Source organism: Pseudomonadota bacterium, from assembly GCA_018817425.1.
Classification (GTDB): Bacteria; Desulfobacterota; Desulfobacteria; order Desulfobacterales; family RPRI01; genus RPRI01.
This window is the reverse complement of sequence record JAHITX010000040.1, coordinates 1-57,671: the sequence shown is the minus strand read 5'-3', so window position 1 is coordinate 57,671 and position 57,671 is coordinate 1. Positions and strand designations below refer to the sequence as shown.

Below are 57,671 nucleotides of genomic sequence, written 5' to 3'. Positions count from 1 at the left end.
CCTTTAACACCATTTACTCTTTCTGCTTTTGATATCAACTCGGGAGAAATATTGGATCTCTGATATTCGTGAACTCTGGCTACTACGCTCACTATGCCATCATTGGCACTTGTTTCCACATATGGGCATAAATCAAATAATTCAGCCCTGACCTCTGCCGCCAAAGCAAGATCTTCAATGCTTTTTTGTGATTCGGGAGTCGTTTTAAAATGCTCAAGCGATGCCGTATGACAAATTATATCTGCTGCATCATCTGTTGTTATGTTTTTAATATGAAGTATCAAATCATATAAGCTGTTATCCCATGTATCTATCCCATATAAAAAATGACTCCATTTTCTTCTCTGCTCATCATCTTTTTTTATGGTTTTAAGCGCCTTTTCCTCATTTACTTTTTCTCTTTTCATTTCTATTCTGATTCTGTCTTCCATGTCTGCTATAATACGGACCTTGAGCACATGCTTTATGTTTCTTACAAAAAAATGACCTGCAAGCCCATGATAAACAATGTCATCTTCACGCAGATATTTTAAAAGCGCCGTCTGAATATAGGTAACATACATCTCTTTACCATTGTTGAAACGATCAAGAATGGAAGGTGCATCACTAATGGCCCTTGCAAGCTTTATCTCGGGTATATGAAACATTTCAGATGCATCTAAAAGGATCTCTCTTGAAATACGATCATACCCCAGTTTTTTTGCAACCTTTTCAGCAACCTCCTCTCCACCGCTGTATGAAGCTCTGGAAATAGTTATGATTGACATAATACTCCTCCTTTCCCGGATTAAATGGTATGCTGTCCATAAGCTTAAAGCCGCTGGGCAGAAGGGGCCAACCCCCATATGGGACCACAACTATAAATACTATCTTTTTTAATAATATACCCGCCTTTGCTAAAAATCAAAGAAATAAGGGGTATGAAAATATTATTTTCATACCCCTTATTTTGACTTAACCCATATTAATTAATGTATCATAATATATTATGCCTTCCCATAACTTTCTTCTGTTGCAAACCTGGGTGATCTTGCTTTCCACATGCTTCCTAGTATAATTAATGCGCCGGTTACAAGAGCAAAACACATTATTCCAAAGCTTATCTTCGTCATCAGATTTATATCTCCTGCGTTCATAGATACCAGGCCTAGCTGATCTAAATACTTTGGTATTGCAAGCCCTCTGCTGACCGCAACAAGAAGCATGATTGTACCCATTACAATTTTGATCATATGATCTTTTACATATGTTGTTCCTATTGCCCCCAACTGAACACCAAAAAGAGATCCTGCAAGAATAAGAAGAGTGAGACGTATATCAATCATTCCATGCATTGCCCAGTTTATAGAACCCCCTAAACCCATAATAAACGCTATTACCAGCTCCGTTGCTGAAGCTATGATACTTGATGCTCCAACTACATATATCATTCCTGGTACACCTACAAAACCACCAACAGCAATCGTTGCTGCCAGCATTCCTGCAGCAAAACCGACAGGGATAGTAAACCATAATGATATTGTTAGATTTGCCTTTTTGAAATGAATCATAGGCGGAAGATTTATAGACTGGAGTTTCCGAGCCAGCATGGTTACCTTCTCAACGCCTCCGGTTTTGGCTATCTTCCATGCATCAAAAAAAACGTACCCACCAACTAGCACAAGAATAACAACAAAAGCCAAACTTACATACAGATTGGATCCGGCTTCACCCCATTTCTCGAGGATGTAATGCTGAATCTGAATTCCAACCTGAACTCCCACTACTGCTGAAGCCGCCGTAACAATTCCAAGCTTTAGATCCACCTGACCGTATTTAAAGCGTTTAAATGCCCCCACCATAGCTTTTGGGAACTTATGACACATATTGCTTGCCACAGCTACTGTGCCCGGCACTCCAAGACTCATCATGCCCGGAGTAAGAACAAATGCTCCGCCTGATCCGATAAAACCGCTTACAAGCCCTCCGATAAAACCAATTACAAACAAAAACAATATCGACATAAGATTTAAATCAATAAATTTTAAACTCTCCACTGCTAAATCCTGCATATCTCCTCCTCAAAATATTTATTAGCGATATAAATTAATATATATTCTACACTTTAAAAACTGTTTGCTTTTTTAATTTATAGTCTGTGAAAAGGATTGATGTATGCACGAGCCCGCGGTCTTTTCCTTGCAACTTTATTTGACCGCACATCATCTTTAACACTCTTTTCAATAGTAACAACCTTGGTATCAGTATGAGCCGCTTCAATTCCCATAAGAGACCAAAAATTACTGGCAAATGCTCCGTGAGCAAATGAAAAAGCAAAAACAGTCAAAATCGGCAACGCCGAATACCACCCACCCCTTGTGAAATAATCTGTTATTGTATCGGTATTCGTAAAAACCGCTGCATAGAGAGCTAAACTTATTGCACCATAGCCCAATGTTTTACCTACCGGTTTCTTTTGCTTGATTTCTTCAGCCATTTTCTTTCCTCCTTTTATATTTTTATTTGTAAAAACGCTAAAAACCGGAATCGTAACTTCAGCCGCAATCTTCTCCTTGCTTTCATCAGATCCGGTTATTATAAATCCTATCCTTCTTATTTCATGAATAATTTTCTCAGCTATTATCCCTGAATCTCCGTATCGAAGCAAATTGTCATACCCTATCCCGCCAGATTCAGCTTTCATTCTAAATAAATTGTTAAGAAATTCTCCGGGCTTCCCGGATACTTCTTCCAAACCTTTTTGCATAACACTTACCGAAAGAATATTATAATTAAGGCGCTTTGCTACTTGAACTGCATAATCGATTAAGCTTTCTGAAAATAAGCCTTCTTCTCCAACAACCAGGATTTTTCTGCATTCTTCCATTCTGCTGTTTTTTGAATCACTTTTTATATTCACGAATAGCTTAACCTTTTTATATAAATTTACAGATATTCAGATAAAAGCATTCTGTCTTGTTAACTTTATGTGTTTCAATTATTATGCCATATATTATAACTAACTATAACTATCTATCATAATTATATATATCATGTTATAGGCTTTGTCTCGTTTTTCGTATTTATTGCAATATGCAACATTATATTTTAGCTAAATATATTTTATAATTATTTCAGATTGTTATATCTATGTTACATTATGTGATTGGCCGTTGCTAAATGCAACGCCATCTTAACGACCGGAAACAGTTGCTATTGTCTTTATTTTTCGATAAATAAAAATGAGCTTTAATATCTAAAAAGGATGGGATTATGATTTTTACAAAAAAGCCTGAAAAACAAGCTGAAGAGAATAAAAGACCTAATCAGGAACTCTCAGACTTACGTACTTTAGTCGAAAAGGCAGGATTATCCGATTCTCTCGCCTCTGTCGCAATCAGAGAACTGGAACGCATGGAAAACATGGATATTTCAACACCGGAATACAGTATAGGCTTTAATTATATCGAATACCTCCTATCTCTGCCTTGGCATACTTTCACAGATGACAATCTTGATTTAAAAAACGCTGAAAAAATAATGGAATCCAAACATTACGGTTTGAATGCCATCAAAGAACGCGTGCTTGAATATCTTTCCGTAAGAACCCTTTTCAGTATACAGAAATTTCATATATTAGTTGTTGATGATGAGGAAATAGCAAGAAATAACCTTGAATATATATTGCGCAAAGAAGGTTATGCAATAAGTACGGCAGCAAACGGGCTTGAAGCGGTAAATATCTTAAAAGAACACCACATAGATTTGATATTAACCGATCTCAAAATGGAAAAGATGGACGGCATTCAATTGCTGGAATCTGCAAAAAAAATATCTCCCCATACCGAACTTGTTATGATAACCGGATTTGCAACCGTCAGTTCAGCTGTAAACGCATTAAAAAAAGGCGCATTCCACTATCTTCCCAAACCTATAAACTTAGATGAGCTTCGCCAAACAGTTCGACAGATTATTGATAAGAAAAAGCATATACAAATGACCCGCAGCCCGGTACTTTGTTTTGCAGGCCCTCCCGGAACCGGCAAGACTTCGGTCGGAAGATCTATTGCAGAGGCTTTAGGAAGAAAATTTGTTCGTATATCACTTGCAGGGCTAAGAGATGAAGCTGATTTACGCGGGCACCGAAGAACATATGTTGGAGCAATGCCCGGAAGAATTATTAATGAGATAAAACGCGCAGGAACATGTAATCCGGTTTTTATGCTTGATGAAATTGATAAAATCGGACAGGATTTTCATGGTGATCCGGCTTCGGTTCTCTTAGAGATTCTTGATCCTGAGCAAAACAGCAATTTCACCGACCATTATCTTGATGCACCTTTTGATCTTTCGGGTGTAATGTTTATATCAACAGCTAATATGGTTGAAAAGCTTCCTGCTCCTCTTTTAGACAGGCTGGAAGTAATTCGTTTTTCCGGTTACACGGAAAAAGAAAAAAGAAATATCGCAAAGCTTCATCTTATACCAAAGCAGATCAAAGAGCATGGTTTGGTCGGTTTTAATATTGAATTATTAGATAATGCCATATCTAAAATAGTAAATGACTACACGCAGGAAGCAGGGCTTCGTAATTTTGAGCGTGAAATTGCAACAATATTTCGTAAAATGGCAAGACTTTTTCTTCAAAACGGCAACGGACCTAATAATGCAGATTCGATAACAGTTGATGATATACTTATTGAAAAACTTCTTGGCCCCAGAAAATTCACACATGAAATTGCTGAAAGAGAAAATAAAGCCGGCATAACAACTGGTCTTGTGTGGACTGAATTCGGGGGAGAAATTATTTTCATTGAAGCAAGCCTGATGAAAGGAAACCGTCAGCTTATACTGACAGGATCAATGGGAAATGTTTTGCAGGAATCGGCGCAGACAGCATTAAGTTTTGTTAGAAGCAATGCTGAGCAGTTCGGAATAGATCCGGATTTTTTTAATGAACGCGACATTCATATTCATATTCCTTCAGGAGCAATACCAAAAGATGGACCTTCAGCAGGTATCACAATTGCCGTTGCCCTAATTTCTCTTTTAACAGGAAAACCGGCAAGAAACGATATTGCTATGACAGGTGAGATTACATTAAGCGGAAGGATATTAGGTATAAGCGGAATTCGTGAAAAAATTCTTGCCGCTCAGCGAAGCGGAATCAAAACTGTTGTTTTTCCCAAACGCAATGAAACGGATGTTACAAATCTTGAACCGGAAGCCAAAGAAGGTATAGAAATTGTGCTTGCGGAAGAAATCCCTTTTATTGTGAAATTGGTTATACAATAGCTATGTATCAAGGTTATAGCGTCTTAACTTTCTCCATAATGAAACCCTGTCTATACCCAGGATTTCAGCTGCTTTTATTTTTTTATTCTCCACCTGATCGAGTACCCATGCAATATACTCCATTTCATTTTCTTCCAGCGTAAGAAATTCTCTTTGCCGCCTGCTTTGTATCCTGAATTTAAGCTGCTGGAAATCCGGCGGAAGATGACGCATTGTAATTGTATTTCCATCCGCCATTGCCACAGCATGTTCCATGATATTCTCCAGTTCTCTGATATTACCGGGATACTCATAGCTTTCAAGAATAGCCATTACTTCATCAGAAATATTTATAATATTTTTCCCCTGGTTCTCTGAATATTTTTTTATAAAATGCATGCTCAAAACCGGAATGCTTTCTTTTCTTTCCGAAAGAGGCGGAACATGAAGTGTTATGACATTGATACGGTAAAATAAATCCTGACGGAAATTTCCTTCCTCGATCTCCAATGCAAGATTCTTATTTGTAGCAGCAATTATTCGAATATCAACAGAAATTTCATCAGTCCCCCCTACCCTGATTAATGTCCTGTCCTGCAAAACTCTTAAAAGCTTTACCTGCATCGAAAGCGGCATATCGCCTATTTCATCCAAAAAAACAGTTCCTCCTTCAGCTGCTTCCAGCAAACCTTTTTTTATTCCGCGTGCCCCTGTAAAAGCTTCTTTTTCATGCCCGAAAAGTTCATTTGCAAGAAGTTCCTCATTAAATGCCCCGCAGTTTACTGCAAGAAATCTTTTCTCACAACGGTTGCTCAGCTTGTGAATCATTTTAGCTACTAGTTCCTTACCGGTTCCGGTTTCACCGAGTATAAGAGCTGTACAATCAGTTGGAGCAATCTGTTCAACAGTTTTTTTCAGATTGTCCATTTTAGCATTATTGCCGGTAATAAAAGTAATTTCTTTTTTGCTTCCGATACGAAGTTTAAGTTCCGCAACTTCTTTTTTTAAAGATTTCTTTTCAAGCGCCTGCCTCACAAGAATACGGACTTCCTCTATTTTGACAGGCTTTGGTATATAATAAAATGCACCTCTTTGCATTGCTTCAACTGCCGTAGCAACAGTAGCGTATCCCGTTATAATAATAACTTCTGTTGCAGGATAAAGCTCTTTTGTCTTTTCAAGAACCTTAAGGCCGTCAACTACCTGCATTTTAAGATCTGTCAGCACAAGATCAAATTCCGCTTTTTCAAGCTCTTTTAAGGCTGCAATTCCGTTTTCAACCGGCACGGTTTCATATCCTTCTTTATTAAGGACATGATCCAGATTCTCTCTTGCAATCTGTTCATCATCTACAATTAATATCCGGGCGGTTTTAGCCGTCATTATAGTCTCCTTCATGCCCGTTGTTTATGAAGTGGAAGATGAATTATAAATCTTGTGCCCTCGCCTACCTTGCTCTCAACCGAAATGGAACCTTTATGCTGTTGCACAATTCCGTATACTATCGAAAGTCCAAGGCCGGTTCCCATACCAACTTCTTTTGTAGTAAAAAAAGGATCGAAAATCATATCGAAATTATCTTCAGGTATGCCGACGCCCGTATCCTCAAAATTTATCACAGCCATTCCGACAGCATGATCCGGCTTTGCCGATATTTTTATAAGACCTGATGTGCTTTCAATAGCCTGAACAGCATTTATGATTAAATTCAGAAATACTTCCTGAATTCGCTGCATATCTATATCAAGCACCAAATCTTTAGGTATATCCTTTTGTATTTCGATTCCGGAAGGCACCTGGCTTGAAACAAGCCTGATTGAACGCTCTGCCACTTCATCAAGAGAAACCGGAGCCAGAGCAAAATCTCTGTCACGGGAAAATTCCAAAAGCCCTTTCACGGTATCTCTTGCCCTGTTTACTTCCTGTTCAATATTTAAAAGCATTCTGTGCATAAACTCGGGTTCAGCATCACGGCCTTCTTCCAAAAGTATCTGGCAGGAAGTTGAAATATTGTTTAGTGGATTGTTAAGCTGATGGGCAACACCTGAAGTAAGAATCCCTATTGATGACAATTTTTTTGTTTGAACCAGTTGTTCCTGGCGTTTTTCAAGTTCTGCAACCATGCGGTTGAATGCTTCAACTACACGCTGTGTTTCATCCCTTGTATTTTGAACCGGAATAAAAGAAAAATTCCCGTTTGCTATCTGGACCGTTGTTTTTTCAATTATCCTCAAAGGCTTTATTATCTTTCTTGCCATCATCGGTATTAAAAACATACCCATTGATAAAAATAATGTAACATTAATGATGATATGTTTTTTAAGTTGCCCGATTATAGCAAGAATCCTTTCCCTTTCAAAACTGACAAGGGCTATTGACCTGTCTACAAGATTTTTCCCTTCCGCCCGCAGCCTGTCTTCCAGATCATTTTCACAGTCTTTCCTTCCCCCTACTACACAAACAGCCATCTGATCCATCAGCTTTTCATACTCTATTAATCCCTTTTCAATCAATCCGATCTGAGGCGCACCTTTCTTTTTTTTCATATCAGCGGAAATGTTTGAAAGAACTTCAAGGCCCTTTTTAATATAACTCCTATTCTCTGACAGGTCGTCCTGTGAACCATATAAAAGAAAGTTTTTTTCATACCGCCTTATCTCAAGTACTATATTGCTGAGATCATCGGCAACTTCAACAAGGTGCTGTTTCTGTTCTATCTGATGCAAAAACCGGTATGAATTTCCCCCGACAAAACCTATTACAAGAAGACATATTGTAAGACCAACGATTATTTTTTTGCGTATGTTTAAGGAGAAGCTTTTGACTCTAAACAATTTATCACCTCATATAGGTCTCCAAGTGTTGAAACCTACAGCATCATATCCTCCGTTTTAGACGTGCAATAAAAAAGCCATCCATATTATTAATATGAGGGTATGTTTTGATAAATCCTTCACTGTTTACAAAAGGCTCAAAAATCTTTGAGAAACAACGTATGTCATCAATTATAAAATCTGGATGTTTTAATAAGAATTTACTTATTACTTCTTCGTTCTCTTCCGGTTCGGTGCTGCACACTGCATACACTATAATTCCCCCCGGTTTCAGAACCATTGAAAGATTGTCTAAATAAAGAAATTGCCTTTTTTGATAAAATAACAGTTTTTCTTCGGTCAGTTTCCATTTAATATCAGGATTCCTGCGTATAACGCCCATACTTGAACAGGGAGCATCAATTAGAATCCGGTCAAACTTTCCGGAATAGTTTTTAAGAAAAACAGGATCACCAAGATCTCCCATGGATGTTTTAACATTTGTTATGCCAAGTCTTTCCATATCAAGGTTTAGCTTAAGCAATTTTTCTTTCTCGTAATCTATTGCTGTAATACTGCCTTTGTTTTTCATTAACTGACCGATATGTCCTGTTTTCCCTCCAAGTCCGGCGCAGGCATCCATTATGGTTTCCCCTGGTTCCGGATCCAAAAGCAAAGCTACAAGCTGGGCGGCTTCATCCTGTACCTGAAACCATCCTTTTTGAAAGGCTTCCATTTCGGAAATAGGCTTCTTTGGGCGCAAAAAAGAGACTCCGTTGGGCGAACAAACTGTCCGGCTGACATCCTGGACTTCTGATTCAATACAATCAATAAGCTCATTGCGGTTTGTTTTAAGTATGTTTACCCGTATTGTGATAGGAGGAATGTTGTTAATGGCATCGCACAGATCAATAGCCGATTTTTTCCCTAGGAGTCCGATCCATCTTTTTATCATCCATTCAGGAAAAGATTTATTTACAGAAATGGCATATTCGGGCTTATTATTTATATCAGGAAAACAAAGAGATTTATATTCTCGTCCGGTTCTTCTTAATACAGCATTCACATATCCTGAACTTTTAATTCCTGCTACATGTTTTGCAATTTCAACGGAAGTATTAACTGCCGCAGAAATGGGAATCCTGTTTAGATGTATAATTTGAAATAGTCCAAGGCGAAGAATATTTAAAATTTCAGCATTGGTTTTTTCCAAAGGCTGTTTGGAAAATTGTTGTATTATCCAGTCTAACCGGCTACGCCATCTTAGTACTCCATAAACAAGGGCATTAAATAAAGCCTTTTCCCTTTTAGGGAGATCATATTTTCTTTGGAATTCTTCGAGGAGGTTATCAAGAGTATACTTTTTCTTATCTATCTTGTTCAATAAATGAAGAGCCAAAGTTCGGGTATCGTTTGCAAAAAGCGAATCATTATTGCCATTTATCTGGGATTTATTCATTTTTCATAGTTCATATTTTCTATTTATACCAAAACAGTTCCTTGTGTAATATTATTGCAGCCGCATAAATAATTTTTTATATCTTGACGCTTTCCGGATTCTTCCTGAATATCCTTTATTGACAAAATGCCATCACCTGTTGCAACAAAAAGATGATCCCTTGTCTCGCCGACTATCGTTCCGGGAACCTGTTTTACACTGCCTGGAATAACATCTGCATCAAAGATCTTGAGCCGTTTATCCCCATGCATGGTAAAAGCGCCAGGCCACGGGTTTATACCCCGAATGAAAGCTTCAATTTCTTTTGCTGTTTTTGACCAGTTTATACGGCCGTCTATTTTCTTAAGCAAAGGTGCATAAGTGGCAAGAGAATGATCCTGAGGCACCGGATTTATGGTGTTTGCTTTAATTCCGGATAGAGTCTTTATTAAAAGATCGGAAGCTACAATTGCCATGCGGTCATGAAGTGAAGAAGAAGTATCTTTAGAAGAAATTATAACTTCGGTAGACAATAAAATATCACCGGTATCAAGCCCCTCATCCATAAGCATAGCCGTTATGCCGGTTTTTTTTTCTCTGTTTATCACCGCCCACTGAATGGGAGCAGGCCCGCGGTATTTTGGAAGCAAAGAAGCATGGAGGTTAATTGCGCCTTTTTTTGATATATCAAGGATGTTTTTCGGTAGTATATGGCCAAAAGCTATTACTACAAACAAATCCGGACAAAGCGAAGAGATCATGTCGGAAAATTCAGATGTTTTAATGGATAAGGGTTGAGCGATACTGTAACCTAACTCAAGTGCAGTTTCTTTAACCGGAGTAAATACCAGTTTTCTGCCTCTTCCTTTGGGACGATCCGGTTGTGTTACAACAAGCACAACTTCATAACCGGTATTATGCAAAGCTTTTAAAGACGGCACAGCAAAGTCCGGAGTACCCATAAATATTATTCGTTGCTTATTCATTTTGTTTCAAAAGCTTCTTAACGCGCCTTTTATAAAGTTCCCGCTTTAATGCGCTGATCCTGTCTATAAACAAAACTCCATTCAAATGATCTATCTCATGCTGTAAAACAATGGCAAGATGATCATTTGCTTCTATTCTTAATGGATTTCCTTCCCTGTCTAGAGCTTCAACAATTACTGAATCTGCTCTTTTCACATCCGATCTTAAATCGGGAACACTTAAGCAACCTTCGCTTTGCGAAAGAGTTTCTCCCTCGGTTTCAATGATTACAGGATTTAAAAGCACTTGTATCGATTTTGGTTTTTCTTCCTGATCTATATCATAAACTATTATACTTTTATCGCATCCGATCTGGATTGATGCAAGCCCGATGCCTGGGGCCCTGTACATAGTCTCTATCATATCATCTATAATTTTTTGAAGAGCACCGTTAATATCCGTTACCGGCTTTGCGGCATTTTTCAAAAACCTGTCAGGATATGTAAGTATATCAAGTAATGCCATTTGTTAACCTTCTTGTTTTATAGATGCAGCCTTTCTTATTGTTATACCTGTTATCATTGCAGACACAAGACCCATTATTACTACCGGAATAATTTGTATAAAATGATTTATTAAAGTATAACCTGCGGCATCCTTTGCAGATACCCCGAAAAGGGCCATAGAAAATATACCACCTGCTTCCCAAAGCCCCCAGTATCCAGGAACTGAAGGAAGGGCTATGAAAAAACAAACAATAATCATTACTGCTGTAAATTCCATAAAAGATATATCAATTCGTGGACAACCAAACGACAGCAGGTAATATGAAACAGCGCAAAGAAACCAGATAATCATTGTATAAAAAATACAAATCAAAATGATCTTTGGACTCTTTATAAGTAAAAAACCGTCTGAAAAATTTTTAAGGATTTTTTGTGCCGGAATACAAAACCTGTCTTCAATTTTTTTTTTAAAAGCTGCCCCGGCCAGGAAAAAAACAACAGGCAGTTTAGATATCAAATAGTCTATGATCCTTCTTGTTTTATCAAATAATAATAAAAATATACCCAAAATAATCATTACGCCCATTACAATAATATTTCTTCCTGCTGATGTAAGAACATCTTTATTTAAATGGTAGCCTCCAAAATCAATAACCAAATCAGGTTTTATTGTAATATTTGCCATTATAAGCAAAAAAATTAGAAACATAAAAATAACATCAAACAAACGATCGACAGCTACTGTAGCCAACCCTGTTGAAAAAGGCAGCTTTTCATTCTTTAATAGTATGGCAGGTCTTGCAGCTTCCCCTACCCTGCCTGGTAATATACAGTTTATCATAAAACTTATCATAACAGGATGAAAAGACTGAACAAAGCTTATTTTTCGGACTGGTTTCAGTATTGCCTGCCATCTTAAAGCTCTGAAAATAAAAGTTGATAATCCTACCAAACCCGCCGGGATTGCCCATAAATAGTTTATGGATGTAATATATTGCAATAAATCATCAACAGGAATATTTCGGAATGAAATATAAATTGCTGCAACAGATATTGCTGTCCCGATAACAAACGAAATTGTTTTGTTTTTGTTCATTTGATTGAAGCTACAATGAAAGTATGCTGCGTGCTTTATCTATATCTTTTTTTATTTGTTCCGAAAGTTCCGAAATGCCGGAAAACTTCAACTCATCTCTGATTCTTTCAACAAAATTTATTCTGATGTTCTTGCCATATATATTTTCATTAAATTCAAGCATATGAACTTCGATAGTGAAAATATGATCATCAAATGTGGGACTGTAACCAATGTTTGCTACGCCTTTATACTTTAATCCATTATATTCAACAGTTACGGCATAAACTCCTTTTTGGGGACATAACTCATCTACTATCTGTAAATTTGCAGTAGGAAAACCAAGAAGTTTGCCTCCCCTGTCACGGCCTGTGGCAACTATCCCCCTTACCTGGTAATATCTGCCAAGAAGCTGTTGTGCTTCTGCCACATTGCCATCTTCTACAAGGTTGCGAATTTTTGTGCTGCTGATTCGTCCGGGCATTGTATTTGTAACCGATACCCAGTCAGCCACAATAACTTCAAAGCCATATTCCTTAGAGCAAGCTTTTAAAAATTCGGTATTTCCTTCCCGATTTTTACCGAAAGCATAATCGTTTCCAACAACAATAGCTTTCATTCCTACCTTATTAATAAGCAAATCCCTTACAAATTCCAATGCCGGTAATTGAGCAAATTTTGGAGTAAAAGGAATACATATCAAGACATCCAGCCCTGTTTTTTCAATAAGTTCAATTTTCTGCTCATGAATTGTAATAAGCGGAAGTCGCCCGTTTTGTCTTAAAATCTTAATCGGGTGCGGATTAAAGGTGATAGCTACTGATGTTCCGTTTATAGCATCTGCTTTTTCAATAACTGCATGGAAAAGTGCCTGGTGACCTATATGTACTCCATCAAAATTTCCTATAGTTACTACGGCATTTTTAAATGGATTTTTAATTGAATCAATGTTATTTATAACTTTCATTATATGTTAAGACCCCAATAATAAACTTGACAAAATACTTAAAAGAAATTAATTACCTTAACCTTGAATTTAAAGCAATGTTTTATTTGTGCCGAAGTGGCGGAACTGGTAGACGCGCTAGGTTCAGGGTCTAGTGGAGGATTCTCCATCGGGGTTCAAGTCCCCGCTTCGGCACCACACAACTATAATCATATTACTGAAATATGACCCGTACCATTGAACCTTTTTCAAGCCCTTCAGTGTTTACACCGATTTTTATGAACCCATCTGCTTTGACCATAGTATTTATCAGACCGGATTTTCCCAAAACAGGTTCTGCCAATACGATACCTTCTTCTTCAGTCAGTCGAACCCTGATATAATCGGTTCTTCCCTGGGCTGAAGCAATATTTCTTGTAAGTTGTGCAGAAATAGAGGGAATGTTAGGTTGCAAATTATTCCCGCTAATCTTTTCAATAAAGGGCTTAACTACTGCGGTAAAAACAACCATAGCGGAAACCACATGTCCGGGAATACCCCATATTGCCTTTTTGCCTGACCTTGCAAGAATTGTCGGTTTACCGGGACTGATAGAAATACCATGAACAATTATCTCGGAATCCGGAAGATTAGATAACACCTCAATTGTAAAATCGCGGGCACCTACAGAACTTCCTCCGGAAATCAGAACCATATCAGACTCCAAAAGAGCTTTTTTGCATATATCCAAAAGATTATTATAATTATCTTTAACTATTCCAAAAGTTAAAGGAATCCCTCCAGCTTCCGCAACCTGGTCTGAAAGAGTATATGAATTTATATCTCTTATTTGCCCAAAACGAGGAATCTTTGAAACTGGCACTACCTCGTCCCCGGTTGAAATTATACTGATTACAGGCTTTTTATAAACTTTTACTTTTTCTATTCCGAAAGCGGCAAGCAATCCGGTTTCCTGCGGTCTAATTCTTCTGCCCTTTGCAAGCATCACATTTCCTTTAAGAAAATCCTCTCCTTTTTCGATTATATTATGCCCGGGTGCGATGCTTTTATATATTTCTATTGTTTTTTCATCCAATATTTCCGTATGTTCAATCATAACAACGCTGTCAGCACCATTTGGAAGCATTCCGCCTGTTGATATTCTGGCAGCTTCCCCCTGCATAACCGAAAATGAAGGGGTTTCGCCCATTGCTATTTGCCCTGCAACATTCAGATATGCCGGATTTTCCTCTGATGCGCCAAATGTCGAAGAAGCACAGACAGCATAGCCATCCATAGTTGAACGAAGAAAAGGAGGAAGATCGGCATCTGCAATAATATTTTCTGCAAGAATCCGCCAATGTGTGTTTTTTAGAGAAATTTCCTCTGTTTCAACAGTTTCAAACAAAGAAATATATTCAAAAACTTTATCCAGATCTATAACTTTAAAAAAATCTTTCATTAACAATCCTGTGTTTAACAATTTGTTTTTATTTTTTATTTGAATCTTTCATCAAATATTTTGTTTTACTAACAATATCGATAGCTTTATTAAATGTCAAAAGAATAGATTGCAGAGATCAAAAACTTGTAATAATAAGATAACAGTGTATAATTTACTATATTAAAACAAACTTTATTATATTCTTGATAATATGCCGAGGGAAATAATGCCGGATGAGGATGAGCTTTTGGAAACTTCGGTTCCAAAGCGTGCTGAAAAACCAAACTTTCTTACAAATACCAACTTCGATGAGTTCAAAATCCCATCAAATGTATTAATGGGATTAAAGAGTGCAGGCTTTACTCTTTGCACTCCCATACAAGCCAGAGTACTTCCGCTATCACTTGAAGGACATGATGTAGCAGGGCAAGCCCAGACGGGTACAGGAAAAACAGCAGCCTTTCTTACGACCATTGCTTCACGTCTTCTTTTACTTGAAAACAAAATGCCCGGTTTGCCGTCTGCTCTTATCGTAACGCCAACAAGAGAACTGGCTCAGCAAATATATGATGAGGCAGTTATTCTTTTTAAGCATACTGAATTAACGCTTATGCAGGTAATAGGGGGAATTGACTATCAGAAGCAGGCTGATACTCTCAAAAAAGGAGTAGATGTTGTAATATGTACTCCTGGCAGAATTATTGATTATTTTAAACAGGGCATATTTAAGACAGAAGGGATAAAGATCGTTGTAATAGATGAAGCCGATCGCCTTCTTGATCTTGGTTTTGCAAAGGATATGCGATATATTCTGCAAAAACTTCCCAATTATTCAAAAAGACAATCCATGCTTTTTTCAGCCACCCTTTCTCACAGAGTCCTGGAATTAACTTATGAATACATGAATCTGCCCGAATTTATTTCTGTTACTCCGGAAGATGTGGTCGTTGATGGTATAAATCAGATTCTTTTTCACGTTTCCAAAGAAAGCAAACTATCTCTTCTATTGGGGCTTCTTAAGCGTGAAAAATGGGAAAGAATTCTGGTTTTTGTGAATACAAAATCAGGTGTGGAGTGGCTGGCCAGAAAGCTTAAAGGAAACGGATATCCGGCAGAAGGAATAACAGGAGATCTGCCTCAGACAAAACGCTTTAGTTTGATGGAAAGATATAAAAAAGGCAATATAAAGATTCTTGTTGCAACCGATGTTGCATCCCGAGGTATACATGTGGAAGATATATCGCATGTATTTAATTACGATCTTCCTCATGATGGAGAGATATATGTTCATAGGATTGGCCGAACCGCCAGAGCTGGAAAAGAGGGAATCGCAATTTCTTTATCATGCGATGAATTTGTCTTAAATCTGGAAAATATTGAAAACAAAATCGGTTATAAAATCCCTGTGGTTTGGGCTGATGATGATTGGTATCTTGAAGATAAATGCAAGACTGATTTTATCAAAAAGCGGTATGGAGATAAAAAGAAAAAAAGCCCCGAGAAAGAAGTTGCAAAAACAAAAAGAATTCAACCAATAAAAACGAAAGAAAAAATTAAAAAGGATTATTTCCCAGGAACTTTTTTCGGGTTTACTCCTCCTGTGCCAGAGCAACAAGAAACAACCGTATTGGAAGATAAACAACAGCAAACAGTACAGCCCCCAAAAAAGCACCGATACAGAAAAAAAAGTCATTTAAAAACCTCTGAAATAGCTGAAGACAAAGAAACTTAAATATAGAATACAGGCTATCAGATAGTAAAGCGCAAATCATATCGCAAATAATAACTTACAATTTTACTATTCTATAATAGATGATCATAATGGGCTATGTTTTTAATTTCAAAGATACCATTGAATACAAAAATTGGTTTGAGAAACCTCATAACAGATCTGTTTACTCCCTTGAAAAAAAACTCATGATAGATATGCTAAAACCTGCAAAGGGTGAAACTCTTCTTGATATAGGTTGCGGAACCGGTGAAAGCATTTCTCCCTATATTGAAAAGGGGCTTTGTGTAACAGGTATCGATCCCTCAAAATATATGTTGGATTGTGCTATAAAAAAAATCGGGAACCAGGCAGAGTTTCGCCTATGTTTTGCAGAAGATCTTCCATTTGATGATAATTCCTTTAATTATGCTTCTTTTTTTACTACACTGGAATTTATTGATGACCCCAAAAAAGCACTGGAAGAAGCTTGCAGAGTGGCAAAAGACAAACTATTTGTCGGTATTCTAAATAGTTTGTCTTTTGATGTTTTTGGTATTCGTATCAAAAATTATTTTTCTAAAACAGTGTACAGGCATGCAAAGTTTTTCAATATCCTGGAAATTAAATATATGATAAAGGAGCTATTGGGAGATGTTCCGATATCATGGGGAACAGTATATGGGTTTACTTTTAAGTCCGGTATAATTACCAACAAATTTGAAAAACCCGACTTTATAAAAAAATACCCTTTTGGGCCATTTGTTGGGATTGTTGTTACTCTGATTCCGCGATTCAGAACAAAACCTCTTGCAATTAAATATACGGGTAAACAAACCACTGGTGCAATCAGCGGAAAGCCTGTACTTGGAGAATCGATAGGTGGAAGCTCTTCTTTACGAAAAACTTCAAAATAATAAAATAGAATGCGCCCTTTGCAACCATAGATGTGTTATCGGTAACGGAAAAAGAGGAATCTGCGGGGTCAGGGAAAACAAAGACGGGCTGCTTGAAACACTGGTTTACAGCAAACTTATTGCATCCCATATTGATCCGATAGAAAAAAAACCTCTTTTCCATTTTTTGCCAAAAAGTCTTACATATTCAGTTGCAACTGTGGGTTGCAATTTTAAATGCCTTTTCTGCCAGAACTCTGATATTTCCCAGATGCCTTCAGATTATAATGGTTTAATAGCAGGAGACTCTTTTACACCCCAAGATGTTGTTGCTTCGGCTATAAAAGGAAAATGCAGCAGTATTTCCTATACCTATACGGAACCAACTGTTTTTTTTGAATTTGCCCGTGACACTGCAATACTTGCGCTAAACAATGGCTTAAAAAATATTTTTGTAACAAACGGCTACATGACAAAAGAAGCTCTTTCCATGATACACCCAAATGTCGATGCTGCAAATGTTGATTTAAAATCATTTAATGAAGATTTTTACAAAAAATATTGCGGCGCAAAACTTGAACATGTCAAAAACACTTTAATGGAAATGAAATCCCTTGGCATATGGATAGAAGTTACAACTCTTATCATTCCGGGATTAAATGACAGCATAAAAGAGTTCGAAAAGCTGGCCAATTTTCTTGTTGAATCCATCGGGCCTGAAACTCCATGGCATATAAGCAGGTTTCATCCAACATATAAACTCTTAGACCTCAAGCCCACTCCTCTTGAAACTCTGCTTTTGGCAAGACAAACAGGCATAAAGTGCGGCCTTAAATATGTTTATATCGGAAATGTTCCTGGTGAAAATGGAGAAAGCACTTTCTGTTATAATTGCAAAAAAATTCTTATCGAGCGGCTTGGATTTTTTGTGAAAAAAAATATTATCAAAAACAGCAAGTGCCCTTACTGCGGAGTTCATATAAGTGGTGTGTGGTAATGTTTGCAAAAAAAAGAAGTATTTTAGTAACATCCGTATAAATATATTATTGAGCCTGCAAACAAAACAACCGTGTGTGGAATAAGGCTCACTTATTTATTTTAGAATATCATAAATTATTTGGAGATAATTATAAAAAATGAGTAACATCCGCAATGTATATCTTGCAATGAACACTCTTGCAGATGCAAAAAATATTTTATTCAACAAATTTTCCCACCTTGAAAGACTTTCAGGAGAAAAGATTTTGGTTCCTGATTCGGTAGGTCGGGTTCTTGCAGAACCGGTTTTTGCCAGACTTTCTTCCCCTAATTTCCATGCTGCTGCAATGGACGGTATAGCAGTAAAGGCGGAAACCACCTTTGGCGCAAGTGAAACCAACCCCAAAAAACTTATAGTAAACAAAGATATTTTTTTTCTTAATACAGGGCATGTTCTTCCAGAAAATACAAACTCGGTAATAATGATAGAAAACGTAAATATTATAGATGAAAACTCGGTTGAAATCGAAATGCCTGCCGTACCGTGGCAACATGTAAGGAAAATGGGCGAAGACATAGTGGCAACCGAACTGCTGTTTGCCCAGAATCATGTAATAACACCATACTGTGTCGGCGCACTTCTTTCAGGTGGAATATTCTCTGTTTCTGTAAGGAAAAAACCTAAGGCAATCATAATCCCAACCGGCTCCGAACTTGTTGACTGGGAAAATTCCAACATTGATCAGCTTAAACCGGGGCAGATTTTTGAAACAAATTCTTTTGTCTTAGGCAAAATGGTTGAATCTACCGGAGGCATTTATGAAAGATACGATAAAATCGCAGATGATACCGATAGAATTAAAGAAGCTGTCCTTAAAGCAGTAAATGCCGACTGTGACATAGTACTTGTTCTCGGCGGTTCATCAGCCGGATCTGAAGATTATGCCAAAAAAGTTATTTCAGATATCGGCGAGGTTTTTATTCATGGAGTTACCATGATGCCGGGAAAACCGGTAGTAATAGGCAAAGTTAAAAACAAACCGGTTTTTGGAATTCCCGGCTACCCTGTATCTGCGATAGTTGCGTTCGAACAACTGGTACAACCAATAATATGTAAACTGCTGGGGCAACCGGAAAAAGAAAGACAAAAAATTCAGGTCGTGCCGGCAAAAAAAATCACATCAAAACTTGGTGTAGAAGAATTTTTGCGTGTAAAACTGGGAAAGGTTGGTGAAAGGATAATAGCAACATCTCTTCCAAGAGGAGCCGGATGTATAACTACAATTACAGAAGCAGATGGAATTATTCGCATACCTAACAACGTTGAGGGAATAAACGCACAAGAACCTGTGACTGCAGAGCTTATTCGCCCTCTTTCTTCTATAAACAATACAATCGTAGTTGTTGGAAGCCATGATAATTCACTCGACATTCTTGCAGACAGCATGAAAGCAGGTCAAAACAGCTTAACTCTTTCTTCAAGCCATGTGGGCAGCATGGGTGGCCTTATGGCAATTAAAAACGGTGCATGTCATATTGCCGGTTCACATCTTCTTGATACAACTGATGGTTCTTACAATATATCATACATTAAAAGATATCTTCCCGATATTAAAGTAAAGCTTGTCCACCTGGTTTTCAGGGATCAGGGACTCATTGTTGCAAAAGGAAATCCAAAAAATATAAATGGAATTGAAGACCTTGCCCGTAAAGATATAAAATTTATAAACAGGCAGGGCGGCTCAGGAACAAGGATTCTTCTTGATTACAGGTTAAATCAGCTGGGAATAAATCCTGCACAGATAAACGGATACGATAACGAAGAGTTCACACATATGTCTGTTGCAGTTAACATTTTAAGCGGTGCTATTGATGTGGGTCTTGGTATATTTGCAGCAGCAAAAGCACTTGGTCTTGATTTCATACCGGTAGTAACAGAACAATACGATCTTGTTATCCCGGAGATTTATTTTGAGACCGAAAACATTAAAATACTTCTTGATATAATTAATAGCGCGGAATTTAAAAAACATGTCGAAACATTAGGCGGCTATAGCACAAAGAAAACCGGCGAAATATTGTTGTGAAGTATAAAACAATAGATCATACCGCCGATATAGGAATAGAGGTTTTTGGTTTTAAGCTTGAAGATCTTTTTGAAAACGCAGCCTTTGCAATGTATGATCTTTTAACGGATACAGGCACCCTCCTTTCTTTGTCGGAAACTTCCATCACTGTGACAGGCCAGGACTGGCCCGATCTTATGGTTAACTGGCTCAGGGAACTTTTATATCTCTTTACTGGAAAAGCCATGCTTGTTAAGAGTACAAAGATAATTTCACTTTCGGAATTTACCATAACCGCAAATATTAAATATGAAGACTTTGTTTCAGGCTGCCATATAATAAAGAACGAAATAAAGGCTGTCACTTACCACCAGATCAAGGTTGAACCGGCAGGTTCAAAATGGAAGGCAAGGATTATATTTGATGTGTAAACCAAAAGGGATCAAGGGTTCAAGGATTCGAGGGTTCGAGACATAGATGTACGTAAAATTTTCATTTGAACCCTTGACCCCTGGAATCCTCGAATCCTCAAATTATAGGCTTTAGTCGATAGCAGTTGATTGTATGGAATTAAGAAAAATAGATGATTACAGATGGGAAGTTCCCAAATCAGGACAGATGCGCGTTCCCGGTATTATATATGCCGGCAATTCGTTGATTGAAAGCATAAAGCAGGAAGAAGCAGTAAAACAGGTTGCAAATGTGGCAACTCTTCCCGGAATAATAAAAGCTTCTTTAGCAATGCCCGATATCCACTGGGGATATGGTTTTCCCATTGGAGGAGTCGCTGCGTTTGACTGGGAAACCGGAATCATATCTCCGGGAGGAGTAGGCTATGATATTAATTGTGGAGTCCGCCTTGCAAATACAAAGCTTTGCGAAAAAGATGTAAAAGGAAAACTTGAAGATCTTGTTAACTCGCTGTACCAGAATATCCCATCAGGTGTCGGATCAACAGGCAACATAAAACTGGCTTATTCCGAAGAAAAGAAAGTGTTAAAAGAAGGGAGCAAGTGGGCATTGCGGCATGGCATGGCCAATGAATCCGACATAGAGCATACGGAAGATTTTGGGTGTATGCCAAACGCTGACCCTGATACAGTTAGTGATAAAGCGCTTGGACGCGGTCTGAAACAGCTTGGAACTCTTGGTTCCGGGAATCATTTTCTTGAAATCGGATTGGTTGAAAAAATTTATGATTTAGATGTTGCGCGAGTATTTGGTCTTTTTGAAGGCCAGGTTACTGTTATGCTGCATTCCGGGTCAAGAGGATTGGGATATCAGATCTGTGATGATTTTCTGGCACACATGGCTAAAAACATTAACAAGACCGGTATAGAAATTCCGGACAGACAGCTTGCCTGTGCAATGATCCAGTCTTCTGAGGGAATGCGCTATTTTAATGCCATGGCGTGTGCCGCCAATTATGCATGGGCTAACAGGCAAATACTTATGCACAAAGCACGGGAAGTATTAATGCGCGTTCTTAAAATAGGACCTAAAGATCTTGGAATGAATCTTGTGTATGATGTTTGTCATAATATTGCTAAAAAAGAAACCCACATAGTAGATGGGAAAAGCAAAGTTGTATGTGTTCACAGAAAGGGAGCTACAAGAGCTTTTCCTCCCGGACACGAATCAGTTTGTGAAAAATACAGAGCTGTAGGTCAGCCGGTACTTGTCCCAGGTGATATGGGAAGGGCTTCTTATGTCCTTGTCGGATGCGAAAACGCCATGAAAGAAACTTTTGGATCAACTTGCCACGGCGCAGGACGAGTCTTGAGCCGAACAGCCGCCTTAAAAAAAAGCAAGGGTCGATCCATTGCCCGCGAGCTGGAAGACAGAGGAATATATGTCAGATGGACCGGAAGATCAACACTTGGTGAGGAAATGCCGGAAGCATACAAAAATGTTTCCGAAGTAGTAAATTCTGTACATGGAGCAGGTATTGCAAGAAAGGTTGCAAAACTTAAACCAATGGCCGTTTTAAAAGGATGACAGTTTTAAAGAGGAAGAATAATTTCATATGGATATCTTTCAGGCAATAATCTTGGGAATCATACAGGGACTTACAGAATTTCTTCCGGTAAGCAGTTCCGGGCATTTAGTGCTTTTTCAGCATCTATTCGGATTGAAAGAAGCGGAATTGCTTTTTGACATCAGTGTCCATCTTGGAACACTTGCTGCAGTTGTTGTTTTTTTTCACAAGGATATCAAAGCAATCTTTGTGGCAGTTTTTCGTTATTGTAAAATGGCGTTAAAGACCGGCTCATTTGCTTTTTCAAAAGATGATTCAGAAACCAAGTTTGCATTATTGATTGTTGTAGGATCAGTTCCTACAGCAATCATAGGCCTTATGTTTCACAAGATAGCAGATCGGCTTTTTTCATCGGTTTTGATTGCAGGTACAATGCTTTTATTGACAGGGCTTATTTTATATTGTACCCGCTTTATAAAAAAATCACCGAAAGAAAATGAACTTTTTTCATTTAAAGATGCTCTAATTATTGGCATAATCCAGGGTCTTGCTATAATACCCGGATTATCAAGATCAGGAACCACAATAACTACAGGATTGTTTTTAGGGTTGAATCGTAAAACAGCTGCAAAATATTCTTTTCTTCTTTCCATCCCGGCTATTGTGGGGGCTTCAATTATAAGTTTTGCAGATATGTCTAATAGCAATTTAATACCTTTAGGAACAATTTTAGCCGGGGTCATTTCATCATGTGCGTCCGGTTATTTTGCTCTCAAATTTCTTTTATATGTAGTACAAAAAGGACGACTCCATTATTTTTCACCATACTGTTTGGCAATCGGAATATTTAGTATAATTTTAGCATTATAAATAAGGGGTTAATTAATGAATCCGGAGATTTTCAGAGAATACGATATAAGAGGTATAACAGATAAGGATCTTAATGAAGAAGATGTTGTTCTGCTAGGAAAAGGAATTGGCACCTATCTTCTTAAACACGGCAAATCAAATCTCTCTGTCGGGCGCGATTGCCGATTAACTTCAGACAATTATTCAGATAAAGTAATTGAAGGTTTGCGATCAACCGGTTGCAATGTAACAGATATTGGTATTTGTCCTACGCCTGTTTTATATTTTTCAATTGGGCATTTAAAATTGCAAGGCGGCGTAATGGTAACCGCAAGCCATAATCCACCGGAATACAACGGTTTTAAGATATGCATTGGCCCAGATTCGCTTCATGGCAAACAACTTCTTGACATACTTGATATCATCAAGAATAAATCTTTTGTTTCAGGAAATGGTTTACTTTCTTCTTCCGATGTTCTTACTCCCTATAAAGAATTTGTGCAAAACAATATATCTATTTCCAATAGCCTTAAGGTAGGAATAGATGCCGGAAACGGTACGGCAGGTGTTGTTGCCATCCCGGTATTAAAAAATCTCGGATGTGAAGTATATGATCTCTACTGCGATATGGATGGGACATTTCCCAATCATGAAGCTGATCCTACAGTATTAAAAAACATGACTGACCTTATTGAGCTTGTCAGGGAAAAGCAACTTGATATTGGCATAGGATATGACGGAGATGGCGACCGTTTAGGTGTAGTTGATGAGAAAGGAAATATAATTTACGGCGATCAGCTCATGATTATATTTTCAAGGGAAATCCTGTCAAGAAAACCAGGCGCAACTTTCATCTCTGAAGTCAAGTGTTCAAAAACCATGTATGACGACATAGAAAAGCATGGTGGTCGTGCAATCATGTGGAAAACCGGACATTCATTAATAAAGAAAAAAATGAAAGAAGAAAAAGCAGAGCTTGCAGGAGAAATGAGCGGGCATATGTTTTTTGCAGATCGTTATTTTGGCTTTGATGATGCACTATATGCGTCTTGCAGGCTTCTTGAAATTATCTCAAAAACCGGAAAGAAGATTTCCGAACTATTATCCGATATTCCTAAAACTTATTCAACACCTGAATTAAGAGTTGATTGTCCTGATGACAAGAAATTTGCACTTGTTAAAAAAGTAACGGAGCATTTTAGAAAATCAAATAATATTATAGATATCGATGGGGTAAGAGTTCTCTTTGATGATGGATGGGGTCTTGTACGCGCATCCAACACACAACCTGCTCTTGTGCTTAGATTTGAAGCAATGTCGGAAAAAAGGCTCCTGGAAATAAAAGATCTGGTTGAGTCAACTCTTGCTAAAATACGTGAACAAATCTGAAAGGAGTTTATTATATGAAAGCAATAAGTTATTTCATACTGTTCTTGGGACTGGTTGTGGCAAGCGGATGTGCAACACAACGGGCCATGCCTGTGACATCGAGCGGAGAAAAGATTCACATTGATATCCTGTCCGACCGCGGCAACCCGTCTACCATGGAGTCTCGCCAGTGGCAATATCGGAACGAGGTTGGTTCGTTCATGGAACCTAACATGGTGCGCCGCTTGCGTGATTTTGGGTTCAGCTCTGCCCTGATTCAGAAAAATTCCGACTTCCAACGCCGACCTGGATCTTACCTGTTAAAAATGACCATCACCAGCTACAATCCTGGCAGTACTGCCGCCCGCATCCTTGTGGGGTTCGGGGCGGGAGCATGTTCCTTGGACTGCCATTATGAACTCGTTGATTCCAATGGCAAGACAGTCAAAAGCTGGGACGACGGCGTTGGAACCTCCCAGAACTGGCAGCGGTTGCCGATCACTCTCAACAAGCGGAATGCGGCCAAGGTTCAAGACTACTGCATGGGTTCCAAGCCATAGCGTTCTCTTTTACGAGCAGGCTTATATATTCCAAAGCCACCTGCTTTTGGCTATTTGAAAGTGGCTCAGTAGAAACATAGGATAGCATTTCCAGTAATCCATATATTAGGACGAGTTCCAAGCAAGCCAAAAGGAAGCACGCTGCCGATTAATGGAATAATAATTTTTTTATAATGCTATGTTACGTTGAAATATCACACACTACTATAACCTTCAAGTTAAATAATTAGCAGTCTTATCAGCATCTTTGATACAATAAAAAGATGACTAAAACTATTTACATTTTGACACTGACAGCTCTATTTACAGGTTGGATTACTGCTAAGAAGTTTCGTATATTGAAGTAAAAGAATTTGGGGAAAGTTAATTTTGTACTTTGGGCCAAGATTAGTCAGCGTATATCAAACGGTTATATTCAGGCTTTAAAAAGAGCTTTATATAAATAAATATATCTTGCTTTTAGCAAAAAAACTGCTAATATCTCAAAATTCAACAAGGTTCTGATTGTCTGGCAAAGCGTTTTTTACTGAAGGAACATGTTATTTCCACGTGTTACATCCTCCAGTTTAAAATTTTGAAAATTTTAATTTAACAAAGAAAAAAGGGAGGATGTTATTATGGTAAATGGAACCGTCAAGTGGTTTAACGATAAAAAGGGTTTCGGCTTTATTGAACAGGAAGATGGACCCGATGTTTTTGTTCACCATTCAGCAATCAACGCAACCGGTTTTAAAAGCCTTAGAGAAGGTGACAAGGTTTCTTTTGAAATAGAACAGGGTCAAAAAGGACCATCAGCAGTAAACGTTACTGTGAGATAATTTTTTTTCTATAATAAGGGCATTCCATTGTAAACTATGGGATGCCCTTTATTTTTCAGGGTTTCACATACAGACAAACTAAGAGAGCCACTTTCAAAACGTTTCAGTTTGGTCAAGCTCAAGGCGGGCGAATATTTCAACCACAGGAATACATTGAGTATTTCGAGGATAGCGCTAAAGCTTCACTTCGTGCGAAATTTAAGCCCAACGCTTAAGATCGGCCAAAATGGGGCGTTTTGAAACTGGCTCAAGAGTTTTTTATGGCTCGTATTTGCCATGCCCTTGATGTTAATTCTAGAGTGTTTATGCAAAGGTCTTAAATAAGATCTCACTAATTAACTTACAACAAAAAGTTATACCCAAAGGGATGAGCTGGTCTTGTTTAGACCCTTTTTACTGAATTCATTGAGAAAGGATAATCAAATGAATATTTATATCGGGAATTTAGCTCCTGCAACCACAGAAGAAGCCTTGAAAACATTATTTATCGAATTCGGAGAAGTTGAAACCATCAAGTTGATAAAAGACAAATTTACAGGAAAAGCAAAAGGATTCGCGTTTATTGAAATGCCAAGTAATTCAGAAGCGGATCAAGCTATCAAGGCACTAAACGGAAAACGCATAGATGGCAACAATATCAAAGTGAATCCGGCCGATCCTGGCGGTAAAAAACAACAGAAAAAATCATTTAAAAGAAGAAGTTATTGAAATATGAATAGCTATGGCAATTGTCATAAATTAAGTTCCGTTTGGTTATGAGTGCGTATGCAAATCATAACCAAACAATTTTATTTACAGAACTATTATAGGATATGCATATCGGAGCATGTCGATAAGGTGATGATAATAGTATCATTTAAAAAATCTTATTGATTTTCTTCTGCTCCTTTTTCACTTTGCTTTACCGGTAATCATTTTTCTTTTTGTTTCAAAAGCCTGATAATTTCATCTTCACCTAATGGTTCCAAGTGTTTGATTCTTAAGCTTTCAGACCATTGCTTTGCAAAATCTTTTTGCAGGTACAAGTTTATGCACATTGTTATTAACATTGTGACCAGCGCACCCAAGCTTGCCAATGTCATATCCTTATGAGCATCCCATATGTCACCCTGTGTGCCTATTTCATGCAAGATAAGAAAAAAGAAAATCAATGTATATGAAATACGAGATAGAGGCAGTCGTTTGTAAGACATGCCCAAAAAAACAACAAAAGCAAAAACCAAAGCATTTTCCATTGCCCAGTCTTTGCGGTCATAAGGTTCAATAGAAAGAAATACCAATTCATAAGACTGCGCTCCTTTTTTCTTACTATCATGGTTTTTCTTTGTCTACAATCAATAAGTCAGGTGAAAGCAGGCTGCCATAACTTAGGATTCTTTTTTCAGATTGTTGAATGTACCCTATCGTAAAAATACTATCGTAAAAATATTCCGATTGACATTCATTATAATAATTAGTTTATGGTTGCATATGATAATTGCAAAATATCTAATTTAATATTTCAAAGATATACCTCTATAAATATAATAATCAGGAGGAAATTATGAACAAATCAACTCCGAGTGTTTTAGTAGTAGGAGGAGGTGTTGCAGGAATGGCTGCCGCTAAAACACTTGATGATTTTGGTATCTCAGTTCATCTTGTGGAAAAACGCGCATATCTGGGTGGCAAGGCATTTGACTGGGCATGCATGGCAACTAATGAATGTCAGAACTGCGGCGCCTGCCTTAGTGCAGAACTGACTGATAAGATAGATAACCTGAAAAACACAACAATACATCTGAAAAGCAGTATAGCCGGAATCAAAAAAAACATTGAAGGATTTGAAACAGCGCTAAATAATGAATCATCCGATACTATCTCAACCAATGCTGTTTTGCTGGCTACCGGCATGACCCCTTTTGATGCATCAAAACTACCTGATTTGGGATACGGGGTTTATGATCAGGTAATTACTACTGCCGATCTTAATAATTTATTAAAACAGGAACGGTTAAAAGAAATTCTACCGGATAACCCATCCCCTGCAATTGCTTTTATTCAGTGCGTTGGTTCCAGAAACCGTGAGCAAGGCAGAGATTATTGCTCTCAGGTATGCTGTAAAACAGCTATGCGTCAGGCAAATAAAATCCTTAATGACATACCCGAAGCCCAAATAACAGTATTTAACATTGACCTTCAGGTTATAGGTAAAGAGTTTCGAACCCAGGCAGCTTATATTAAATCACATATAAATCTGATTCAGGGAGTTCCCGGGAAAATTTTATCCGATCATGAAAAAGAAAAATTGACTGTTATTCATGAACACCCGGAAACAGGCGCAAGAACCGCCCGTCATTTTGATCTGATTGTACTTGCAGTTGGTATTGGGCCATGTATGGAAATAGATGATATTGCACAGCAGCTGGATGTAAAACCGGATCAATGGGGATTTGTGGACAGTGACGCTTTGCCACCCGGTATTTATGCCGCAGGTGTGGTACAAGGTCCCACAGACATACTTTCCGCAAAAGATCAGGGTATCATTGCAGCCAATAAAATCATACAGGATTTAAACATATCACCGGAAACAGAGAAAAAGGCCAGTATCGTAGTACTTGGCGAATCAAAAGATTCCGGGACTATATGTCAGTCTCTGGCAAAAGACGGATGGCAGGTATTGCAACTTAATACAGGTAATCAGCAATCACCTGAGATACCCGGCGTTAAATCTTTTACAGGCGTGAGCTTACGTTCAGTAAAAGGAACCGTTGGACAATATGAATTGTCATTTATTATCGATGAACATAAACATTGCGTAAAAGCAGCAGCTATTATTGTGGCAAGTGATACACAAATGGTTGCAGATACTGACATTGTTAATTCCGACAAAATTCAATCTTTGTCTCAGTTTATAAATATTATTGAAAATACACCTGCCAAAATGCCAAAAACCGTTGCATTCTGGCTTGACCGGCACGGACAGGAATGGAAAGATCAGGCACGGACTTGTCTCAATTTGGCAATAACACTTGCTGAAAAGGAAAGTACAGCTGTTATTATAATGGAAAAAATGCTGGTTCATGGACTGGAAGGAAACAAGCTTTACAATAATGCACGCAACAAAGGAGTAAGGTTTTTAAGAGTAAATGATCCGGCACAGGTTTCTATAGCTACTGACAACAGCAATGTTGTGCTTGAAATGAATGAAGCCACACTTCCCGGTATCCGACTAACTCTGGAATGTGACATGCTGGTAATACCGGAAATAATCGGCCTTCCGGTTGGAGCCTCAGAAATTGCCGGTATTTTACGTCAGCAATGTGATGTGGAAGGATTTCTCCAGTCTGCCAATGTGCGGCATCGCAATGTAGGAAGTCCGAGACGCGGTATATTTTTCATTGGTTCGTGTCATGATGAAACCGATAAAACGGATACAAAACGCGAGATCAAAGCAGTAAAGGCATCACTTGAAGCGCTTGTAAATCGTGATGTAAAAACAAAACTTTTACCAGCGATTAATGAAAACAAATGTGCCAGATGCCTGACCTGTTACCGGGTATGTCCCCATTCGGCAGTAATAATTAAAAACAATTACAGACCTGTGATTGTCCCGGATGCCTGCTTCGGCTGCGGAATATGCGTTTCGCATTGTCCGGCAGAAGCAATTGCTGTTGTTGGAGAATCCGATTTTGTTTCATTAGAAAAAACAGCTCCCGAAACTGTAATATTTGCCTGTGAACGCTCAGGGGAGCTTGCGCTTAAATCTGCAAAGAATATGGGGATATTTTCTGATGAAAACAGCAAAATCATACATGTTCCCTGTGCCGGCAGGATTGGTGAAGCAATGATGCTTCAACAGTTACTAAACGGCGCAAAAAGGGTAATTATTGCTGCATGTCATGAAGGAAACTGCCGTTCCTTAAAAGGGAACAAATTTGCTGCTGAAAAAGCCAATCTGATAGTAAAATATACAGGGCTGCCTGAAACAACAATCAGACATTTTAGTGTAGCAGCCAATGAGCCGGTAAAAATTGCCAGGATTATTTCTACATCGGTTTTGGATAAGGAGGTATCATGAACAACGCAAAGATATGTATTGACTCACCGTTTCTGAGCATACTTAATAAAAAAGATAAAGGCGATAATATAAACGAGTGCATGACATGCGGCATTTGTGTTTCACGCTGTAGCTGGTATGAAGGAGAAGGAGGGCCTGACCCGCGGCAAATGGTGCGCATGGCTCAGCTTGGCCTGGATGACTTGCTCGCACAAAGCCATATGATCTGGGACTGCATGCTTTGTAATCACTGCACAGTGGAATGCCCCATGGGAATAGTAATGGAAGAAGTTGCACGCAAAGCAAGATCACTGCCTCTTGCAATAGAGAAAATGCCTCCCGACATTAAACATGGAATCCAGACCCGCCTTGAGACAGGAGATGTAAATGGGTTTACCCGGGAGGATTTTGTTGAAACTATTGAATGGGTGAATGAAGAACTCGCTGATGAAATGGATGGTTCAAAAACAGCAATCCCTACTGAACAAAAAGGTGTGAAATATTTATATCTTCCTAATCCCCGCGAATTGGGGACCAATATCTTACATCTTCAGGCAATGGCAAGACTTTTTAATGCCTTCGGCGAAACATGGACCATGTCAAGTCGTCATACGGATGTTACCAACTGGGGATATTTTGCAGGTGATGAAAATATCGAAAAGAAGATGCTGCTTCAGATAATAGAAGCAGCCGAAGAACTCGAAATTGAAAATCTGGTGCTTTCTGAATGCGGACACGGTTTTCTTACATTGCGGAAACGGGCAGAAGAAGTGATCGGCAAAAAACCGAATTTTAAAGTCTTAAGCATTGTTGAAGTTACGCTTGATATGGTGGAAAAAGGTGTGATCAATCTAAACCCAAAAGCTTATCCTTATCCAATTGCCTATCATGATCCATGCAATCTTGGGCGAAAATCAGGTATTTTTGAAGCACCCAGGAAATTGCTTGCGCATATGTGCGAAGGAGTAGTCGAGCTTACACCTAATCGTATCGATGCTGTTTGCTGCGGAGGCGGTGGAGCCTTGCTTCAGGACAGCACCAGCACTAAACGAAGGATGATTTCAGGCAAAGCCAAGGCAGATCAGATCAAAACAACCGACGTAAAGCATTTGGCAACAGCATGTTTATCTTGTCACAGACAGTTAACTGAAATAGTAAAATATTATAAGCTGGATGTTAAGGTTGATACAGTGGCTGCTCTTGCGGCAGAGGCAATGGTAAAGAAATAAGAAATTAACGGAGCCAGTTTCAAAACGCCCCATTTTGGCCGATCTTAAGCGTTGGGCTTAAATTTCAATCCTCGAAATACTAAATGTATTCCTGTGGTTGAAATTTTCTCCCGCCTTGAGCTTGACCAAACTGAAACGTTTTGAAAGTGGCTCAACTGGCTTTATTTAAGCCCGTTAATTTATATATCACCTATCATTTTATCAATTTCTTCTTTTATAAATTGTGCTAATTCTTCAGCCTCTTTCGTGCTTATACTTGAAATATCGCATGAAAGTCTGTCAAGTTTTTCTTCTTCAATTTCCGTTATTTTGTTAATCAGAAATGTGTCAGCTTCCCCATCATCAAGCAACAAACCACAGGCTCCGACTGCACCAACAAATTCATCTTTTACAAATATAGGATAAATAATCTTGACAAGTCCTGCGTCACATTCTTCGATAACTTCTTTTTTTGTTTGCTTTGCCAAAGCTGCAAGGTTCATATGAGCCACAGCGCATATGAAACTTTGCCCCTTATCAGTTGCCTTAATTTCAGGGCAAAGTTTGTTCGGCCATTTTTGAAAATCACTTATTCGTATTCCTTTAATATCAAACACATTAGCACAAAGACCTGATTTTATGTTTATTTGTTTTTCCAGTTCAATCCATTTTTCAATAGGCGCTATATCGGTAAGTTCCATTTTTATTTATCACCATGTTTTTTCTGCTATACCATCAAATTAAACAGTATTTAACCAGCAATCTTTTTCAATACTTCTTTCAGCTCTGTAACGGCATCCGCTGATTTTTTAAGTGCTGCTTTTTCTTCATCAGTCATTTTAATTTGTATGATTTCTTCTATACCTTTTGAACCTAATTTTACAGGAACACCTATAAATAAGCCATTTATCCCATACTCACCTTCAAGGTATGCTGCACAAGGAAGTATTTTTTTCTTGTCTTTCAAAATAGATTCCGCCATCTCTACAGCGGCAGAGGCAGGAGCATAGTAGGCGCTTCCGGTTTTTAAAAGAGAAACAATTTCAGCTCCTCCGTTTGCAGTTCTCTTAACCAATTCATCTATACGTTCTTTAGAAATCAATTCAGTTATTGGAATACCGGCTACAGTTGAATATCTTGGAAGAGGAACCATAGTATCCCCATGTCCTCCAAGAACAAAAGCATGAGTATTTTCAACCGAAACATTAAGTTCCATTGCTATAAAAGCTCTGAAACGTGCCGAATCAAGCACACCGGCCATACCTATTATTCTGTTTTTAGGAAAGCCGCTTGCTTCATAAGCAACATGGCACATTGCATCAAGAGGATTGCTTACAATAATAATTATCGTATCAGGCGAATATTTTACGACCTCTTTAACTACATTTTTAACTATACCTGCGTTTGTACTGATAAGATCATCCCGACTCATACCCGGTTTTCTTGGTATTCCTGCAGTAATGATAACAATATCCGATCCGGCTGAAGCCTCATAACTGTTAGCTCCTGTTATATGTGAATCGTGCTTTTCTATAGGAGCTGCCTCCATTAGATCAAGTGATTTACCCTGAGGTACACCCTCAACAATATCAATCAATACAACATCACATAATTCTTTTTCTGCAAGACGTTGAGCAGCAGTGGCTCCAACATTTCCGGCTCCGATTACAGTTACTTTTTTATCCATAATGACTCCTTAAACCAATTAATAGTTATATTTTATGATGGTTCGCAATAAGTTTTTTAAAAAGGCCGAGGAAAGATAAGCTCGGTCCTCGGGTGAAGTTTGAAATATCTGATACGATGAATTTCAGGTAATAACAATTTTAATTATTGTCAATATGTTTTATGTTGAAAAAATATTACTGAAACAATAAAGCCAATTTATAAGAAGTAAATTTGTTATAATAATCATATTCTTTCTAATATTTTCTGAAGTGTTGACATTTTGTATTAAAATAAGGTATTAAATTAAAATTACTAAAGAGCATGCTAATTTAAATTTTTACTTATTAATAATTTAGCGAGTTGATCATTTATGGGTATCAAGGAACAAATTAAATCTGTTTTGCAGGAAGCGGAAATATACAAAAGTCAGGGTTTATTGAACGAAGCCATGGCAACCTATAAAAATGCTAAAGAACTTATTAAAAAAAACATAAAGCCTGAAAACAGCCGGCAATTGCTTGAAGGTATTAATAATACAATGGAGTCGTTAAAGCAGATTATATCTAAATATAATGATTTAAAAATACCTGAACTTTCTGATGATACACAAAATTTGATCAAAGAAAAATTTGCTTTTTCAAACGATAAAGAATCAGCAACCCTTGAAGGAGCAATAATACTTACTAAATTCGGCCAATTTGAGAGAGCTATAAAAGAATTTAATGAATTATTAAAAACAGACTCTTTACGGCTTGTGGCCGCCAAAAATATTTTAAGATGCTATTTCGCATCTTCCGGAGCAGATAATGCTCTTTCTCAATATAGAGAATGGTTGAAGCTCGGTATCTTTTCCTCAGGGCAAGAAGAAAAAATAAAGTTTTTTTTAGAAAACCTTTTAAAAGAAAAAGGAATTGAAAATAAAATTCTTGCGGAAGAAGTGAAGGAAAATGTAGATGTACAAAATATAATCACTGAAAAAGCTGATGAGCAAAAACATTCAACAAAACCTTTGTTGGATATCCCAGAGTTAAACGATGATGAAGAAGAATTTTTAGATATAAATTCTGTTGGAATTACATTGGATAAAGGCCCGGAAATTCTTCTTGATGTTGCGTTTCAATCAGAGAATGTGGTTAGCCTTATTGTTTCTGGCAGGGAAAAACTATTTATAGATAAATTTAAAACAGGTTTAAAATTAAATAATATTCAATTTTATTCACCAATTGCCATCTTGAACGGCTCGGGTGTTATACTTGCTTTTTCAAAGATCGACTCTGGCCCTAAAAAGGGAAATTACAGCCTTGATCTAAAAATGTTTACTGACTAGCATTTTACTTATCACTATGTTCGGAGTTATGTTAGATGGCGGTTTTTAACCTAAAAAGTCGCGAGATTGAATGTAAAATTGTATTTTACGGCCCGGGAAGATCCGGTAAGACCACCAATCTCGAATATATTTTCAAAACTTATAAAAAACAGGTTTCCGACCAAATGGTCACGATCAATACCGAGGGGGACAGAACCCTCTTTTTTGATTTCCTTCCCATGGGGCTTGGTAAAATCAAAGGGTGCGACGTTAAAGTACAACTGTATACCGTTCCAGGACAGGTTCAATACAGTTCTACCAGAAAACTGGTTTTAAAGGGTGCGGACGGAATTGTATTTGTAGCCGATTCTTTTGCTATCAGACGCGAAAAAAATATGCTTTCGCTTAAAGATCTTGATCAGAACCTGAAAGAATGCGGGCTCAATATTTTTAAAATTCCTCTCATACTTCAATACAATAAAAGAGATATAGCCAATATTCCCGGTAACACTATACCGATAATGTCTATAGAAAAACTGCAAAATGATCTTAACAAACAACTCAAAGTTCCGCACTTCCCGGCAAGTGCTTTGTCGGGTCAGGGTGTAGGAGCAACATTAAAAGAGTGTTTAAAACTGACTCTGGTTCATTTGCAAAAGGAATTTAACTGGGCTCAATAGATAAATGAGTAATATATCACTTTCCGGAAATTTAAATTTTCTTAATCTTGGAGAATTATTCCAGATTTTTGGCACAAACTCAAGCACAGGTGTTTTAAAGATTAAGAGTAAATATTCTTCCGATCCGGGATTAATGTATTTTGTAAAAGGAAATATTGTTGATGCTTCTGCAGGAACAAAAAGGGGCGTTGATGCCGCATATGCTCTTTTTGGATGGATTGACGGTGACTATGAATTTTACCAGGAAGAAGTAAATTTAAAAAATGTCGTACAAAAAAGCAGAATGGAAATTACCTTAGATGCTTTAAGACTGCTTGATGACGGCCAGATAGAAAAACTTGGTCCTGTTTCTTTCGAAAAAAAACCTTCAGGAAGCTCTGATAAACAATCTGCCATTCCCGTTATCAGAGGCCCACTCGTTGATTATGCCTATGTTGTTGACGAAGAAGAACATTTTGATGGCAACAAAATAGTTGAAGAAGGCAAATACGGCAACTGGATGTGGACAGTATTGGAAGGAACAGTTGAAATCATTAAAGAAACTGATAAAGGTACCGTAAAGATTTTAAGACTTAGCGATGGATCATTTATCGGTAGCATTTCAGCGGTTATGCCTGGGGATAGGGTAAGAAATGCTTCAGCAAAAGCTGTTGGAACAGTGCAACTCGGCCTGCTGGATTCGCAAAGGCTTTACGGTGAGTTTACCAAATTATCTTCCGAAATGAAAGAGATAATAAAAAGTCTTGACAATAGATTGCAAACACAAACAACAATGATGATTGATACCTATTTAAATAAAATAAATGTAAAAGATATTTTGCAAAATAAGAAAATACTAATCGAACAGGGCTCACCCAATAATAAATGTTATAAAATAACAGAAGGGGAGGTTTTGATAGTCCGTAACACAAAAAACGGCTATCTCCCAATAGTAAATCTTAGTGCCGGAGATTATATAGGGCAAATTCCCTTCATTAATATTGGTCAGGAACCGCATTCAGCATCGGTTTTAGGCTCAACAAACATCAAAGCTACCGCCATTGAAACAGGAAATATTCAAAAAGAATACGATAATCTTTCGTTAACCTTTAAAAATATCCTGGAAAATATCGGATCATGTATCTCTGCTACAACAATGGTTGCAAGTGAACTGCATAGAAAATCATCATCATCATAAATGTATGTTATATTCATAAATCGTAGTGCATTATATCCCAAAGGCAAATACCATGACAGAAAACAAGAGAAAACACTCAAGATTTAATTCGCTTAACTTATTGCATATAGAAGTTTATGAAAATGATTTACTAGTGAAACAAGGGACAGGCAGAACTATTAATGTTTCGGAATCAGGAATTCTTCTCGAAACACATTTTTTGATTAATAACGAAAGCACTGTTTTGGTGTCTATTGCTCTGAAAGAATCTTTGGTGGAAATTAAAGGCATAGTAATTCATACAATACAAGACAGCAAAGACAAATATAAAATAGGTATTAAATTTAATCCGATCACTAAACCTAACCTTGAGATTTTAAAAGTATATATTGATAATTTTACAACAGAAAAGAATGAAAAGGAAATTTAAATGACGCAAGCAATTTGTGAAACTGATTTTAAAGATATTAAACTTATTAAAAGAGGAAAAGTAAGAGATATTTATGATCTTGATGATAAACTTTTAATGGTTGCAACAGACAGAATTTCTGCTTTTGATGTAGTAATGCCCGACCCTATACCGGATAAAGGAAAAATTCTTTCGAAAATATCCTTGTTCTGGTTTGATATGATGAAATCCGTAATTAAAAATCATGTTATTTCAGGAAATGTTAATGATTATCCTTCAAAATGCAGGCAATATGCTGACATCTTAAATCAAAGAAGCATGCTTGTAATAAAAACAAATCCACTTCCTATTGAATGTGTTGTAAGAGGATATTTATCAGGATCAGGATGGAATTCTTATAAAGAAAGTGGAGAAATTTGCGGTATAAAACTTCCAAAAGGTTTGAAAGAATCCGATAAGCTGCCTGAACCAATTTTTACTCCTTCAACAAAAGAAGAAGTAGGCTTTCATGATATAAATATAGATTTTGATGAAACTGTCAAAAGAATAGGAAAAGATCTGGCTGAAACTATAAAAAAATTAAGTATTGAAATATATAATAAAGGGGCGCAATTCGCACTCCAAAAAGGTATTATAATTGCTGATACAAAATTTGAATTCGGACTTCTTGAAAATGAAATTATTATAATAGATGAAATCCTTACTCCGGATTCATCAAGATTCTGGCCGGAAAATTCTTATAAACCGGGAGGGCCTCAATCAAGTTTTGATAAACAATATTTGAGAGATTATCTATCTTCGATCAAGTGGGATAAGAATCCACCTGCGCCTTCTCTTCCAAAAAATGTTATTGATGACACCCGCAGCAAATACATGGAAGCATTAAAGCGTCTTAGCGGCACTGAATTATGATATGGAAAGAAGAACTTGTCTTTTTATCTTCGATTTTATTAGAAGATGACACTTTTAGAATAACAACAGAAGAAAACATAGATACCCTTGCCCGTTCAATTAATAACAACGGGCTTATCAACCCGCCAATACTGCTTATAAATAATTCCGGATATTCCATTATAAGCGGTTTCAGGCGAATTAAGGCAATACAAAGTCTCGGAAAGTCAGATTTAGTTGCGAGAGTGCTTTGCAAAAACGATAGTTCTCTTGAATATGTCAAGATCGCTATAAGTGATAATTCATTTCAAAGGCAATTAAATTTAATTGAAATATCGAAATGCTATAAAATGGTTTCAAGCTATTTTGAAGAAAAAGCTTTGCCTGAAGCCGCTTTTTCACTTGGCCTTCCCGACAATCCTGTTTTGATTAAAAAAATTATAAAGCTTTGCGATTTGCCGGTTATAATACAAAAATATATTCTTTCTGATACACTTTCTCTGGCAATGGCTCTTGAACTCACAAAACCGGAATATAATCAAACAGGAACCGATATTGCCATTATTTTCGATAAATTAAAGCTTAGCCTTAATAAGCAAAGAGAGTTTCTTACGCTTTGTTATGAAATCGCCGTAAATGAAAATATCACTATTGCAGATTTGTTAAAAGAAGATAATTTAAGTAATATTTTAAACGATAAAAATATTGATAGAAATCAAAAAACACGTTTAATTAGAAATCACCTTAAAAAAAGACGTTTCCCAACTCTTATACAGTTTGAAACTGAATTTGAAAATAATTTAAAAAAACTTAATCTTATTGAAGGAATCAAGCTGATACCACCTCCTAATTTCGAAGGCAGTTCTTTTCATATAAACATGGAGTTTAAAAAAATCACAGACCTGAATGAACAAACTAAATATCTTAACAAACTGATAGAAAATCCGGTATTACGTAAAATACTTTCAAAAGAAATTTAAAAGGGTATATACATGTTAAGTATCGAAGAGATTAGAAATGATCAGGATCTGTTAGACAACATCGACTGGGAAATGACTCCTGAAGAAGCCGTCAGGCTTTATCTGGAATGGGGCAATAACTGGACACGGGGTAATTATGTAATCCGGGGAAAAGAGGATGTTTCATTCTATTTTGTAGTAAATACCTGGGGAAAAGAGCCGGTGGTATATCTCATACGCAGAAATTCGGATGAAGCAACAGAACTTGCCAAAATAAAATTGCCGAATAAAGTTAAAGAACTCTTCTTAGACTCTATAGGAAATAATAAGGGTGTTTATTCAATTGAAGGCGATGTAAAAGAATGGTTACAAAAAGAACTTCTTGGCAATTGATTTATATAGTACTTTTCATAAATTAATTGCCGTTTGGTTGAAAAGCACATGTGAATCATACTTTATTTGTTTTTTTCTCTTTTTCTTTCTGCAAGCCGCATTTCTCTTCTGGACGCAGCCTCCCTGTTTCTCCGGGTTTCTTCTTCGTTTTCAAGAATAAGCGGAGGAACGTAGGCAGGATTTCCTTTCTGATCTAAAGCAACATACGTGAGATAAGCCAGTGCCGTTGTCCTGGTTTCACCGGTAATATAATTTTGGGCTTCCACCTTTACACCTATTTCCATAGAAGTTTTGCCTACCATATTAACACTGGCTTTCAAGATTAATAAATCTCCTATATATACCGGGCTGATAAAATCCAGACGGTCAATTGAAGCTGTAACAACATTGCATTGCGCATGCCTGGTAGCAACAATTCCTGCGGTGGAATCAATATGCTTCATTACTACCCCGCCATGCACATTTCCGGCAAAGTTAGCATCAAGATGTGTCATTTGCTGAATAGTTGTAACCTGGCTGTCTTTTATCTTTTTTCCTTCCAAAATAGCTCCTTTATATAAGCATAAAGTAATTGTGGCGTAAATATTTAGGATACTCATTTACCTTAACATGTTAAATTTAGCAATAAATATAATTATTTTCCAAAATCTTTTTCTTGCGATATTTAAAATAAATGTTAACGTTAATAATTAAGTATGCTCAACTTAAGCTAAAGTTGATTTTTTATTGAAAGCATTGGGAAACGCGTAAATTTATATAGTTCAATCGTAAAAACTACCAGTATAACCTATTGAATATTTAATGTTTTATAATTCAAAACGATAGGAGGGCGTATACTAATGTCCCAAACGCTACCATCAAATGACATCTCCATAGTCCTCGGTGGAGAAGCCGGCCAGGGTATTCAGACAATTGAGCAGCTTTTAACAAAAATTCTCAAACAAAATAATCTTTATGTTTTTGCCACAAAAGAATACATGTCAAGAGTCCGCGGCGGAACAAATACTACCAGTATTCGTGTAGGCTCACATCCTCTACAGGCTCCTATTGACAGGATCGATCTTATTATACCTTTAGATAAACAAGTGCTTCATAGAGTCCAAAAACGTATCACGGAAAATACAATTATTGTCGGAGACAATGAGGTGCTGGAAAGTAATTTGAAAATCATTGATATACCTTTAAGCAAACTCTCAAAAGAGCTTGGCAGCAAAATTTATTCAAACAGCATCGTACTTGGTATTATACTTTCTTTGCTGAAAACAGACTATCAGATTTTGGAAAACCACTTAAGAAAGTATTTTGAAAAAAAAGGCGATAAAGTCGTTGAACTTAATATCCGGGCTGCCAATCTTGGTTTTGAGCATGGCAGAAAACTGCGGGAAAACAATACGGTTTTGCTTCCTGAATTATCAATATCAGATATTCAAACCGATATAATGATAAACGGTTCCGAGGCAATCGCCATGGGAGCAATCGCGGGCGGATGCCGCTGCATTACTTCTTATCCAATGACTCCAGGAACAGGGGTAATCACTTTCATGGCTAAAGTTGCCCATGATTTTGAATTAATAGTTGAACAAGCCGAAGATGAAATTGCAGCCATTAATATGGCAATCGGAGCATGGTATGCCGGTGCAAGGACTATGGTTACAACATCCGGAGGCGGTTTTGCATTAATGGCTGAAGGCTTGAGTTTAGCAGGTATGCTTGAAATGCCGGTTGTTATTCACCTTGCCCAGCGGCCAGGTCCAGCTACAGGACTGCCTACACGTACCGAACAAGGAGATCTTGAGCTTGCGCTTTATGCCGGACATGGAGAATTTCCAAGAATTATTCTTGCTCCGGGATCTTTAAAAAATGCTTTTTATATTACCCAAAAAGCTTTTAACCTTGCCGACAAATTTCAGGTTCCTGTTATTATTCTAACTGATCAATATCTTGTAGATACTTATTACAACATACCACCCTTTGATTTAAATCAGCTTAAAATAGAAAACCATATTATTGAAACAGATGAAAATTATCTTCGATATAAGATTACAGATGACGGCATTTCACCACGCGGCATACCGGGTAAAGGCAAAGGACTTATAGGGGTAGATAGCGATGAACATGACGAGGCCGGGCACATAACCGAAGATCCGGAGTTAAGGGTAAAAATGGTAGATAAGCGTCTTGCAAAACTCTCGCTTATCAAGGAATCTGTCATTCCTGCTCAAATATATGGACCTTCAAATTCCCGGAAAATTATTATCAGCTGGGGTTCTACAAACCGTATAGTAAGAGAAGCCGTGGTGTGCCTTGGCAAAAAAGATATTGCCCATATCGCACTCCAACAAGTTTATCCATTGCCTGAAAATCTGCATCAAGTTCTTTTAACCGCCAAAAATACGATTATTGTTGAAAACAATGCCACATCACAACTTGGAAAACTGATTTTACGTGAAACAGGAGTTAAGATAAATCATAAGATTTTAAAATATAACGGGTTGCCGTTTACTGTTGAAGAACTCACAGAGAAAATATCCGAAATAATTTCTTGAGAAAGGATAAGAAATGAACTTTGATATAGAAAAAACAGATATCGCATGGTGCCCCGGCTGCGGTAATTTTGGGATACTTAATGCCTTAAAAAGCACTCTTAACGAATTGGATATAAATCCTCAAAACCTGGTTCTGGTATCAGGCATTGGGCAAGCAGCAAAAACCCCACATTATCTTCGTACAAACTTCTTTAACGGTCTTCATGGAAGGGCTTTACCACCGGCAACGATGATTAAAGCGGCAAATCCCGACCTGCACGTCATTATTACAAGTGGCGATGGTGATATGTACGGTGAGGGCGGTAATCATTTTATACATGCTATACGCAGAAATCCCGATATTACTATAATCGTACACAACAATATGGTTTACGGCCTCACAAAAGGCCAGGCTTCGCCTACCAGCCAACTCGGGTTTGTGACTCCCTTACAGGTTGACGGTGTGTTTGAGGAACCTTTCAATCCATTGGCTGTTGCTGTATCCCTGAATGCTTCTTTTGTTGCCAGGACATCTATTCACAATCAGGATTTAAGCAAAAATATTTTTAAACAGGCAATACAGCATAAAGGTTTTGCCCTTGTAGACACCTTTACCCCCTGTGTATCCTTTAACAAGATTAATACATGGAAATGGTATGAAGAAAACACATATGTTATAGACGATAGCTACGATCCGACAAACAGGGATTCCGCTTTCAGCAAAGCATGTGAATCATCTCCATGGCCACTTGGAATTATTTATAAAAGTAAGGCAAAACCAAGTTTTGAAGAAAATCTTTATGCTTACAAAAATAATAATAAGCCTGTCATCAACCGGGAAGTACAGTGGGATAAGTTAAAAGCATTAATTGAAAGCAAAAGCATGTAAATTGAAACATCAATGCATTAACGCAAATGTTTCAGATAATAAGTAGCCATACTTAGATATATGAGAAGTCCGAAAACATCATTTGATGTTGTTATAAAAGGACCGGTTGCAATGGCCGGATCGATTTTTAATTTGTTCAGTGCATAAGGTATAACTGCACCAAATAAAGTAGAATTTACAATTACAAACAGCATGGAAATGCCTATAATAGCTCCAAGAAATAGAGGCTTTTCTATATTAGGCCATACCTGAATCACAAGCACCAGTAAGGTTCCGATAGATAAACCATTTAATAATGCAACACGAAATTCCCGAAAAAAGTTAGATCGCAAGCTGGTGCCGCTTTCACCTAAAGCCATGCTACGCACTACTGTAGTACTTGATTGAATTCCGGCATTACCGCCCATTGCCATAATTACGGGAATAAAAAAGGTAAGTGCGGCGATTTCCATAAGTGAAACCTCAAAACGGCTAAGAACCATAGCAGCCATTAATTCTCCGACAAAAGCAACAATGAGCCATGGCAATCTGTTTTTTGTAATACGAAAAGTTGATGTTTCCTGCGAAAATTCCTGGTATGTAATACCGGCCATATGGTGGATATCTTCATCTGCTTCTTCATGAAGTACATCTACAATATCATCAACTGTAATACGGCCAATAAGCCTCTTATGCTTGTCAATAACAGGAATAGCAGATAAATTATATTTTCTTACTACATTTGCAACTTCCTGCTGATCCATATCAACACCTACGGAAATGACGTCGGTGTGCATTATGTCCTTGATAACGCGCTTTGGATTCCTAAGAAACAAACTCTTCATAGGAACTACACCGACTAAGCGGTTTGCTCTGTCCACAGCATAGATGTAAAATATTTCATCAACCTCTTCAGCACGGGTCCGGATCTCGCTAATGGCATCATCAACTATCTGATCTTCATAAACGGCAATATACTCGAGCGCCATGATACCACCGGCGCTGTCTTCATCATGTACCAACAGTTTTTCGACTTCAGCCCTATCTTGCGGTTCAATATTGGCAAGTACTTGTTCTTGAACCTTTTCGGGAAGTTCAGCTACAATATCTGCGGCATCGTCGGAATCCATTTCATCGACAATTTCCGACAATCTTTCTGTTTTCAGATCACTGACTATATCAAGACGTGTTACCTCATCAAGCTCGGTTACAACATATGAAGCAGTCTCAGCATTCATCAGGCTAAAAAGATAATCACGTTTATCATTATCCAATGCCTGTAAAATTTCAGCTAAGTCAGCAGGATGCGTGTTTTCAACAAGTTCTTGAAGCGATTGCACATTGTTTTCTTCGATAAAATGAAGAATGTTTTCTATTATTTTTTTTCTGTCTATTGTTTCCATAATCACTTAAAGACCAAAGCTTCATGATATAAAATAAAACGTAACGGATAAAGATAAACGATTTTGCAAATATATCATTAAGCACAAACATAACAACTACAATTTTGCACTATGTGCCGATTAAAATCTGATATATTTGAGATTCTTAATAATTTTTGATCAATATTAACCAAATATAATGTGAAAATTATATTTTAGGTTTAAATGGAGGTCCTTTTTCACTACCAAATAAAATACGGCCAAGCTCCCGGTGAGTAAAATAAGGATCATCGTTTCTTAAATAAGGCAGGAGAATTCTTTTTTGTCGAAGCAAATCTCTTGATAACTCGGCAGAAATTTCATCCGGTTCATACATTTTAGCCTGAGCTATAACCTGTCCAAAAGGATTAAGTATTTCGCTTCCACCCCAGAATCTGTAAGGTTCAGGATTATCGTCCAATAATTCATCAGTGTAATTAATATCTCTTTTTTCTATAAGACCTTCTTCTCCGACCCGGTTTGCGCATATATTATAAATACCGAAAACGCGGGAATAAAATCTATTTATAATCGACCAAGTTTCAATATTGCTAAAAGCTGTCCCCATTGAACCCTGAGAAGAATTGAATATTGTAATAAAAATATCGGCTTTTTGTGTCACGCCAAGATATGGCAGGGAAGGATGCCAGAGGTCATTGCATATAAAGACAGCAATAGTAAAATCATGTAGTTTAAAAACCGGAATATGCTTTCCGGATGAAAAAAATTTTCTTTCTTCAAAAACGCCATAGTTGGGAAGATTCAGCTTTCTTACGGCAAAAGCTATTTCTCCGTCTATAGCCACCAGAGCTGAATTATAAAAATTCATAGAAGGCGATTCCTCAATAAAACCAATGACTGCAGCCGTACCTTTTGTGGCAGAGGCTAATTTCGTGATTTCTTTGGAATCAAGCCTAAGTGCTACTTTATGATGTCGTTTACCAACAAAATATCCTGTTAACGCAAGTTCCGGAAATACCATAAGCTGGGCTCCTTGTTCTTTGCCCTGATGAATTTTGCCGATAATGTCTTTCAGGTTAGACTTTAGATCCAGAAGTACGGGACTTGTCTGATAAACAGTTACATTCATTTGTTTCATCCCTTTTTTAGTTTAAAAAGCATCTTCCTGTATTTGTAAGGGTATTTTCATCTCTCATATAATTGGCATTGATTCCGTTTCTGATAATTGTATTAAGACCTTCTTCATCATAAGGTTCCAGTTCATAATCAGGGGACTGCTTTGCAGTTGTTTCGCGACATAAATCAATATGTCTTTCTAACTTAGGTATTGAAAATGAGATCAATTCCTTTAAAAATCCAAAGGAATGTCGCATCTGATGAAAGCCGTATTTTTTCATCATTGCAAAACCGTTGATGGCATCTTCTTCCGCCCTTTTGCCCGGTTTATCCTCATTGGTAGTGCAGGCAGTCTGGATAGATGGAATATCAAGCATCTTGTTTACTTTTTCTATCAGCAGATTTGCTACATTATGTGATATAAGACCCAGATCAACCGCATAATTTTTTCGGATATTGGCTATGGATGGCAGACCCGCATGGACAACCATCAGGCCTGGGTTTGCCAGCTGGGTTAATGTAATTCCAAACAGCGCCTCGGCATGAGTAAGTGTCAAAAGTCCCGACATGGAATAAGGACCGGACAGGCCCGCCATAGGCATGGTCGATACATAAATCGGAATACCGCTTTTAACACATGAAAGAAAAGGATCTACCATACTCTCAATAATATTTAATGGGCTGTTTATAATGGAAAACTGCACTGTGATCAATCCTCTTGTATCATGGATTTCTTTGGCACGGGCTATACCTTCATCGGTTAAGGCAGCCACATATATGGGTTTGCGGCAATGCTCAATTATTGTATCCATCACTTTTACTTCCTGCTTAACGATAAGCACACCTCTTGCCATAAAATCAACCACATCAGCTTTATCAACAAGCTGGGCTATCTTTACCAGATGTTCAATTTTTGGTTCAATCAACTCTCCACTGTTATCATCATAAACAAAAGGGGCTGTTCCTCCAACACCGAAAGAATTTTCCGGAATCCAGTACTGATCCCGTTTAGGAGCAGTATTTAAAGCCTGTTCTACCAGAGGCGAGAGAATATGGATTGTCCCGGAAGATTCATCATAGGCAGCAAGGCCGGTTTCCTCAAATAGCTGCCTTATTTTAATAGATTCACATTTAACGCCGACTTCTTCCAAAACACGAAGAGCGTCATTATGTATTCTTTCCAGATATGCTTGCTGAATTAATTCCATTTTATTATGATATCCTGCTGTTTATTGTATATTGATTCTTAACCCGTCATATGCAAACTTGATGTTATCGAATTGCTTTTCCAATTCCTTGTAATCATCATAGCTTCTGTTCCAGTATTCTTCAATATGAGTGAGCAAAACCTTTTTTGAATTTATTCGTTTTGCCAGTTTTAGTGTTTCTTCAAAAGTATAAAGCGTAGTTCTTGAGATATGATCATCCGGATATTTAAAGTCATGTTTAAGGCCGTTTTCAAATATGCCTGGCTGAATTATAAGCAGATCGGCATCTTGTATTTCCTTCCTGCTTTCCGGAAATGGTTTTATATCGCATGGAGCATAAATTATCTTTTTAGAGTTTTTTTGAATTACATATACAAAAGCTGTCTGATTCCCACGGTCAACAGGAATGGCAGTTACCCGAACAGCACCCAATTTTATGCTTTTGCTATAGGAAATACAATGCACAAAACCACTTAAACGGTAAAAGTCTATTATTGAACCATAACATGACTGAATATTCCCGAGGCGGCCAAACAATTCTTCCGGCAAAACAAGTTTAATGCATTTACCTTCGTAGGCCCGCCATGTGCGAAAATCCAGAGTTATCTGTTCCACAACCCTGAAGCCTTCTACATGATCCGGGTCCAGATGTGTAAAAAGAAGATAATTAATCTGCTCTATGCCTGAACGGTTTAATTGATAAGCAATTTCAACAGGCGTATCAATAAGGATGTTCTCATCATGTATAAAAACAGAGGGGCCTGTTCTTCTATAAGGCCCCCCTTTTTCTCTTGCTTCACTACAAACCCGGCATTTACATAAAGGCTTTGGGATTATCATGCATCCGCCGGAACCAAGTATTGTGATATCCATTCTACTTATTTATCAGCTCCACGGAAAAGGACTGCTGGATACCGGAAGAAGTTCTCCCTTTTCATACCGATCAAAGCGGAAGGGTTTTAACAACTCCTGTTTTTCTCCCAAAATTTCCTGGGCCACCAGCTTGCCAATACCTATCATCTTATAACCGTGACTGGAATCTAATATCATATAGCAATTTTGTTTAAACACATCAAATACAGGGAAATTATCCGGAGTAAAGATTCCTAATCCGCCTGAAGGTTCATTTTTGTATAATTGATATTTATTTTCATATCGTTTTTGGCAATGTGCCAAAGCAGAAGTCCACATATGGGCAAATTCAGGGCCTACGATGAAATCCGGTGAATCGATTCCATAGGGATCAACGTTTATTTCATCTTTTTCTACAAGGTTCGGCATAGCGCCTCCCTGAATACCATTGAAATTACAATCGGGTTTATAATAGATGCCCCACATTTTGTCCGTGATCAGCGAACCGTCTTCACTGGAATACAGAGGAGAATTGCTGTCCACATGCATAACCGGGGGCATCTTACCCCACTTATCATAACCGTATTCCGGATCTACGCCAAGTGTACCTTCCTGAAGTGACAGATAAGTCCACATTTTCACATCCGTATGAATCTTTCCGTCTGTACCTTTAATATTTATTTTGTCCGGCATACCTATCATTTCCCAGAGCTTATTGCCCCATGGGCCCGGTCCGGCAATCACATAATCACATGAAATCTTACCCTTGTCGGTTTCAACGGCTGTAATACAATCCTTGTAGTCAAAACCTTCCACTTTGACTCCTGTTAATATCCTTACGCCTAATGCTTCAGCTTTGTCCGCAAGTCTGTATAAAGCACGGGCATTGTGAGCGTATCCTCCTCTTTTTTCGTGAAGGATCGAAGTTACGCCTTGTGCCTGCCAGTCATCAAATACATTTTTTTTCATGTATTCAAGGCAATCTTTTTCGCCTTCGATAAATACTGAATCATAAGAAAGCTTTTTCTGCCGCTCATATATTTGGGATACACCTTCATGCATACTTTCCGGCGAAATCTGCATATATCCAACAGGCCAATAACCATAACCTTCAACATCTTCATCCCATACATTTACGCTGTGCATCATAATTTCCTGCATAGCTGCCTGAAAATAATTATTCCTTATAACTCCACAGGCGATTCCGGATGCTCCGGCTCCGATAGCAGTTTTATCAAGAACAATTATATCTTTTCCTGACCCTGAGCCCCTTTTCTTTAATTCACCGGATAGATGAAAAGCAGTGCTAAGCCCGTGAATCCCCGCTCCTATAATAACGTATTTTGAATGCGTAGGAAACGCCATAAAATTTACCTCCTTAAGGTTTATTATCTATATAAAAAATTACGAATTGAGTCGGCAAAGAAAAAGAATCATATAAGAGACAAGTAAATATTGAGGGATTAAATATAACTGTCCGTAAGCCAAAATAGCTTTAGCTACAGCCAGAGCTAATAGCTAAAGCACAACTCTTGCGTGGGATTTTACTTTGCCGTAATAAAAGACTATCTTTAAAAAAAGCTAGGCCACCATGGTCTCTTTATCGTTTTCTTCCCGTTCATGTTTGCGATCACCGTCAACTGTTCCTGTAACCTTTTCTCTTTCTTCTGCAAAATCAAACCCGGTCCATATTCCTATAGATCCAAGAATTGAATCCTGGGGATGAAACTCGCGAAAAATCTTAAAATAATAGGCGGCTTCCCTGCTATTAATAACAGCAGTTGGATTTTCTTCTTTAATTTGTATATATTCATCTTCAGTAATCATTTTCTCAGCTAAAGATTCGCCAAGACTCTCACAACCTGCACCCTGTGTGTACTGAACCTTGTAGCGCCACAGTATTTCATCGGGCAGATAGTTAGTATCCTCGAAAGCCTTTCTTAAAATCCATTTTTCTATTTTTGCCCCATTATGTTCACGAATTTTCAATTCAGGAGGTATCTTCATGGAAAGATCAACCATAGCAGTGTCTAAAAACGGGACTCTGAGTTCAAGACTAAAGAGCATACCCATACGGTCAGCTCTTTGAAGATTAATATTATGAAGGTTACCGATACAGCGTCTGCCTTCTTCGTTTAGTTTGTCAATTGGAAAATTTTTCATATAATGATATCCGGCAAAAAGCTCATCAGCCCCTTCTCCGGTAAGTACTACCGTTACATAGTCCGCAGCACATTTACAGGTAAAGTAACAGGGCAAAGCACAACGGACAAGAGATGGATCATAACTTTCCAGTTTATTGATCACGGTAGGAAGCGCTTCATAGTACTCATCTTCAGTGAAGATGTATTCATGATGATTTGAACCGATATGTTTGGCTGCGATACGTGCAGCTTTTACATCATCACTAAAATTGCCATACTCATCTTGCATGCCTACGACAAATGTGTGCAGGTTGGGTATTTCATCAGCAGCTATAGCTGCCACCAGACTGCTGTCGAGACCACCACTGCAAAAAGAGCCTACCGGCACTTCAGGATCTGCCAATAAACGTTTTTTTACTGCATCAATGAAAGTCTTTCTTATAATTTCGCATGACTCCTCAATATCCGCAAGAATATGATCTTCAATCTCAGGCACCCGATAAAACTGTACAAACCCTTCTTTTGGAGTATAATAATGTCCGGCCGGAAATTCATGAACCTCATCCAAACCGGCATGACTCATTGCCCCTAATTCCGAAGAAAAATACATTTTTCCGTTCTGTATGCCGTAATAAAGAGGTTTAATCCCGATAGGATCTCTTGCCAGCATAAAATCATCACCATTATAAGCGGCAAAGGCAAACATTCCGTCAAGCTCTTTAAGGCAATCGGGCCCTTTTTCGCGATAGAGATGCAAGACGGTCTCGGTATCAGACTGGGTTTGAAAACTGTACTTTGAGTCAATTTTTCTTCTAAGTTTTCTGAAATTATAAATCTCACCATTACAAACAATACCTGAGTTTCCGTCTCTGCTAATGATAGGTTGATGACCCTGAGCCACATCAACTATTGAAAGTCTGGTATGCCCAAAGACAATGTTTCCGTTTACATGAAGTCCGCGATCATTGGGCCCCCTGTGAGGAAGTGCGTCCAACATACGATTAATTGTATCTACGTCACGTGTTCCTATACATCCTGCTATGCCACACATTGTTTTTCTCCTTTATTAATTTACAAATATTTTTCCGAAATTTGCCGTAGTAAGAGGATCATCCATATACATACCAAGCCCGATAGTCTTAATGGATTCCATGCCTCTTTCATCATAAACAGGCATCCTGACTTCCGGTGCGTCATCAGCTGTTACCTCTTGGGCAATTTCAATGCCTTTTTCAAGTTTAGCTATGGAAAAATCAATCAGATATCTTAAAAAAGAAAAGGGATGTCTTATCATATGCACCCCGTATTTTTTACACATTGCCTGTCCCATGCGGGCGTCATCAAAAGCCTTTTGAGTCAAATGCTCTTCATGGGTAGTGCCGGCGCTTTGAAATGTCGGCAAATCCAGCATCAGGTTAAGATGTGTCATTAAAATGTTTAACAGATTATGACTGACCAAACCGTAATTGGGATTATAATCTATCCGAGGATCAGCGATGGTCGGAAAACCTGCATGTATACAAGTTACACCGGGATTGAGTAATTGAGCGGCACAGATGCCAAAAAGCACTTCAGCATGAGTCATAGCCAGTGCCCCATTATAGGAATAAGAAGTACTGATGCCTCCCATGGGCATTGCTGATATAAAAACCGGCAGACCGGCCTTTACTACCTTCACAAAGTTTTCAGAAAAATTTTCATTAACCTCAAGAGGCGGACGGGTGAGGCAAAAAACAATCATGATGTTCTTTCTCTCTTCCCATAATTGTTTGGCGCGTTCCAGTGAGGCATCGCACGTCACTGCAAAATAGAGAGGTTTTGAGCAGTATTTATCCATAATGTTCATCTGTACTACTTCATTTTTCAGTTTTATAGCCCTGCCCATACCGGCTACAACATCATGCTCTTCAGCAATTTGTGCGATTTTGGCCACATGTTCGGGCGTAGGGAAAATACCACCTATTCCTTTTTCATCATCATAAATGTATGGGGCCGTGCCACCTATGAAAAAACTGTTTAAAGGAACAAAAAATTCATCAACACCGGGAGTTGTAGACAGACATTTTTCCACCAACTCCCTGGTAACATATATCCGGTCTTCATGCTGAAAAGCTAATCCTTCAGATTCAAATTGCCGGAAAGCATTCTGGATATCAGCCTGTTTGCAGCCTACACCCATATTTTCCAGTATCCAGAGAGCATCATCATGAGACTTAAGGAGCATCTCAACAGTATCAGCACCCAACAGATTTGTTGATTTATCTACCTGATCTTTTTTTAAATTTATCGAATTCATTTATCTACTCACTCCGGTTTATTATTAGATATGTAGGTTATATGATCTATTCATTTGATATATTTTATATCAATATTATTTGATTCAATATATTTTGTATTGAAACAATAACACTAAAGTAATGGATTGGATAAGTCAAGGTTTTTATCTTAAAAAAAGGATAGTAAGGTTATAAAGTAAGGTAAGAATAAATGAGAGATGTAGCTTTTTTAATCAACTTCAAGATCTTGAACATCAAGCATATTTGTAAGCATATTCAAGCCATTAACAATATGTTCAACTTCCTGGGGTGTGAGCCTTTTTACCCCGTCGATTATTTTTTGCTGAATCGGAGAAGGAGCGTTTTCAGCCAATGTTTTCCCACTTTCTGTAAGCTGAACCGTTATAATTCTTCTGTCGTGGGATATCCTTTGCCTTTCCACCAAGTTTTTTTGTTCCAAGCGGTCGATAATACTTGTTACGGTGCTTGAATTAACCATTATTATTTTTGCAATTTGTGAGGGTGGCAAAGGACCGTGCTCATTAAGAGCAAGCAAGCAGTTGACCTGGGCAGCGCTTATATTATATTTTTTATTAATCTCTTTATTGTAAAGTTCAGCTCCCTGCATAAGCCTTCGGATAGAATGAATTATATCTTTTTGTGAAGTTGTTGGATAAATATATTCCGTTTGGACTGAATTATTTTCAGACATTTGTTTGGGTTTCGTATTTTTTGGCATTAGTGATTATTGCCATAAGGCAATTCCTGCTCTTTAGGTAATATTGTTTATTGTGTTTGCCTGATCCGAATTAAATACTGACATTTAATTTGCATAAAAAAAACCGCGTTTGTCTCGCGGCCTGTTATAAAATTATTACAAGCAAAAAATATTATACTCCAAATTTAATAATTCAAAAAAACTACCGTTTATTTTTCATATGAATGTTTATAATTGTAATAACGATTTGAATTCTATGGTAAATATTTTCTATTTGTTTTAGATTATAGAAAGATCGATTTTGTGTGTCAAGACAAATAATGTAGTTAAAAATATTCTTTTCTTGCAGATATATTATTTCCCAAGCTGCCTGTCTGCTATATAACTATCAACAATTTCTGCCAGTTTGTCTTCATATCCTAAGAAGAAATGATCCGCTCCATCAATAACCTTTATATCAGCCGTGCCGTTTAAATTTGATACAAACTTTTCAACCAGTTCCGGTGGCGCAAATCCATCTTCGCTTCCCGTTACTGCAAGTATTAAATGATTAATTTTTAAATCAGTTTCAAATTTCATCATAGCCACAGGCGGTGATACCATAATAGATGAATTAACTGTAATTTGATCTTTAATTTGAGCATTAACCCATGTTCCGAATGAATAGCCGCAAAGATCAATTTGTTCCACATCCATTGTTTTTAAAAACTTATATCCGGCAATAATATCTTTTTGTTCTCCAATGCCATCGTCATAGGTACCGCCGCTTGCACCCACTCCTCTGAAATTAAATCTTAATGTTGCGTATCCTTTTTTTTGATATGCTGATTGGATTGCTTCAACAACATTATTATACATATCACCGCCATAAAGAGGATGCGGATGAGTGATGATAACACCATGTTTTTTTGTTCCCGGATCATACAATCCCTCTAATATTATATTGTCATCACTATTAATTTTAATTATTTCTTCAGACATGGATTATCTCCTTTTGAAGTTGATAGAAATCTGTTTGATCCAACAGCAGTTATTGCCATCCATCAGGGTTCCGGAGGTCTGTTTAGAAAAGCAAACCACTTGGCCCGTGGAGGACTTATTGCGGCAGCGGCTGAAAAAACCAGCCTCGTTTAGTGCCGAACATATCCGGCTGGCGGCAACAGAAATATTTTGATTATACAGTGTCCAGTGAAACGGAGTCGGGAAATCCTGGGGAGGAAACCGATAAGGGATAGCCGGGTGTAGATGACGGTTCATGTCCAAAATATTGTTGCAGGATCAATTTGAGCTCATATCTACGTTGTAAACATGATAATACAGCGCTGTGAACTTTTGTTTTCTATCCTTTTCTACCGCCTTTCGTATCCGTCCAAGCGCAGTTTGCACACCAACCCGGCCCTGTGTCCGGAGCGTGTTTTGCTCTGACGCATTCCCCTTGGTCAACCCCCTTTCCTCCATTGCCTCCGCAGATATATTACCTTTGTTGGGTGATTTTTGTAATTTTATGTTTGTCTTTTCTCTGCCCTTGAACATACAGCTTGAATCCCAGCGCATGTGTTACCTTCAAAATAGTTGCAAAGCTCGGATTCCCCTCACCGGAAAGTGCTTTGTACAGGCTCTCTCGGCACAACCCGGTGTCTTTGGCAAGTTGGCTCATTCCACGGGCGCGGGCGATGTTGCCAAGCGCTTTGGCAATGAAAGCTGCATCGTCGCCAGCTTCTTCCATGCAGGCCTCAAGATACAGGACCATATCCTCATCGGTTTTGAGATATTCGGCGCTATCCCATTTGCGCAACTTCAATGTCATGTTGTTCTCCTATAATTTGTCCGCCAGTTGTAGCGCGGTCTTGATATCCTTGCTCTGTGAAGACTTGTTGCCCCCTGCCAGTAGGATCACCAGTTCCATGCAGCGCTGTACGAAATACACTCGATAGCCCGGCCCATAGTGAATTCGCATCTCCGATACACCTTTACCCACCGGTGAACACTCACCAAAATTGCCATCTACGGCTCGGTCGATGCGCGCTTGAATGCGTGCTATCGCCCGTTTATCTTTCAGGCTGGCAAACCAAGCATCGAATGTGTCCGTAGTCTGAATACTAATCAGGATTTATGTTTGTAATATTTAGGATACAAATAGGCAAGGACTATTTGATACGGCTTGGTACTGGCAAGCCCAAAGCGGCGGATTAGCAGTGCGTTTTTTGCGACCGTCTCAATCCGGTTGTTGGCCCTACCGTGGCGTTTGTACAGAACTCGTTTTTATTATGTCTAAGATAGATCGAAGGTAATTCAGAGACGATGCCCTTGAGATTAAGCGCCGAATATTTTGCAATAGGGTAGCTAATCTGGAAAGTATGGAAATAAAGAGCATAATTCTCATGTCCCTTATTCTTCCCTGTTGAATAGAATTCAAGCAGGCTTGAGTGACACCATATACTTCTTTACTTCAGTTTGCCGGTTAAGGATTTTTCATGAACTAAGGATTAATTTTGAGTACTCAGCGGATCAAAAAACTCATTCGCAAGAGGTCTTATTCCTGCAATTTTTTCAAAATCATGATCTCTGTGCAGTAACAGAGCTTTTGCTTCCATTGCGATACAGGCAATACCGCAATCAATAGTACTGCTCACAGTAATGCCTGATTTTCGGAGTTCAAAATAAATTCTTGCTGCATGCCTCCAAGTATTTTCGTTAGCTTCAAGATAATACTGGCTTGATAAATAATCATCCAGGCGTTTCCATTCAAAGTCGTCTTTTGCGCCCTGAAGCAATTCAATTTGAATAAAACGACTGAACACAATAATTTCTGAAGCTGTTTTTTCACGAAAGGCTTGCACCATTTTGCCGCCTTTATCTCTAAGAATATGAATCCAGACCGAGGTATCAACAAGAATCATTTCTTGTCTTCCTCAAATCCTTATGGCTATATCCTTCATAAAATTCTATTGTTCCGGCTAATTCGGTAAGATCTTTTCTTTTTTTTAATTTAATATATTCCAGCAAAGCTTCATGAATTAAATCTTTTTTACTCCTCATTTGGCTGACCGAAAAAGCCTCTTCCAATAGTTCATCGTTAATATCAATATTAGTTCTCATAGCAAGCTCCATACACACATAATGTGTATAATATACGATTGGCACACATCGTCAACAAAAATATCATAACAGTAGATTATATATCGAAAATCGAACAAGGTAACAACCCCCTTAATATCCCTTATTTATTATCAACACCTAACCAGAAATTTTGGTCAGAATTCTTTATCCAAAAGTTTTAACAAACATCATAAGAGATGCCGATTTAACGTCAATGGAGGCCGTTTGGAAGAGCATGCAAATCCAATTTTCTAAAATATTTGACCGCGATGCAGTTGTTCCTAAGTTTGGTTGTAAACTTTCAACTCATGCAAAATCAAAGTTTCAAAACTTGAACCTTTCCAGAGAAAACTCAACGTCAAAGGTCTGGCCCAATTCCTCAAAAGAGAAGCCGCCTGCCGCCGAACTGATTAATTCAACAGTAAGGGGAAACAGATGTCACAGCTTGAATAGTGAATAGCTGTTGATATAATAGAAATTATTGCATAAGCTGAAATTAATGAATCCGCCTGACTGCTAAATATATCTGTTAAGAACTTCTGCCAGTTCATCTTCAAATCCGAATAAAAAATGATTCGCACCAACAATAACCTTCACAACAGCCATGTTGTTTAAATTTAATACTAACTTTTCGACTAAATCAGGAGGCGCAAATTCATCTTCGCTTCCCGTTACTGCAAGCATTATCGGACATAATCATCCCTGTTTTTTATCACTAACACAGTAAAGGCCTTTTCCTGTCAATGCCGGGCGAAAACACCTATTATCCGAAATACAGGCGGATTTTTCAATATCTCCGGATTTCCACCGGTTAATAAGATCAGGTTCTCTGATTAAAGGACGACACATGGATATATAATCCACAGCACCTTCCGTAATTATTTTATCAGCCATTTGATAAGAACGATTTCCTCCTACAAGAATAATTGGCACTGATATTTTTTCTCTGAAAGCTTTTGCCTCATTCAAAAAATATGCTTCCTTTTCTTCAGAATTTATTCCTTTGCGACTTGGGCTAAGCTTATCGCCGGTCAAAACTCCTCCGCTAAGCTCTACGGCATCTATGCCTTCGGATTCCAGCATTTTTCCAATTTTAAGTGAATCTTTAAGCTCAAGGCCATTTTCTATAAAATCAGCCACATTGATTTTCACCATTACAGGATAATCCGGCCCTACAACACTTCTTACAGATTTGAGCACATCTATTAAAATTCTTGATCTGTTTTCAATACTGCCTCCGTATTCATCGATTCGACTATTAAAAGCAGGCGATAAAAACTGACTTAACAGATATCCGTGAGCAGTATGAATCTGAACACCGTCAAAACCTGCTTTCTTTGCTCTATTAGCAGCTTCGGCAAAATCTGTTATAATTTGTTTTATGTCCGATACGGAAACAACCCGGTGAGGAACTTTAGAAGAATTTCCCATATCTGAAGCAGCGAGAGCAGAAACTTTGGTTAAATCCGTTCTGGCAAAAAAACCTGCATGAGCAATCTGTAACACAATTTTACCACCGTTTTTATGCACCGCATCAGCCATATCAGTAAGGCCTGGAAGTAAATCATCGCTATAAGCCCCGAGTTGCAAAAAGCTTGCCTTCCCTACCCTTTGGACATATGCATGACCGGAAATAATCAGTCCGACACCCCCTTTTACAAGATCAACCATACAATCTATAAGCATAGGTGTAACACTGCCGTCATCATTTGCCATACCTTCCCATGTAGCTGAACGTACAAACCGGTTGGCCAGAGTCATTCCATTAATTTGTGTTTCTTCAAAAAGCTTTGCCATTGCTTCCTCTCATTGCTTTAAGGGTTCAAGGATTCCAGGGGCCAAGGGTTCAAGTGAAATGATATTTTCATCTATCTCTTGAACCCTCGAATCCTTGAATCGTTTTATCTAAAATGATATTGAGCTAAAGTTTTACGTAGAACTGAGAAATTTATTCCCAATATCTTTAACTATTTCTTCTGCCTGCTTCATAATACGATCCAACAGTACTTTGCATGTCGGAATATCACGTATAAATCCCATGCATTGACCTGCCGCAAGAGTTCCTTTTTCAATATCACCGCATTTTTGCATCTCTTTTCCTACAAGGCCTGAAACATATGGAACAATATCTTCAATACGCATATTGCCACGGTTTTCTATTTCAAGAACCTTATCTGCCGCAGTATTATGAATAACCCTTTCGGTATTTCGCATAGAACGCATGATAAGGCGTGTATCAAGCTCACTGTGATTTATTAAGGCTTGTTTTATATTTTCGTGTACCGGAGCTTCTTTTGTTGCAACAAAGCGCGTACCCATGTTGATACCATCAGCACCAAGCGAAAGAGCTGCTACAAGACCGCGACCATCTGCAAAGCCGCCGGATGCAATGATTGGAATACTTACAGCATCTCTTGTAAGAGGTATAAGAATCAATGAAGTAACATCATCTTCTCCCGGATGTCCGGCCGCTTCAAAACCGTCAATGCTTATCACATCACAACCGATTTTTTCGGCCTTTACAGCATGTCTTACGGAAGTACATTTATGCACAACTTTGATGCCGCCTGATTTTATCTGATCCATATATTTTTCCGGATTCTGCCCGGCGGTTTCTATAAACTTTACACCTTCTTCTATACATACTTTAATATATGCCGGATAGTCCGGCGGGCGCAATGTAGGCAAAAAAGTTAAATTAATTCCAAAGGGTTTTTCTGTCATTTTACGACATCTTTTTATTTCTTCTCTTAAGCTTTCGGCATCAGGAAAAGCAAGAGCCGCCATAAATCCTATTCCTCCGGCATTAGCAACAGCAGATGCAAGTTTTGCACCTGCTATCCACATCATTCCGCCCTGAACAATTGGTCGTTTAATACCAAACAATTCGGTTATTCTTGTTTTTATCATAATTATTCCCCTGTTATTTGTACACTCGGCAAAGATATACTACACATATGAGCCAGATAGTTTATAAACATTTAGAATAAAGAGCCACTTTCAAAACGTTTCAGTTTGGTCAAGCTCAAGGCGGGCGAAAATTTCAACCACAGGAATACATTGAGTATTTCGAGGATTGAAATTTGAGCCCAACGCAGAGATCGGCCAAAATGGGGCGTTTTGAAACTGGCTC

General features: G+C 38.0%; 55 protein-coding genes and 1 tRNA gene (1 of these 56 running past the window's edge). 25 read left to right on the top strand and 31 right to left on the bottom strand.

All coding sequences use genetic code 11. The features are described 5' to 3' along the window. The 3 genes from KKC46_08280 to KKC46_08270 form a co-directional block, all read right to left on the bottom strand. Window positions 1-767 carry the 5' portion of a cytidylate kinase-like family protein gene (locus KKC46_08280; GenBank protein MBU1053813.1) on the bottom strand. Its footprint begins 43 nt before the window's first position, so the window shows 767 of its 810 coding nt (coding positions 1-767); the start codon lies at window positions 765-767; the stop codon falls past the left edge of the window. A gap of 219 nt (window positions 768-986) precedes the next feature. Continuing rightward, window positions 987-2,051, bottom strand: a complete 1,065-nt coding sequence (locus KKC46_08275; protein ID MBU1053812.1) for a sulfite exporter TauE/SafE family protein — start codon at window positions 2,049-2,051, stop codon at window positions 987-989. A 77-nt stretch (window positions 2,052-2,128) separates the two neighbouring features. Then, window positions 2,129-2,476, bottom strand: coding sequence for a hypothetical protein (locus KKC46_08270; protein ID MBU1053811.1), 348 nt, complete (start codon window positions 2,474-2,476; stop codon window positions 2,129-2,131). Between the two features lie 776 nt (window positions 2,477-3,252). Between KKC46_08270 and lon the strand changes: the two genes are divergently transcribed. Continuing rightward, the gene (lon, locus tag KKC46_08265; GenBank protein MBU1053810.1) at window positions 3,253-5,274 is read left to right on the top strand and encodes an endopeptidase La; all 2,022 of its coding nucleotides are present in this window, start codon (window positions 3,253-3,255) and stop codon (window positions 5,272-5,274) included. Here lon and KKC46_08260 read toward each other — a convergent pair whose 3' ends face one another. From KKC46_08260 to KKC46_08230, 7 genes are read right to left on the bottom strand one after another with little or no spacing between them, the layout of a single operon-like run. Further along, the gene (locus KKC46_08260; protein MBU1053809.1) at window positions 5,275-6,636 is read right to left on the bottom strand and encodes a sigma-54 dependent transcriptional regulator; all 1,362 of its coding nucleotides are present in this window, start codon (window positions 6,634-6,636) and stop codon (window positions 5,275-5,277) included. 11 nt (window positions 6,637-6,647) lie between these two features. Beyond that, window positions 6,648-8,087, bottom strand: a complete 1,440-nt coding sequence (locus tag KKC46_08255) for a HAMP domain-containing histidine kinase (GenBank protein ID MBU1053808.1) — start codon at window positions 8,085-8,087, stop codon at window positions 6,648-6,650. Window positions 8,088-8,130: 43 nt separating this feature from the next. Further along, window positions 8,131-9,525: a 16S rRNA (cytosine(967)-C(5))-methyltransferase RsmB gene (gene rsmB, locus KKC46_08250; GenBank protein ID MBU1053807.1), complete on the bottom strand. Its 1,395-nt coding sequence runs from the start codon at window positions 9,523-9,525 to the stop codon at window positions 8,131-8,133. A 23-nt stretch (window positions 9,526-9,548) separates the two neighbouring features. Further along, window positions 9,549-10,490 (bottom strand): methionyl-tRNA formyltransferase, encoded by a 942-nt coding sequence (gene fmt / locus KKC46_08245; protein MBU1053806.1) that lies wholly within the window; start codon window positions 10,488-10,490, stop codon window positions 9,549-9,551. Beyond that, entirely contained in the window at window positions 10,483-10,995 is a 513-nt protein-coding gene (def, locus tag KKC46_08240; GenBank protein MBU1053805.1) for a peptide deformylase, read from the bottom strand. Before def ends, fmt begins: the two co-directional genes overlap by 8 nt. A 3-nt stretch (window positions 10,996-10,998) precedes the next feature. Beyond that, window positions 10,999-12,072 (bottom strand): flippase-like domain-containing protein, encoded by a 1,074-nt coding sequence (locus tag KKC46_08235; GenBank protein ID MBU1053804.1) that lies wholly within the window; start codon window positions 12,070-12,072, stop codon window positions 10,999-11,001. A 10-nt stretch (window positions 12,073-12,082) separates the two neighbouring features. Beyond that, entirely contained in the window at window positions 12,083-13,018 is a 936-nt protein-coding gene (locus KKC46_08230; protein MBU1053803.1) for a bifunctional riboflavin kinase/FAD synthetase, read from the bottom strand. A 90-nt stretch (window positions 13,019-13,108) separates the two neighbouring features. Here KKC46_08230 and KKC46_08225 point away from each other — a divergent pair. Further along, window positions 13,109-13,195 (top strand) — tRNA-Leu (locus KKC46_08225). 16 nt (window positions 13,196-13,211) lie between these two features. Here KKC46_08225 and KKC46_08220 read toward each other — a convergent pair. Then, complete coding sequence (locus KKC46_08220) at window positions 13,212-14,438, bottom strand: molybdopterin molybdotransferase MoeA (GenBank protein MBU1053802.1); 1,227 nt, start codon at window positions 14,436-14,438, stop codon at window positions 13,212-13,214. 208 nt (window positions 14,439-14,646) lie between these two features. On the opposite strand from KKC46_08220, the gene KKC46_08215 reads away from it, so the two are divergent. The 11 genes from KKC46_08215 to KKC46_08165 all read left to right on the top strand — a co-directional run bounded on the left by KKC46_08215 (window position 14,647) and on the right by KKC46_08165 (window position 26,349). After that, entirely contained in the window at window positions 14,647-16,152 is a 1,506-nt protein-coding gene (locus tag KKC46_08215) for a DEAD/DEAH box helicase (GenBank protein ID MBU1053801.1), read from the top strand. A gap of 89 nt (window positions 16,153-16,241) precedes the next feature. Beyond that, window positions 16,242-17,045 (top strand): class I SAM-dependent methyltransferase, encoded by an 804-nt coding sequence (locus KKC46_08210; protein ID MBU1053800.1) that lies wholly within the window; start codon window positions 16,242-16,244, stop codon window positions 17,043-17,045. After that, window positions 17,011-18,021 carry an AmmeMemoRadiSam system radical SAM enzyme gene (gene amrS, locus KKC46_08205; protein MBU1053799.1) on the top strand — a complete coding sequence of 337 codons (1,011 nt, stop codon included), beginning with the start codon at window positions 17,011-17,013 and terminating at the stop codon, window positions 18,019-18,021. Before KKC46_08210 ends, amrS begins: the two co-directional genes overlap by 35 nt. A 139-nt stretch (window positions 18,022-18,160) precedes the next feature. After that, window positions 18,161-20,089, top strand: coding sequence for a molybdopterin biosynthesis protein (locus KKC46_08200; protein ID MBU1053798.1), 1,929 nt, complete (start codon window positions 18,161-18,163; stop codon window positions 20,087-20,089). Then, entirely contained in the window at window positions 20,086-20,499 is a 414-nt protein-coding gene (locus KKC46_08195; GenBank protein MBU1053797.1) for an archease, read from the top strand. The genes KKC46_08200 and KKC46_08195 overlap by 4 nt, the downstream gene beginning before the upstream one ends. 133 nt (window positions 20,500-20,632) lie before the next feature. Further along, the gene (locus tag KKC46_08190) at window positions 20,633-22,066 is read left to right on the top strand and encodes an RtcB family protein (GenBank protein MBU1053796.1); all 1,434 of its coding nucleotides are present in this window, start codon (window positions 20,633-20,635) and stop codon (window positions 22,064-22,066) included. 28 nt (window positions 22,067-22,094) lie between these two features. Continuing rightward, window positions 22,095-22,916, top strand: a complete 822-nt coding sequence (locus KKC46_08185; protein ID MBU1053795.1) for an undecaprenyl-diphosphate phosphatase — start codon at window positions 22,095-22,097, stop codon at window positions 22,914-22,916. A 15-nt stretch (window positions 22,917-22,931) separates the two neighbouring features. Beyond that, a complete protein-coding gene (locus KKC46_08180) occupies window positions 22,932-24,284 on the top strand; it encodes a phosphomannomutase/phosphoglucomutase (protein ID MBU1053794.1) in 1,353 nt (450 codons plus the stop codon). A 14-nt stretch (window positions 24,285-24,298) separates the two neighbouring features. Next, a complete protein-coding gene (locus KKC46_08175; protein ID MBU1053793.1) occupies window positions 24,299-24,823 on the top strand; it encodes a DUF4410 domain-containing protein in 525 nt (174 codons plus the stop codon). Window positions 24,824-25,440: 617 nt separating this feature from the next. After that, entirely contained in the window at window positions 25,441-25,641 is a 201-nt protein-coding gene (locus tag KKC46_08170; GenBank protein ID MBU1053792.1) for a cold-shock protein, read from the top strand. A gap of 423 nt (window positions 25,642-26,064) precedes the next feature. Beyond that, the gene (locus KKC46_08165; protein ID MBU1053791.1) at window positions 26,065-26,349 is read left to right on the top strand and encodes an RNA-binding protein; all 285 of its coding nucleotides are present in this window, start codon (window positions 26,065-26,067) and stop codon (window positions 26,347-26,349) included. Window positions 26,350-26,552: 203 nt separating this feature from the next. Here KKC46_08165 and KKC46_08160 read toward each other — a convergent pair whose 3' ends face one another. After that, window positions 26,553-26,921: a DUF2238 domain-containing protein gene (locus KKC46_08160; protein ID MBU1053790.1), complete on the bottom strand. Its 369-nt coding sequence runs from the start codon at window positions 26,919-26,921 to the stop codon at window positions 26,553-26,555. A 263-nt stretch (window positions 26,922-27,184) separates the two neighbouring features. Between KKC46_08160 and KKC46_08155 the strand changes: the two genes are divergently transcribed. Both KKC46_08155 and KKC46_08150 read left to right on the top strand, forming a co-directional pair. Further along, a complete protein-coding gene (locus KKC46_08155; GenBank protein MBU1053789.1) occupies window positions 27,185-29,701 on the top strand; it encodes a hydrogenase iron-sulfur subunit in 2,517 nt (838 codons plus the stop codon). Continuing rightward, window positions 29,698-30,909: a (Fe-S)-binding protein gene (locus KKC46_08150; GenBank protein MBU1053788.1), complete on the top strand. Its 1,212-nt coding sequence runs from the start codon at window positions 29,698-29,700 to the stop codon at window positions 30,907-30,909. The genes KKC46_08155 and KKC46_08150 overlap by 4 nt, the downstream gene beginning before the upstream one ends. Before the next feature lie 179 nt (window positions 30,910-31,088). Here the strand turns inward: KKC46_08150 and KKC46_08145 are convergent, their stop codons facing one another. Both KKC46_08145 and mdh read right to left on the bottom strand, forming a co-directional pair. Beyond that, window positions 31,089-31,589, bottom strand: a complete 501-nt coding sequence (locus KKC46_08145) for a PocR ligand-binding domain-containing protein (GenBank protein MBU1053787.1) — start codon at window positions 31,587-31,589, stop codon at window positions 31,089-31,091. Window positions 31,590-31,639: 50 nt separating this feature from the next. Then, on the bottom strand, window positions 31,640-32,575 hold the full coding sequence (gene mdh, locus KKC46_08140) for a malate dehydrogenase (protein ID MBU1053786.1): 936 nt from the start codon (window positions 32,573-32,575) through the stop codon (window positions 31,640-31,642). 495 nt (window positions 32,576-33,070) lie between these two features. Between mdh and KKC46_08135 the strand changes: the two genes are divergently transcribed. Genes KKC46_08135 through KKC46_08105 form a run of 7 tightly spaced genes read left to right on the top strand, consistent with a single transcriptional unit; the run spans window position 33,071 to window position 38,350 of the window. Next, on the top strand, window positions 33,071-33,883 hold the full coding sequence (locus KKC46_08135; protein MBU1053785.1) for a hypothetical protein: 813 nt from the start codon (window positions 33,071-33,073) through the stop codon (window positions 33,881-33,883). Between the two features lie 35 nt (window positions 33,884-33,918). After that, a complete protein-coding gene (locus KKC46_08130; GenBank protein ID MBU1053784.1) occupies window positions 33,919-34,542 on the top strand; it encodes a GTPase domain-containing protein in 624 nt (207 codons plus the stop codon). Window positions 34,543-34,546: 4 nt separating this feature from the next. Further along, the gene (locus KKC46_08125) at window positions 34,547-35,719 is read left to right on the top strand and encodes a cyclic nucleotide-binding domain-containing protein (GenBank protein MBU1053783.1); all 1,173 of its coding nucleotides are present in this window, start codon (window positions 34,547-34,549) and stop codon (window positions 35,717-35,719) included. Between the two features lie 52 nt (window positions 35,720-35,771). Further along, entirely contained in the window at window positions 35,772-36,128 is a 357-nt protein-coding gene (locus tag KKC46_08120) for a PilZ domain-containing protein (protein ID MBU1053782.1), read from the top strand. Next, a complete protein-coding gene (locus tag KKC46_08115; GenBank protein MBU1053781.1) occupies window positions 36,129-37,019 on the top strand; it encodes a phosphoribosylaminoimidazolesuccinocarboxamide synthase in 891 nt (296 codons plus the stop codon). Next, a complete protein-coding gene (locus KKC46_08110) occupies window positions 37,016-37,978 on the top strand; it encodes a ParB N-terminal domain-containing protein (GenBank protein ID MBU1053780.1) in 963 nt (320 codons plus the stop codon). Before KKC46_08115 ends, KKC46_08110 begins: the two co-directional genes overlap by 4 nt. Window positions 37,979-37,990: 12 nt before the next feature. Continuing rightward, window positions 37,991-38,350: a hypothetical protein gene (locus KKC46_08105; GenBank protein MBU1053779.1), complete on the top strand. Its 360-nt coding sequence runs from the start codon at window positions 37,991-37,993 to the stop codon at window positions 38,348-38,350. Window positions 38,351-38,412: 62 nt separating this feature from the next. On the opposite strand, the gene KKC46_08100 is transcribed toward KKC46_08105, so the two are convergent. After that, the gene (locus KKC46_08100) at window positions 38,413-38,949 is read right to left on the bottom strand and encodes an acyl-CoA thioesterase (protein MBU1053778.1); all 537 of its coding nucleotides are present in this window, start codon (window positions 38,947-38,949) and stop codon (window positions 38,413-38,415) included. A 240-nt stretch (window positions 38,950-39,189) separates the two neighbouring features. Here KKC46_08100 and KKC46_08095 point away from each other — a divergent pair, with 240 nt between their 5' ends. Together KKC46_08095 and KKC46_08090 are read left to right on the top strand one after the other, a co-directional pair. Beyond that, window positions 39,190-40,896 (top strand): 2-oxoacid:acceptor oxidoreductase subunit alpha, encoded by a 1,707-nt coding sequence (locus tag KKC46_08095; GenBank protein MBU1053777.1) that lies wholly within the window; start codon window positions 39,190-39,192, stop codon window positions 40,894-40,896. A 13-nt stretch (window positions 40,897-40,909) separates the two neighbouring features. Continuing rightward, window positions 40,910-41,764, top strand: a complete 855-nt coding sequence (locus KKC46_08090) for a 2-oxoacid ferredoxin oxidoreductase (GenBank protein MBU1053776.1) — start codon at window positions 40,910-40,912, stop codon at window positions 41,762-41,764. Window positions 41,765-41,781: 17 nt separating this feature from the next. Here the strand turns inward: KKC46_08090 and mgtE are convergent, their stop codons facing one another. The 13 genes from mgtE to KKC46_08025 all read right to left on the bottom strand — a co-directional run bounded on the left by mgtE (window position 41,782) and on the right by KKC46_08025 (window position 54,538). After that, complete coding sequence (mgtE, locus tag KKC46_08085; GenBank protein ID MBU1053775.1) at window positions 41,782-43,146, bottom strand: magnesium transporter; 1,365 nt, start codon at window positions 43,144-43,146, stop codon at window positions 41,782-41,784. A 187-nt stretch (window positions 43,147-43,333) separates the two neighbouring features. Continuing rightward, window positions 43,334-44,254 (bottom strand): nitrilase, encoded by a 921-nt coding sequence (locus tag KKC46_08080; protein ID MBU1053774.1) that lies wholly within the window; start codon window positions 44,252-44,254, stop codon window positions 43,334-43,336. A 16-nt stretch (window positions 44,255-44,270) separates the two neighbouring features. Further along, a complete protein-coding gene (locus KKC46_08075; GenBank protein ID MBU1053773.1) occupies window positions 44,271-45,449 on the bottom strand; it encodes a trimethylamine methyltransferase family protein in 1,179 nt (392 codons plus the stop codon). Window positions 45,450-45,470: 21 nt separating this feature from the next. Then, window positions 45,471-46,322, bottom strand: a complete 852-nt coding sequence (locus KKC46_08070) for a hypothetical protein (protein ID MBU1053772.1) — start codon at window positions 46,320-46,322, stop codon at window positions 45,471-45,473. Window positions 46,323-46,334: 12 nt separating this feature from the next. Then, a complete protein-coding gene (locus tag KKC46_08065; GenBank protein MBU1053771.1) occupies window positions 46,335-47,666 on the bottom strand; it encodes an FAD-binding oxidoreductase in 1,332 nt (443 codons plus the stop codon). Between the two features lie 216 nt (window positions 47,667-47,882). Continuing rightward, the gene (gene asnB, locus KKC46_08060; GenBank protein MBU1053770.1) at window positions 47,883-49,496 is read right to left on the bottom strand and encodes an asparagine synthase B; all 1,614 of its coding nucleotides are present in this window, start codon (window positions 49,494-49,496) and stop codon (window positions 47,883-47,885) included. A 15-nt stretch (window positions 49,497-49,511) separates the two neighbouring features. Beyond that, entirely contained in the window at window positions 49,512-50,741 is a 1,230-nt protein-coding gene (locus KKC46_08055; GenBank protein MBU1053769.1) for a trimethylamine methyltransferase family protein, read from the bottom strand. A 209-nt stretch (window positions 50,742-50,950) separates the two neighbouring features. After that, window positions 50,951-51,433 (bottom strand): MarR family transcriptional regulator, encoded by a 483-nt coding sequence (locus KKC46_08050; GenBank protein ID MBU1053768.1) that lies wholly within the window; start codon window positions 51,431-51,433, stop codon window positions 50,951-50,953. Window positions 51,434-51,793: 360 nt separating this feature from the next. Beyond that, the gene (locus KKC46_08045; GenBank protein ID MBU1053767.1) at window positions 51,794-52,420 is read right to left on the bottom strand and encodes a dienelactone hydrolase family protein; all 627 of its coding nucleotides are present in this window, start codon (window positions 52,418-52,420) and stop codon (window positions 51,794-51,796) included. Window positions 52,421-52,913: 493 nt separating this feature from the next. Next, entirely contained in the window at window positions 52,914-53,246 is a 333-nt protein-coding gene (locus KKC46_08040; GenBank protein MBU1053766.1) for a putative addiction module antidote protein, read from the bottom strand. A gap of 9 nt (window positions 53,247-53,255) precedes the next feature. After that, window positions 53,256-53,546 carry a type II toxin-antitoxin system RelE/ParE family toxin gene (locus tag KKC46_08035; protein ID MBU1053765.1) on the bottom strand — a complete coding sequence of 97 codons (291 nt, stop codon included), beginning with the start codon at window positions 53,544-53,546 and terminating at the stop codon, window positions 53,256-53,258. A gap of 379 nt (window positions 53,547-53,925) precedes the next feature. Beyond that, complete coding sequence (locus tag KKC46_08030; GenBank protein MBU1053764.1) at window positions 53,926-54,339, bottom strand: PIN domain-containing protein; 414 nt, start codon at window positions 54,337-54,339, stop codon at window positions 53,926-53,928. Then, on the bottom strand, window positions 54,326-54,538 hold the full coding sequence (locus KKC46_08025; GenBank protein ID MBU1053763.1) for a type II toxin-antitoxin system VapB family antitoxin: 213 nt from the start codon (window positions 54,536-54,538) through the stop codon (window positions 54,326-54,328). The genes KKC46_08030 and KKC46_08025 overlap by 14 nt, the downstream gene beginning before the upstream one ends. A 235-nt stretch (window positions 54,539-54,773) precedes the next feature. Between KKC46_08025 and KKC46_08020 the strand changes: the two genes are divergently transcribed. After that, window positions 54,774-54,998, top strand: coding sequence for a hypothetical protein (locus tag KKC46_08020; protein ID MBU1053762.1), 225 nt, complete (start codon window positions 54,774-54,776; stop codon window positions 54,996-54,998). 56 nt (window positions 54,999-55,054) lie between these two features. Here the strand turns inward: KKC46_08020 and KKC46_08015 are convergent, their stop codons facing one another. The 3 genes from KKC46_08015 to KKC46_08005 form a co-directional block, all read right to left on the bottom strand. Continuing rightward, window positions 55,055-55,222 carry a hypothetical protein gene (locus KKC46_08015; protein MBU1053761.1) on the bottom strand — a complete coding sequence of 56 codons (168 nt, stop codon included), beginning with the start codon at window positions 55,220-55,222 and terminating at the stop codon, window positions 55,055-55,057. Window positions 55,223-55,234: 12 nt separating this feature from the next. Beyond that, entirely contained in the window at window positions 55,235-56,335 is a 1,101-nt protein-coding gene (locus tag KKC46_08010; GenBank protein MBU1053760.1) for an NADH:flavin oxidoreductase, read from the bottom strand. Window positions 56,336-56,467: 132 nt separating this feature from the next. After that, on the bottom strand, window positions 56,468-57,448 hold the full coding sequence (locus KKC46_08005; protein ID MBU1053759.1) for a nitronate monooxygenase: 981 nt from the start codon (window positions 57,446-57,448) through the stop codon (window positions 56,468-56,470). Window positions 57,449-57,671 lie beyond the last annotated feature (223 nt).

What these genes read in the sequence shown, in the direction of transcription:
- KKC46_08025 (MBU1053763.1), bottom strand. Translation starts at nt 54,538, where the DNA reads ATGAGAACTAATATTGATATTAACGATGAACTATTGGAAGAGGCTTTT.
- KKC46_08015 (MBU1053761.1), bottom strand. Translation starts at nt 55,222, where the DNA reads ATGCTTGCAGTAACGGGAAGCGAAGATGAATTTGCGCCTCCTGATTTA.
- KKC46_08105 (MBU1053779.1), top strand. Translation starts at nt 37,991, where the DNA reads ATGTTAAGTATCGAAGAGATTAGAAATGATCAGGATCTGTTAGACAAC.
- KKC46_08020 (MBU1053762.1), top strand. Translation starts at nt 54,774, where the DNA reads ATGCAAATCCAATTTTCTAAAATATTTGACCGCGATGCAGTTGTTCCT.
- def (MBU1053805.1), bottom strand. Translation starts at nt 10,995, where the DNA reads ATGGCATTACTTGATATACTTACATATCCTGACAGGTTTTTGAAAAAT.
- KKC46_08215 (MBU1053801.1), top strand. Translation starts at nt 14,647, where the DNA reads ATGCCGGATGAGGATGAGCTTTTGGAAACTTCGGTTCCAAAGCGTGCT.
- KKC46_08260 (MBU1053809.1), bottom strand. Translation starts at nt 6,636, where the DNA reads ATGACGGCTAAAACCGCCCGGATATTAATTGTAGATGATGAACAGATT.
- KKC46_08125 (MBU1053783.1), top strand. Translation starts at nt 34,547, where the DNA reads ATGAGTAATATATCACTTTCCGGAAATTTAAATTTTCTTAATCTTGGA.
- KKC46_08175 (MBU1053793.1), top strand. Translation starts at nt 24,299, where the DNA reads ATGAAAGCAATAAGTTATTTCATACTGTTCTTGGGACTGGTTGTGGCA.
- KKC46_08155 (MBU1053789.1), top strand. Translation starts at nt 27,185, where the DNA reads ATGAACAAATCAACTCCGAGTGTTTTAGTAGTAGGAGGAGGTGTTGCA.
- KKC46_08090 (MBU1053776.1), top strand. Translation starts at nt 40,910, where the DNA reads ATGAACTTTGATATAGAAAAAACAGATATCGCATGGTGCCCCGGCTGC.
- KKC46_08130 (MBU1053784.1), top strand. Translation starts at nt 33,919, where the DNA reads ATGGCGGTTTTTAACCTAAAAAGTCGCGAGATTGAATGTAAAATTGTA.
- KKC46_08235 (MBU1053804.1), bottom strand. Translation starts at nt 12,072, where the DNA reads ATGAACAAAAACAAAACAATTTCGTTTGTTATCGGGACAGCAATATCT.
- KKC46_08185 (MBU1053795.1), top strand. Translation starts at nt 22,095, where the DNA reads ATGGATATCTTTCAGGCAATAATCTTGGGAATCATACAGGGACTTACA.
- mdh (MBU1053786.1), bottom strand. Translation starts at nt 32,575, where the DNA reads ATGGATAAAAAAGTAACTGTAATCGGAGCCGGAAATGTTGGAGCCACT.
- KKC46_08100 (MBU1053778.1), bottom strand. Translation starts at nt 38,949, where the DNA reads ATGAGTATCCTAAATATTTACGCCACAATTACTTTATGCTTATATAAA.
- KKC46_08120 (MBU1053782.1), top strand. Translation starts at nt 35,772, where the DNA reads ATGACAGAAAACAAGAGAAAACACTCAAGATTTAATTCGCTTAACTTA.
- KKC46_08230 (MBU1053803.1), bottom strand. Translation starts at nt 13,018, where the DNA reads ATGAAAGTTATAAATAACATTGATTCAATTAAAAATCCATTTAAAAAT.
- KKC46_08050 (MBU1053768.1), bottom strand. Translation starts at nt 51,433, where the DNA reads ATGTCTGAAAATAATTCAGTCCAAACGGAATATATTTATCCAACAACT.
- KKC46_08045 (MBU1053767.1), bottom strand. Translation starts at nt 52,420, where the DNA reads ATGTCTGAAGAAATAATTAAAATTAATAGTGATGACAATATAATATTA.
- KKC46_08005 (MBU1053759.1), bottom strand. Translation starts at nt 57,448, where the DNA reads ATGATAAAAACAAGAATAACCGAATTGTTTGGTATTAAACGACCAATT.
- KKC46_08270 (MBU1053811.1), bottom strand. Translation starts at nt 2,476, where the DNA reads ATGGCTGAAGAAATCAAGCAAAAGAAACCGGTAGGTAAAACATTGGGC.
- rsmB (MBU1053807.1), bottom strand. Translation starts at nt 9,525, where the DNA reads ATGAATAAATCCCAGATAAATGGCAATAATGATTCGCTTTTTGCAAAC.
- mgtE (MBU1053775.1), bottom strand. Translation starts at nt 43,146, where the DNA reads ATGGAAACAATAGACAGAAAAAAAATAATAGAAAACATTCTTCATTTT.
- KKC46_08150 (MBU1053788.1), top strand. Translation starts at nt 29,698, where the DNA reads ATGAACAACGCAAAGATATGTATTGACTCACCGTTTCTGAGCATACTT.
- KKC46_08065 (MBU1053771.1), bottom strand. Translation starts at nt 47,666, where the DNA reads ATGGCGTTTCCTACGCATTCAAAATACGTTATTATAGGAGCGGGGATT.
- asnB (MBU1053770.1), bottom strand. Translation starts at nt 49,496, where the DNA reads ATGTGTGGCATAGCAGGATGTATAGGAACACGTGACGTAGATACAATT.
- fmt (MBU1053806.1), bottom strand. Translation starts at nt 10,490, where the DNA reads ATGAATAAGCAACGAATAATATTTATGGGTACTCCGGACTTTGCTGTG.
- KKC46_08145 (MBU1053787.1), bottom strand. Translation starts at nt 31,589, where the DNA reads ATGGAACTTACCGATATAGCGCCTATTGAAAAATGGATTGAACTGGAA.
- KKC46_08115 (MBU1053781.1), top strand. Translation starts at nt 36,129, where the DNA reads ATGACGCAAGCAATTTGTGAAACTGATTTTAAAGATATTAAACTTATT.
- KKC46_08075 (MBU1053773.1), bottom strand. Translation starts at nt 45,449, where the DNA reads ATGGAATTAATTCAGCAAGCATATCTGGAAAGAATACATAATGACGCT.
- KKC46_08040 (MBU1053766.1), bottom strand. Translation starts at nt 53,246, where the DNA reads ATGACATTGAAGTTGCGCAAATGGGATAGCGCCGAATATCTCAAAACC.
- KKC46_08180 (MBU1053794.1), top strand. Translation starts at nt 22,932, where the DNA reads ATGAATCCGGAGATTTTCAGAGAATACGATATAAGAGGTATAACAGAT.
- KKC46_08210 (MBU1053800.1), top strand. Translation starts at nt 16,242, where the DNA reads ATGGGCTATGTTTTTAATTTCAAAGATACCATTGAATACAAAAATTGG.
- KKC46_08070 (MBU1053772.1), bottom strand. Translation starts at nt 46,322, where the DNA reads ATGGATATCACAATACTTGGTTCCGGCGGATGCATGATAATCCCAAAG.
- KKC46_08220 (MBU1053802.1), bottom strand. Translation starts at nt 14,438, where the DNA reads ATGAAAGATTTTTTTAAAGTTATAGATCTGGATAAAGTTTTTGAATAT.
- KKC46_08200 (MBU1053798.1), top strand. Translation starts at nt 18,161, where the DNA reads ATGAGTAACATCCGCAATGTATATCTTGCAATGAACACTCTTGCAGAT.
- KKC46_08110 (MBU1053780.1), top strand. Translation starts at nt 37,016, where the DNA reads ATGATATGGAAAGAAGAACTTGTCTTTTTATCTTCGATTTTATTAGAA.
- KKC46_08165 (MBU1053791.1), top strand. Translation starts at nt 26,065, where the DNA reads ATGAATATTTATATCGGGAATTTAGCTCCTGCAACCACAGAAGAAGCC.
- KKC46_08055 (MBU1053769.1), bottom strand. Translation starts at nt 50,741, where the DNA reads ATGAATTCGATAAATTTAAAAAAAGATCAGGTAGATAAATCAACAAAT.
- KKC46_08275 (MBU1053812.1), bottom strand. Translation starts at nt 2,051, where the DNA reads ATGCAGGATTTAGCAGTGGAGAGTTTAAAATTTATTGATTTAAATCTT.
- lon (MBU1053810.1), top strand. Translation starts at nt 3,253, where the DNA reads ATGATTTTTACAAAAAAGCCTGAAAAACAAGCTGAAGAGAATAAAAGA.
- KKC46_08095 (MBU1053777.1), top strand. Translation starts at nt 39,190, where the DNA reads ATGTCCCAAACGCTACCATCAAATGACATCTCCATAGTCCTCGGTGGA.
- KKC46_08170 (MBU1053792.1), top strand. Translation starts at nt 25,441, where the DNA reads ATGGTAAATGGAACCGTCAAGTGGTTTAACGATAAAAAGGGTTTCGGC.
- KKC46_08010 (MBU1053760.1), bottom strand. Translation starts at nt 56,335, where the DNA reads ATGGCAAAGCTTTTTGAAGAAACACAAATTAATGGAATGACTCTGGCC.
- KKC46_08030 (MBU1053764.1), bottom strand. Translation starts at nt 54,339, where the DNA reads ATGATTCTTGTTGATACCTCGGTCTGGATTCATATTCTTAGAGATAAA.
- KKC46_08080 (MBU1053774.1), bottom strand. Translation starts at nt 44,254, where the DNA reads ATGAATGTAACTGTTTATCAGACAAGTCCCGTACTTCTGGATCTAAAG.
- KKC46_08190 (MBU1053796.1), top strand. Translation starts at nt 20,633, where the DNA reads ATGGAATTAAGAAAAATAGATGATTACAGATGGGAAGTTCCCAAATCA.